Annotated in this window: 52 protein-coding genes (2 of these 52 running past the window's edge); 30 read left to right on the forward strand and 22 right to left on the reverse strand. The window is 54.3% G+C overall.

The genetic code is table 11. The annotated features are described in order from the left end of the window. The 4 genes from iolC to ONV78_RS19505 all read right to left on the reverse strand — a co-directional run. Nucleotides 1–544, reverse strand: partial view of a 5-dehydro-2-deoxygluconokinase gene (iolC, locus tag ONV78_RS19490; protein WP_279505672.1) — the 5' end (the start) only. 1,379 nt of this gene lie to the left of the window's left edge; only the first 544 of its 1,923 coding nucleotides appear in the window; it begins with the start codon at nt 542–544; its stop codon lies off the left edge, out of view. 368 nt (nt 545–912) lie between these two features. After that, nucleotides 913–1,923 (reverse strand): Gfo/Idh/MocA family oxidoreductase, encoded by a 1,011-nt coding sequence (locus ONV78_RS19495; protein WP_279505673.1) that lies wholly within the window; start codon nt 1,921–1,923, stop codon nt 913–915. A gap of 68 nt (nt 1,924–1,991) precedes the next feature. Continuing rightward, entirely contained in the window at nt 1,992–2,888 is an 897-nt protein-coding gene (locus ONV78_RS19500; protein WP_279505674.1) for a sugar phosphate isomerase/epimerase, read from the reverse strand. Between the two features lie 46 nt (nt 2,889–2,934). Then, a complete protein-coding gene (locus ONV78_RS19505; protein ID WP_279505676.1) occupies nt 2,935–3,771 on the reverse strand; it encodes a TIM barrel protein in 837 nt (278 codons plus the stop codon). 647 nt (nt 3,772–4,418) lie between these two features. Here ONV78_RS19505 and ONV78_RS19510 point away from each other — a divergent pair. Genes ONV78_RS19510 through ONV78_RS19520 form a run of 3 tightly spaced genes read left to right on the forward strand, consistent with a single transcriptional unit; the run spans nt 4,419 to nt 8,017 of the window. Further along, nucleotides 4,419–5,348, forward strand: a complete 930-nt coding sequence (locus ONV78_RS19510; protein ID WP_127973318.1) for a sugar ABC transporter substrate-binding protein — start codon at nt 4,419–4,421, stop codon at nt 5,346–5,348. Between the two features lie 39 nt (nt 5,349–5,387). Further along, nucleotides 5,388–6,935 (forward strand): sugar ABC transporter ATP-binding protein, encoded by a 1,548-nt coding sequence (locus ONV78_RS19515; RefSeq protein ID WP_216737868.1) that lies wholly within the window; start codon nt 5,388–5,390, stop codon nt 6,933–6,935. Between the two features lie 32 nt (nt 6,936–6,967). Next, nucleotides 6,968–8,017, forward strand: a complete 1,050-nt coding sequence (locus ONV78_RS19520) for an ABC transporter permease (protein WP_279505679.1) — start codon at nt 6,968–6,970, stop codon at nt 8,015–8,017. A 93-nt stretch (nt 8,018–8,110) separates the two neighbouring features. Here the strand turns inward: ONV78_RS19520 and ONV78_RS19525 are convergent, their stop codons facing one another. Together ONV78_RS19525 and ONV78_RS19530 are read right to left on the reverse strand one after the other, a co-directional pair. Beyond that, the gene (locus tag ONV78_RS19525; protein ID WP_279505680.1) at nt 8,111–9,142 is read right to left on the reverse strand and encodes a LacI family DNA-binding transcriptional regulator; all 1,032 of its coding nucleotides are present in this window, start codon (nt 9,140–9,142) and stop codon (nt 8,111–8,113) included. Between the two features lie 14 nt (nt 9,143–9,156). Beyond that, on the reverse strand, nt 9,157–9,618 hold the full coding sequence (locus ONV78_RS19530; protein ID WP_216737865.1) for a thioesterase domain-containing protein: 462 nt from the start codon (nt 9,616–9,618) through the stop codon (nt 9,157–9,159). A gap of 220 nt (nt 9,619–9,838) precedes the next feature. On the opposite strand from ONV78_RS19530, the gene ONV78_RS19535 reads away from it, so the two are divergent. Then, on the forward strand, nt 9,839–10,294 hold the full coding sequence (locus ONV78_RS19535) for a hypothetical protein (protein WP_279505682.1): 456 nt from the start codon (nt 9,839–9,841) through the stop codon (nt 10,292–10,294). A gap of 20 nt (nt 10,295–10,314) precedes the next feature. On the opposite strand, the gene ONV78_RS19540 is transcribed toward ONV78_RS19535, so the two are convergent. Beyond that, nucleotides 10,315–11,136, reverse strand: a complete 822-nt coding sequence (locus ONV78_RS19540) for a transporter substrate-binding domain-containing protein (protein ID WP_279505685.1) — start codon at nt 11,134–11,136, stop codon at nt 10,315–10,317. 196 nt (nt 11,137–11,332) lie between these two features. On the opposite strand from ONV78_RS19540, the gene ONV78_RS19545 reads away from it, so the two are divergent. After that, complete coding sequence (locus ONV78_RS19545; RefSeq protein ID WP_279505687.1) at nt 11,333–12,808, forward strand: hypothetical protein; 1,476 nt, start codon at nt 11,333–11,335, stop codon at nt 12,806–12,808. Between the two features lie 135 nt (nt 12,809–12,943). Here the strand turns inward: ONV78_RS19545 and metE are convergent, their stop codons facing one another. Then, a complete protein-coding gene (gene metE, locus ONV78_RS19550) occupies nt 12,944–15,232 on the reverse strand; it encodes a 5-methyltetrahydropteroyltriglutamate--homocysteine S-methyltransferase (protein ID WP_279505689.1) in 2,289 nt (762 codons plus the stop codon). Between the two features lie 102 nt (nt 15,233–15,334). Here metE and ONV78_RS19555 point away from each other — a divergent pair, with 102 nt between their 5' ends. Beyond that, nucleotides 15,335–16,228, forward strand: coding sequence for a LysR family transcriptional regulator (locus ONV78_RS19555; protein ID WP_279505691.1), 894 nt, complete (start codon nt 15,335–15,337; stop codon nt 16,226–16,228). A 32-nt stretch (nt 16,229–16,260) separates the two neighbouring features. Here the strand turns inward: ONV78_RS19555 and ONV78_RS19560 are convergent, their stop codons facing one another. Continuing rightward, nucleotides 16,261–17,535 carry a sodium:proton antiporter gene (locus tag ONV78_RS19560; RefSeq protein ID WP_279505693.1) on the reverse strand — a complete coding sequence of 425 codons (1,275 nt, stop codon included), beginning with the start codon at nt 17,533–17,535 and terminating at the stop codon, nt 16,261–16,263. A 223-nt stretch (nt 17,536–17,758) separates the two neighbouring features. On the opposite strand from ONV78_RS19560, the gene ONV78_RS19565 reads away from it, so the two are divergent. From ONV78_RS19565 to ONV78_RS19575, 3 genes are all read left to right on the forward strand, one after another. Further along, nucleotides 17,759–18,625: an MBL fold metallo-hydrolase gene (locus tag ONV78_RS19565; RefSeq protein WP_279505697.1), complete on the forward strand. Its 867-nt coding sequence runs from the start codon at nt 17,759–17,761 to the stop codon at nt 18,623–18,625. After that, entirely contained in the window at nt 18,619–19,305 is a 687-nt protein-coding gene (locus ONV78_RS19570; RefSeq protein WP_279505698.1) for a DsbA family protein, read from the forward strand. Before ONV78_RS19565 ends, ONV78_RS19570 begins: the two co-directional genes overlap by 7 nt. Nucleotides 19,306–19,443: 138 nt before the next feature. Next, nucleotides 19,444–20,982, forward strand: coding sequence for a hypothetical protein (locus ONV78_RS19575; protein ID WP_279505699.1), 1,539 nt, complete (start codon nt 19,444–19,446; stop codon nt 20,980–20,982). 93 nt (nt 20,983–21,075) lie between these two features. Here the strand turns inward: ONV78_RS19575 and ONV78_RS19580 are convergent, their stop codons facing one another. Together ONV78_RS19580 and ONV78_RS19585 are read right to left on the reverse strand one after the other, a co-directional pair. Further along, nucleotides 21,076–22,182: an alkene reductase gene (locus ONV78_RS19580; protein ID WP_279505701.1), complete on the reverse strand. Its 1,107-nt coding sequence runs from the start codon at nt 22,180–22,182 to the stop codon at nt 21,076–21,078. Between the two features lie 13 nt (nt 22,183–22,195). After that, on the reverse strand, nt 22,196–22,606 hold the full coding sequence (locus ONV78_RS19585) for a VOC family protein (RefSeq protein WP_279505703.1): 411 nt from the start codon (nt 22,604–22,606) through the stop codon (nt 22,196–22,198). Between the two features lie 106 nt (nt 22,607–22,712). On the opposite strand from ONV78_RS19585, the gene ONV78_RS19590 reads away from it, so the two are divergent. Beyond that, the gene (locus tag ONV78_RS19590) at nt 22,713–23,636 is read left to right on the forward strand and encodes a LysR family transcriptional regulator (protein WP_279505704.1); all 924 of its coding nucleotides are present in this window, start codon (nt 22,713–22,715) and stop codon (nt 23,634–23,636) included. A gap of 46 nt (nt 23,637–23,682) precedes the next feature. Here ONV78_RS19590 and ONV78_RS19595 read toward each other — a convergent pair whose 3' ends face one another. Continuing rightward, nucleotides 23,683–25,428: an alkaline phosphatase D family protein gene (locus ONV78_RS19595; RefSeq protein WP_279505706.1), complete on the reverse strand. Its 1,746-nt coding sequence runs from the start codon at nt 25,426–25,428 to the stop codon at nt 23,683–23,685. 115 nt (nt 25,429–25,543) lie between these two features. Beyond that, nucleotides 25,544–26,458, reverse strand: a complete 915-nt coding sequence (locus tag ONV78_RS19600; protein ID WP_279505708.1) for a LysR family transcriptional regulator — start codon at nt 26,456–26,458, stop codon at nt 25,544–25,546. A gap of 215 nt (nt 26,459–26,673) precedes the next feature. Between ONV78_RS19600 and ONV78_RS19605 the strand changes: the two genes are divergently transcribed. After that, on the forward strand, nt 26,674–27,378 hold the full coding sequence (locus ONV78_RS19605) for a pirin family protein (RefSeq protein ID WP_216737851.1): 705 nt from the start codon (nt 26,674–26,676) through the stop codon (nt 27,376–27,378). Nucleotides 27,379–27,458: 80 nt separating this feature from the next. Beyond that, nucleotides 27,459–28,445, forward strand: coding sequence for a hypothetical protein (locus ONV78_RS19610; protein ID WP_279505710.1), 987 nt, complete (start codon nt 27,459–27,461; stop codon nt 28,443–28,445). Here the strand turns inward: ONV78_RS19610 and ONV78_RS19615 are convergent. Beyond that, entirely contained in the window at nt 28,431–28,910 is a 480-nt protein-coding gene (locus tag ONV78_RS19615) for a lasso peptide biosynthesis B2 protein (protein ID WP_279505713.1), read from the reverse strand. The genes ONV78_RS19610 and ONV78_RS19615 overlap by 15 nt on opposite strands. A 204-nt stretch (nt 28,911–29,114) precedes the next feature. Here ONV78_RS19615 and ONV78_RS19620 point away from each other — a divergent pair, with 204 nt between their 5' ends. From ONV78_RS19620 to ONV78_RS19640, 5 genes are all read left to right on the forward strand, one after another. Then, nucleotides 29,115–29,810, forward strand: coding sequence for a hypothetical protein (locus tag ONV78_RS19620; protein WP_279505715.1), 696 nt, complete (start codon nt 29,115–29,117; stop codon nt 29,808–29,810). Nucleotides 29,811–29,901: 91 nt separating this feature from the next. Beyond that, nucleotides 29,902–30,666 (forward strand): transporter substrate-binding domain-containing protein, encoded by a 765-nt coding sequence (locus ONV78_RS19625; protein ID WP_279505718.1) that lies wholly within the window; start codon nt 29,902–29,904, stop codon nt 30,664–30,666. Between the two features lie 84 nt (nt 30,667–30,750). Further along, nucleotides 30,751–31,443, forward strand: coding sequence for a hypothetical protein (locus tag ONV78_RS19630; RefSeq protein ID WP_279505719.1), 693 nt, complete (start codon nt 30,751–30,753; stop codon nt 31,441–31,443). 55 nt (nt 31,444–31,498) lie between these two features. Beyond that, the gene (locus ONV78_RS19635; protein WP_279505721.1) at nt 31,499–31,714 is read left to right on the forward strand and encodes a hypothetical protein; all 216 of its coding nucleotides are present in this window, start codon (nt 31,499–31,501) and stop codon (nt 31,712–31,714) included. A 41-nt stretch (nt 31,715–31,755) separates the two neighbouring features. Beyond that, nucleotides 31,756–32,634 carry a hypothetical protein gene (locus ONV78_RS19640; RefSeq protein ID WP_279505724.1) on the forward strand — a complete coding sequence of 293 codons (879 nt, stop codon included), beginning with the start codon at nt 31,756–31,758 and terminating at the stop codon, nt 32,632–32,634. A 2-nt stretch (nt 32,635–32,636) separates the two neighbouring features. Here the strand turns inward: ONV78_RS19640 and ONV78_RS19645 are convergent, their stop codons facing one another. The 3 genes from ONV78_RS19645 to ONV78_RS19655 form a co-directional block, all read right to left on the reverse strand. Further along, nucleotides 32,637–33,539 (reverse strand): metallophosphoesterase, encoded by a 903-nt coding sequence (locus ONV78_RS19645; RefSeq protein ID WP_279505726.1) that lies wholly within the window; start codon nt 33,537–33,539, stop codon nt 32,637–32,639. 83 nt (nt 33,540–33,622) lie between these two features. Next, nucleotides 33,623–34,921, reverse strand: a complete 1,299-nt coding sequence (locus ONV78_RS19650) for a hypothetical protein (protein WP_279505727.1) — start codon at nt 34,919–34,921, stop codon at nt 33,623–33,625. 151 nt (nt 34,922–35,072) lie between these two features. Further along, nucleotides 35,073–35,939, reverse strand: coding sequence for an ABC transporter six-transmembrane domain-containing protein (locus tag ONV78_RS19655; protein WP_279505728.1), 867 nt, complete (start codon nt 35,937–35,939; stop codon nt 35,073–35,075). A 171-nt stretch (nt 35,940–36,110) separates the two neighbouring features. On the opposite strand from ONV78_RS19655, the gene ONV78_RS19660 reads away from it, so the two are divergent. After that, nucleotides 36,111–36,689, forward strand: coding sequence for a TetR/AcrR family transcriptional regulator (locus tag ONV78_RS19660; protein ID WP_279505729.1), 579 nt, complete (start codon nt 36,111–36,113; stop codon nt 36,687–36,689). 174 nt (nt 36,690–36,863) lie between these two features. Here ONV78_RS19660 and ONV78_RS19665 read toward each other — a convergent pair whose 3' ends face one another. Next, nucleotides 36,864–37,655, reverse strand: a complete 792-nt coding sequence (locus ONV78_RS19665; RefSeq protein WP_279505730.1) for an ABC transporter substrate-binding protein — start codon at nt 37,653–37,655, stop codon at nt 36,864–36,866. A gap of 308 nt (nt 37,656–37,963) precedes the next feature. Here ONV78_RS19665 and ONV78_RS19670 point away from each other — a divergent pair, with 308 nt between their 5' ends. The 5 genes from ONV78_RS19670 to ONV78_RS19690 all read left to right on the forward strand — a co-directional run bounded on the left by ONV78_RS19670 (nt 37,964) and on the right by ONV78_RS19690 (nt 46,887). Then, nucleotides 37,964–39,334: a hypothetical protein gene (locus ONV78_RS19670; protein WP_279505732.1), complete on the forward strand. Its 1,371-nt coding sequence runs from the start codon at nt 37,964–37,966 to the stop codon at nt 39,332–39,334. 801 nt (nt 39,335–40,135) lie between these two features. Next, complete coding sequence (locus ONV78_RS19675) at nt 40,136–41,980, forward strand: pre-peptidase C-terminal domain-containing protein (RefSeq protein ID WP_216736892.1); 1,845 nt, start codon at nt 40,136–40,138, stop codon at nt 41,978–41,980. Nucleotides 41,981–42,295: 315 nt separating this feature from the next. After that, nucleotides 42,296–43,474, forward strand: a complete 1,179-nt coding sequence (locus ONV78_RS19680; RefSeq protein WP_279505735.1) for an efflux RND transporter periplasmic adaptor subunit — start codon at nt 42,296–42,298, stop codon at nt 43,472–43,474. 8 nt (nt 43,475–43,482) lie between these two features. Next, entirely contained in the window at nt 43,483–45,447 is a 1,965-nt protein-coding gene (locus tag ONV78_RS19685) for a MacB family efflux pump subunit (protein WP_279505737.1), read from the forward strand. 39 nt (nt 45,448–45,486) lie between these two features. Continuing rightward, entirely contained in the window at nt 45,487–46,887 is a 1,401-nt protein-coding gene (locus tag ONV78_RS19690; protein ID WP_279505738.1) for an efflux transporter outer membrane subunit, read from the forward strand. Here the strand turns inward: ONV78_RS19690 and ONV78_RS19695 are convergent. Beyond that, nucleotides 46,884–48,269, reverse strand: a complete 1,386-nt coding sequence (locus tag ONV78_RS19695; RefSeq protein ID WP_279505741.1) for a wax ester/triacylglycerol synthase family O-acyltransferase — start codon at nt 48,267–48,269, stop codon at nt 46,884–46,886. The two genes, ONV78_RS19690 and ONV78_RS19695, sit on opposite strands and share 4 nt — an antisense overlap. Nucleotides 48,270–48,468: 199 nt before the next feature. Continuing rightward, nucleotides 48,469–48,951 (reverse strand): SsrA-binding protein SmpB, encoded by a 483-nt coding sequence (smpB, locus tag ONV78_RS19700; RefSeq protein ID WP_279505742.1) that lies wholly within the window; start codon nt 48,949–48,951, stop codon nt 48,469–48,471. 163 nt (nt 48,952–49,114) lie between these two features. Here smpB and ONV78_RS19705 point away from each other — a divergent pair, with 163 nt between their 5' ends. The 3 genes from ONV78_RS19705 to ONV78_RS19715 all read left to right on the forward strand — a co-directional run bounded on the left by ONV78_RS19705 (nt 49,115) and on the right by ONV78_RS19715 (nt 51,466). Continuing rightward, on the forward strand, nt 49,115–50,680 hold the full coding sequence (locus tag ONV78_RS19705; protein ID WP_279505744.1) for a sodium-dependent transporter: 1,566 nt from the start codon (nt 49,115–49,117) through the stop codon (nt 50,678–50,680). Continuing rightward, nucleotides 50,667–51,098, forward strand: coding sequence for a type II toxin-antitoxin system RatA family toxin (locus tag ONV78_RS19710; protein WP_127973285.1), 432 nt, complete (start codon nt 50,667–50,669; stop codon nt 51,096–51,098). The genes ONV78_RS19705 and ONV78_RS19710 overlap by 14 nt, the downstream gene beginning before the upstream one ends. Before the next feature lie 77 nt (nt 51,099–51,175). After that, nucleotides 51,176–51,466 carry an RnfH family protein gene (locus ONV78_RS19715; RefSeq protein ID WP_216736898.1) on the forward strand — a complete coding sequence of 97 codons (291 nt, stop codon included), beginning with the start codon at nt 51,176–51,178 and terminating at the stop codon, nt 51,464–51,466. 32 nt (nt 51,467–51,498) lie between these two features. Here the strand turns inward: ONV78_RS19715 and ONV78_RS19720 are convergent, their stop codons facing one another. Next, on the reverse strand, nt 51,499–51,816 hold the full coding sequence (locus ONV78_RS19720; protein ID WP_164887379.1) for an outer membrane protein assembly factor BamE: 318 nt from the start codon (nt 51,814–51,816) through the stop codon (nt 51,499–51,501). 184 nt (nt 51,817–52,000) lie between these two features. On the opposite strand from ONV78_RS19720, the gene fur reads away from it, so the two are divergent. Further along, on the forward strand, nt 52,001–52,411 hold the full coding sequence (gene fur / locus ONV78_RS19725) for a ferric iron uptake transcriptional regulator (protein WP_011395166.1): 411 nt from the start codon (nt 52,001–52,003) through the stop codon (nt 52,409–52,411). Between the two features lie 213 nt (nt 52,412–52,624). On the opposite strand, the gene recN is transcribed toward fur, so the two are convergent. Continuing rightward, nucleotides 52,625–54,289, reverse strand: coding sequence for a DNA repair protein RecN (recN, locus tag ONV78_RS19730; protein WP_279505748.1), 1,665 nt, complete (start codon nt 54,287–54,289; stop codon nt 52,625–52,627). A gap of 263 nt (nt 54,290–54,552) precedes the next feature. On the opposite strand from recN, the gene grpE reads away from it, so the two are divergent. From grpE to dnaJ, 3 genes are all read left to right on the forward strand, one after another. Then, nucleotides 54,553–55,137 (forward strand): nucleotide exchange factor GrpE, encoded by a 585-nt coding sequence (grpE, locus tag ONV78_RS19735; RefSeq protein ID WP_216736900.1) that lies wholly within the window; start codon nt 54,553–54,555, stop codon nt 55,135–55,137. Between the two features lie 129 nt (nt 55,138–55,266). Then, entirely contained in the window at nt 55,267–57,195 is a 1,929-nt protein-coding gene (gene dnaK, locus ONV78_RS19740) for a molecular chaperone DnaK (protein WP_216736901.1), read from the forward strand. 104 nt (nt 57,196–57,299) lie between these two features. After that, a protein-coding gene (gene dnaJ / locus ONV78_RS19745) for a molecular chaperone DnaJ (protein WP_279505751.1) crosses the window boundary here: on the forward strand, nt 57,300–57,553 show its beginning. 874 nt of this gene lie beyond the right edge of the window; 254 of the gene's 1,128 nt are visible here — the first part of the coding sequence; its start codon is at nt 57,300–57,302; its stop codon lies beyond the right edge, outside the window.

Consider the following 57,553-nt stretch of genomic DNA (forward strand, 5'->3'; position numbering starts at 1 on the left):
GACTGGTCAGGCCCCACAGCACCGGGCGGTAATCGATATCGAGAATCCGCCTGGCGCCGGCGGCTTTCGCATATTCCAGCGCTGTCATGCTGGCGCGGTAAGTCTTGTCCGTTGAGAAGTGGGTGCCGGTGATCAACAGGGCTTTGGAGGAAGCGATAAATTCGGGGGTGAAGTCACCGCTGTCCACCGCCATGTCGGCGCAGTCGTTGCGATAGAAAATCAGTGGAAACGTGTCTTTATCTTTGATGCCGAGAAGCACCAGACCGGTCAGACGTTCTTTGTCGGTGACCACATGGCTGACATCGACGCCGGCCCGCGCCAGTTCTTCGCGTACGAAACGACCCATGTGTTCGTCGCCGACGCGGGTCAGCATGGCGGATTTCAGGCCCAGGCGGGCGGTTCCATATGCGATGTTGCCGGAGGAGCCGCCGAGGTATTTGGCGAAGCTGCTCATGTCTTCCAGTCGGCTGCCGATTTGTTCGCCGTAAATGTCGACGGCGGCTCTGCCGAGGCAGATCAGGTCCAGAGTTTTGTCTGTACTCATTTTATTGTTTATCTCCCGTGGCCGGGAACTGCGGCTCCCATAACCATACATCGAATTCCCCCGGCCTGTCTCCGTGCTGACGCAGACATCGCCGACATTTCATTTTTTCAAAAGAATAGAATAAAAATTCCATAATGACAATAGATGGAAAATACTTTCTTTTTTACGAGGAGAATGGGCCGTAAGCCCTGGCGCAAGCGGCGTAAAACTTAAGTAAGGCGATCTCCCACAGCATCGTGGAGATGAACTTTTATCGGTGAAGTAGGTGGAACAGGGAGGATTTCTAACGCTCTGTGGAATAAATATTCCAATAGGTCGAGACCTTGAGCCCAACCGGGCCCAAGGCGCTATGCCAGGGAAGATCGGCGTCAGGCGTAGAAAGCGGGACGAGTAGGCATTTCAATGGTTTCAATGCGTCCACTGTCCTGAGCCTTGACGCAGGCGTCTGCGGCGATGGCGGCGGCGAATCCATCCCAGGCGGAAGGGCCGCTGAGCGCGCCGTTCTGGATATCCTTGATAAAGGCTTGCAGCTCGCTGTCATAGGCATCGATGAAGCGCTGCTTCCAGTCTGTCAGCACCCGGGCGTAATGCATGGCGTCTTTACGCATCAGCAGGCTCTGCGGCTCTGGCAGATTGGCGATGCCTTCTTCACCGACCACCGCGCATTGAATGTCATAGCCATAACGGCAATTTACGAAAATCTCCACATCAATGCGCACGCCTTTGCGAGTCTCCAGCAGCACGATCTGGGGATCGGCCACTTTGCTGTGAGCGTGCCGGGTTTTGCGGGGAAATACGACCTGCGCGCTGACGTAGTCGTCATCCAGCAGCCAGCGCAGCACATCCAGCTCGTGAATGAGGGTGTCATGTATCGCCATGGGCGTAACGTAAGATTCCGGGACGGAGGGATTGCGATGAGCGCAGTGAACCATCAAAGGCGCGCCGATTTCGCCAGCGTCGATGGCCTGTTTCAACTGTCGATAGCCGCTGTCATAGGGACGCATAAAGCCAACCTGAACCAGCCGTTTGCCGGCGTTGATTTCTGCGTCCACGATATGACGGCATCCGTCTGCGGTGGTGGCCAGCGGCTTTTCGCAGAAGACGTATTTTCCTGCGGCGATTGCTGCGAGCACGAACTCCTCATGAGTGGGTCCCCAAGAGGTGACGAGGATCGCGTCGACAGACTCGGCGTGAATCAACTCATGGCCGTCGCGATATACCTGAGCCTTTAACTGGAGCCCGTCTATAAGGGTGTGCGCCTGCTCAGGATTGACGTCGGTGACGGCGACGACTTGCGCGCCGCTTAATGTATTTGTGATGCGGCGGGCGTGATCCGTTCCTATGGCGCCGGCGCCGATAATTCCGATTCTAAGAGACATGATTGCATTATCCTCTTTGTAGCTTTGTAGCTTTGTAGCTTTGTAGCTTTGTAGCTTTGTAGCAGCCGTTAATGCCAGTATTTATCGACATAGCGTTGGATCTCCTCCCGCATGAAGCCTGAGGACGACTCCGCCCGTTCTTCCCACGCGAAGACGCAGCTCGACAGCACGCCATCGAAATCAATGTCACGCAGGGTCTGGAAGAAAGTGTCCCAGTCGATTTCGCCCTGGCCTATATCCAGATGCTGATGCACGCGGGCTGTGGAGCCGGGCGGGTTAACGATGTAGCGCAATTGCGATGAGGCTTTATGGTTGAAGGTGTCGGCGACCCGGACATGCGTCAGCACATCTTTGGTCGCCCGGATCGACTGCGCCAGATCGTCCCCGTAATAGAAAGAGTGTGGAGCGATGTAGGAGCATCTCACGGCTTTGGAGTTAATCGTCCTGATGATGTCCACGGCTGGATCGATCTGTTCCACCCAGTCTTCAGGGTGGGGTTCGATGCTTAAGGTCAGGCCTTCTCGTTCCAGCAGTGGAACCAGCGTGTCCATGGCGCGCCAGAAGGCGTTCTCGCAGGCTTCCGGCGTGTGCAGGCCGCTGTGATCGGCGGCGGAGCGTTCCGGAGAGCCGCCGCGGCCGAATTCGGAAATGAGCAGATCGCAGTCCATCTCCACCGCTATCTGAATGGTTCGCTTCCAGTTGTCTATGGCGACTTCCCATTCATCCGGATAAGGACTGGACCAGCGGTACATGGGCTGCAGGGAGGCCAACGCGACGCCGTGGTCGCGCATGGCTTTTTTGAATGATTGCGCTCGCTCTGGGTAAACCCGGGGGCGCGTCCACCATTGCAGGAAATCCGCCCGCGGTGATAGCTCGATATAGTCGTATCCCAACTCCCGCGTCAGACGACATATGTCAGGCAGCGATAAATGACGATGCATGTAGGGATCAAGGGCTATTTTCATCAGGACGCCTCTTGTATTCGGTGATGTGAAAATCCTGTCGGAAGCGTTATTGGGCGAGCGCCTGACGTATGTACGCCATGCTCTCTTTCACGGCGTTGAGCGGGTCCGCAAGACTCCACACGGTTTCGGAAAAGGGCTCGAAGGAGATGGGGCCGCGATAACCTGCGACCAGCATTTGTTGAAGTTGCTCGATGTTGCCCAGCCTGTCTTTGGGGCCGACCAGTACGCGGTCGCCGTCCAGCATGTCGGTGAAACTGAGAGCCGGATCTTCAACGCCGGATACGTGGATCAGTCCGGTGCGTTGGGGATACAGGCGCTGCTCGCCCGCGCCGCGATGATGGAAAGTGTCATGGAGCAGCTGAAAGCAATCCGCCCCATCTATGGCGTCAATGGCCGCCAATGCTTCCTGCTTAAAACGCAGAGATGAAACGGGGAACCCAAGCGGCTCTACGTAGCCCTGAAGCCCATGCGGCTCCAGGATTTCCTTTAACGCTTGCAGAGCCTGGTGAAGTTCTTTGTCTTTGCTGGCGCTGGGGTCCACCTGGGTTCCATCATTTAAGGGGCACAATACCAGCGCTTTGGCCCCGCAGGCGGCGGCCAGGTGCGCCAGCTCCTTCGCCTGTGCGACGCGTTCGTCATTCCAGATATTGAAAGGGTAGAGGGCGTTGACGCTAAGGACCTCGATGCCCATTGCCGCGGCCTTGGCGTTAACGGCTTTAGCCTGTTCAAGGTTGGTGAGGCTGTTGTCGCCTATGTCGTTGCGCAGCTCAACGGCGTCGACATTTAGGGACGCCGCAGCGTCCAATAGCGCAAGCGGCGTGAGGGACGGGCATACCATGTGATTCAACGCGAAACGAAGCAAATCGGGAGAGGGATGGGACATAGTCGGTTTACCTTGTTGTTGTTATCTGTGTGCGTCGGGGACGTCACTATTGTCGTTACTGTGCTCCTTAACTTGCGCGTGACCCTGGAGGTCGGCGGCGTTCAGGACTTGTGCGAAAAAAATTAAATCGTCCCTTGTCTGGGCGTCAATCAATCCCATCACTGAGACGTCAAATCGCCTCAAAAAACATCATTTTTGAAAGAAAGGCAGGGCGAATCCTGAGGTGATTACATCAATGGGAGAGTGTTGCAGGTTGTGAACGCTCGGTGGCAGGCCGTTTTAGAGGAAAGTCAGTCCATATGAAACTGCGATGAAATAAATATTCCGTTTATAGCGAGCCGTCGCCGCGGCCGTTATACGGCGGGGGCTGAGGGAAAACGCTCAGGGGTGCGGAAAAAGGGTTGACAAATTGGGGCGGCAGGTGCAAATTGGAATATATGTTCCATCATATAAATATCTGGAATAAAAATCTCGATATCAAGGAGTCGGAACTGCACTGAGGCGAAACGGCGGCGGTTGGATCTGCGGCCTATGCGGACGCACAGAAATTGACCACAATACGCGTTGCGCCGATGTGATTCAAACCGGAACCAACAATAAAAAAGTGAGTGCAACGGGTACTCGAAATCAAAGAGGATAATTATAAGATGAAAAAGTTAGCCTTGAGTGTCTTGGCGTCAGCCATGTTTGCCGGCTCCGTTGCGGCCGCTGATCTTAAAATTGGCGTATCCATGGCCGTATTCGATGATAACTTCCTGACCGCTTTGCGTAACGGCATTGAAACCGCCGCTAAGGATAAAAGCGTAGATGTGCAGATTGAGGACGGTAAGAACGAAGTCGGCACGCAACTCAATCAGATTCAGAACTTTATTGCGTCGGGCGTGGACGCCATCATCGTCAACCCTGTCGATACCGACGCCACCGTGTCCATGAGCAGTGACGCGGAAGCCGCCGGCATTCCCCTCATTTATGTCAACCGTCAACCTATCAACGTTAACCAGCTTCCGGACAATCAGGCGTTTGTCGCTTCCAATGAGGAAGTGTCCGGCACCCTGCAGGCGGAAGAAGTGTGTCGTCTGCTGGGAGGCAAAGGCAACGTGGTGGTCATGATGGGCGAACTCTCCAATCAGGCGGCTATTCAGCGTACCAAGGACGTGCATGACGTCATCAAGCGTAAAGAATGCTCCGGTATGAAAATCGTTGCGGAGCAGACCGCGGAATGGTCGCGTCTGAAAGGCAACGACCTGATGACCAACTGGCTGTCCGCAGGCCTGGAGTTTGACGCCGTCATCTCCAATAACGACGAAATGGCCATCGGCGCCCTGCAGGCTTTGAAAGCGGCGGGCCGTAAGATGGATTCCGTTGTCGTCGCAGGCATTGACGCCACCCCTGATGCGCTGGCTGCGATGAAATCCGGCGACCTGGATGTGACCGTATTCCAGAGCGCCAAAGGTCAGGGCGCGGGTGCGGTAGACACCGCCGTTCGTCTCGCCAAAGGTGAAAATGTGGATCAGAAAGTTTGGGTGCCCTTTGAGCTGGTAACGCCGGCCAACCTGGATAAGTACCTGAGCAAGTAAGTCGATTTTCCACCTTAGGCAATGCGGAGGGATTGCGTTATGAGTAGCGCATCAGTAGTGGAGGCGGTGTCTGTGAACAGCGCAATTCCCCAAAATCGCAATTACGAATACGTGCTCGAAGTGGCCAATGTCCGTAAGGAGTTCCCAGGTGTGGTGGCTCTGGACAACGTCTCCCTCAGGATTCGCCCCGGGACGGTGCATGCGTTGATGGGGGAGAACGGCGCGGGCAAGTCGACGTTGATGAAAATCATCGCCGGCATTTATCAGCCCGACAAAGGACAGGTATTGCTACGGGGCGAACCGGTGCGCCTGGAAAAGCCGCTGGACGCACAGGAAGCCGGCATCGCCATGATTCATCAAGAGTTGTTGCTGATGAACCCCATGACCGTGGCGGAAAACATCTGGATTCGCCGCGAACCCAAAGGCCGCTTTGGCCTGATCGATCACGACGAGATGCGGCGGCGGACTCAGGACCTGTTCGACCGTCTCAATATCAGCCTTGATCCGGATGCAGAAATCAGCGAACTGTCGGTCGCCAACCGGCAGATGGTAGAGATCGCCAAAGCGGTGTCTTTCAATTCCGATGTGCTGATCATGGACGAACCGACGTCGGCGATCACCGAGACCGAAGTCGCCCATCTTTTTGAGATTATTCGCGACCTGCGCGCCAAGGGAATCGGCATTGTCTACATCACCCACAAAATGAATGAGCTGTTCGAAATCGCCGATGAGTTTTCGGTGTTTCGCGACGGCCAGTACATCGGCACGCATCTGTCCTCCAACGTCACTCGCGACGACATCATCCGCATGATGGTGGGACGGGAAGTATCGCAGATGTTCCCGAAGGAAGAGGTGGCGTTGGGCGATGTGGTGCTGTCCGTGAAAAACCTGAGCCGCGAAGGCGTGTTCCGTAACGTGTCCTTTGACGTACGCGCGGGGGAGATAGTCGGGTTTGCAGGGCTGGTCGGCTCCGGCCGTTCCAACGTCGCCGAAGCCTTATTTGGCGTCGCCCCCGCTGACGGCGGGGCGATTCAGATCAACGGCGAATTCGTACAGATCAAATCTCCTAATGAAGCGATTCAGCATGGCATGGCGTTTCTCACGGAAGACCGTAAGGAGACGGGCTGCTTTCTTCCCTTGACCATCCAGGAAAACATCCAGTCGGCGGTGCTGCATCAGAAATTCGTCAACAAGGGATTCGTGGCGGAAGCGGAGCTGGCGAAAGAAGCGGTGGAAATCTGCAACAAGTTGCGGGTGAAAACGCCGGGGATGGATGAAGTGATCGAGAACCTGTCAGGAGGCAATCAGCAGAAAGTGCTGATCGGCCGCTGGCTGCTGACCCATCCGAAAATTCTGATTCTGGATGAGCCCACACGAGGCATCGACGTCGGCGCCAAAGCCGAGATACACAGCCTGATCACCCAACTGGCTCACAAAGGCGTGGCGGTGGTGATGATCTCCTCCGAACTGCCGGAAATACTCGGCATGAGCGATCGGGTCGTGGTTATGCATGAAGGGCGCGTCACCGGCATTCTGGACCGGGCGGAAGCGGATCAAGTGAAGATTATGGATCTGGCGGCGCAGTAAACCGCTGGTGACTAATATTGAGAGAGGTTGAAATGGCAACGACAACAACGAGTGGTCCCATGACGACGGATAACGGACGCCTGACTCCCACGTCAAAGAAGCGCATGCCTCCCGAGCTGAGCATCCTGATGGTGCTGTTCGGCATTGCGGCATTGTTCGAGGTGCTGGGCTGGTTCATCGTCGGGCAGAGCTTCCTGGCCAATGTGAGCCGTCTGCAGATTATTATTCTTCAGGTGTCGGTGATCGGCATCATCGCCGTCGGCGTCACTCAGGTCATTATCACAGGCGGCATTGATTTGTCCTCCGGCTCAGTGGTGGCGATGACCGCCATGATCGCCGCGACCTTCGCCCAGGACAGCAACTGGCCCAAGATCATTTACCCTGCGTTGGTGGACATGCCCTTTGTCGTGCCGCTGGTGGTGGGATTGGCCATTGGCGCCCTGGCCGGCTTCATCAACGGCTGGTTGATCACGAAAACCAAAATTCCTCCTTTCATCGCCACCCTGGGCATGATGGTTTCCGCTCGCGGCATCGCCCGCTGGTTCACGGACGGCAGCCCTGTCTCCGGTTTCACGGAGAGCTTCACGATGCTCGGTAGCGGTTTGGGACGCTGGGCGCCGGTAGTGGTGTTTCTGCTTGTCGCGGCGTTCTTCCATGTCGTCATGCGTTACACCCGCTTCGGCAAGTTCACCTATGCAATCGGCGCCAACCCACAGGCGGCGCGGGTATCCGGCATCAATATCGACGCCCATCTGATCAAGGTCTACATGATCGCAGGTCTGCTGGCGGGACTGGCGGCGATGGTGGCGATCGCCCGCATCAAAACTGCGCAGGCGGGCATGGGGTTGATGTACGAATTGGACGCTATCGCGGCGGCGGTAATCGGCGGGGTGTCGTTGTCCGGCGGACGCGGACGCATCACCGGGACGGTTATCGGCGCCTTGATACTGGGCGTTATGTTGTCCGGCTTTACTTTCCTGAGAGTGGACGCCTATTATCAGGACATCATCAAAGGCGCCATTATCGTGTGCGCGGTGGTGGTGGATCAGCACCGGCAGAACAAACGCAAGAAGACCAGCTGACCCGTCGCAACGATTGCGATACCGCCATGAAAAAGCCCGACGCGAAAAGCGTGCGGGCTTTTTCTTTTGATTCTGCTTTTGATTCTGGCGGCGCTAAATGTTTTCCAGAATATGGAGCTCCGGGGCCAGCAGGACCGGCGCAAAGCGTTGTTCGTCTTTGGCGTTGAAAGCGCGCACGAACAAAGCGAGGGTTTCAGCGGCCAGACGTTCCACTGGCGTGGCGATCACCATGTCCACCAACCCTTCGTTAAGGGCCTCTCGGGTGCTGGGCGTCAGCTCATTGCAGACCACCACCAAATCGCGGTCAGGAGCTTCGCTGCGTAGTGCGGAGATCATCCCCGCCATGCCGCCGCCGGCGCTGTACAGCGCCACCAGATCAGGATGCGACGCCAGCAGATTAGCGGTGGCCTCGGCGGCGAGGCGATCGTCGTCGAGATTGAGGATTGGATCCAGCAGACGGAAATTGCGGCCCAGCTCGCGAAAATAGCTGATAAAGCTGATTTCAGATATTTCCTGATTCAGGTAGCGATGGCTGCCCAGCAGTATCCCAACCTCTCCCTCTTTCTTCGCCAGTCGTGAAATTGCCCAGGCGGCGCTGCGTCCCGCTTTGCGGCTATCCAGGCCGAGATGCCCGGCGCAGGCCTGAGTGGAGAGTTGCGACAGCAGGGTGATGACGGGCTTGCCCTGTGCGGCCAGTTGCTCGATGACCTGGTTGATCGAGTGATGGTCTAACGCCACCAGCGCCACTGCGTCCGATGCTTCCGCTACCTGCTGCAGCTGCCCCGCGATATAGGCGGGGGCGACTTCGTCCATGAAAATCAAATGGGTCTGGATCTGATAATCCCGCTGTCGCGCGGCGGCGTTGACCAGCGCGGTTCCCAGCGTCTGATAAAAGGCTTCGGCGCTGCGTTGCAGCAACAGTGTGATGGTCTTGCGGGGTTTGGATTCCTGAAAGCGTTTTTTCAGTAATCCGGAGGCGTGATAGCCAATATCCTCCGCCGCCAGCAGCACTCGTTGCGCTGTCGCTTCTCGCACTTTGGAGCGGTTATTCAGCACCCGGTCCACGGTGGCCGGGCTGACCCTCGCGGCTTGGGCGAGATCGGTGATCGTTGGGCGTTTGGACATGGCGCCGCGCCGCCTCAATCCGCCTTTAGCGCCACATAGCGTCCGGTGAAGCGCACTGCTGTTTCGCCGTCCGCAAGAATCTCCGCCACCAGCTCCCGACGGGCTTTGCCCCGTTGCTGGTAAACGCTGACGAACTCATCCACCTGCTGCGGTTCCGCGAAGGCGCAGCGCACGGCTAAACGCTCTGATCGCAGCGGCTTGAGAAATTGAATCTGGCTGTCCTGAATCACGATATCGCCCTTGAGGTCATGAGACTTCAGGGTCAGAGTCAGCAGACCCCAACCGGACAAGACGCACATGGAATACAGACTGCCGCCGAACGCCGTCGCCTTATCGTTAATGTTGTTCTCCAGCGGCGCTGACAGCGCCAGCGCCTGTCCGTCATACTGATCGACGCGTAACGCCATCGCACGGGTAAGGGGAATCTCATCATCAAAAATACGTTGCAATTGCGCAGCTAAAGACGCGTCACTCATAGCGTTTCCTTGGCGTAGTTGGATGTAGGCTAGGGGGTATTATAATCAGAGCGAGCGCGCAGTGACTTATCCATTCGTCGCGTAACGCGGATAAAGCCGACTTCAGATAAAGCAAATAGCGTTTACCCACAACTGGCGATACGACTGGGTGTAGATAATGATTGCCATTTTCGGATTTGAATTGAGTGCGCTCATCAATTGACAGTGATGGTGAATAGCAATGGTTGATGTAGAGTTTTATTTCAATACTTGGCTGGATGTCGATGAAAAGGTGTTGCTCACGCAGATTGAGAGCCTATTGGGAGTCGTATTTAAAAGAGCTGAGGCTGGCTATGCGGAATCAAATGTCCTGGGCGCTCGTCTATATTTTGGAACAACCTCGGACCTGGAAAACTGTCCTGATTTGCCTTTCTCCAGTTATCGCTTCGTTATAGGCACAGACTCAAAATCTATTCTAACCAGAACAATGATCATCGGCGTGATCGCCTATATTTCTACACTCATGTTCAAGTCTGGTGTATCTCAAAGCGGTATGATGGTTTTTGATGGGCAGGTGTTGATAGAAAGTTGGTCATTCGGTAGTAAGATTGAAGCGTTTGATAAGCTTGATCTGACCACGAAGCACTTCGATCAGTACATTGGCGCGCTTATTCAAAAATGTGGAGATTCGTTGTAATCAACAATCGAGGCGCCCCCTTACAACCCTTCTTCCCGCACTTCCTCGCTGACTAAACGATATTGTCCCTCTCGGGATTCGCGCAGGTATTGCTCGATTTTGCCCTCTGCGTGCAGTTGTTGCAGGCCGGCGTTGAAGCGTTTGAGGCGTTCGACGCTTTCCGGTTTTTCCATGGAGAACAGGAGGTGCATGGTGGTCAACGGTTTTAGCGGATGAGGGTGGTGCGTCACGCGGTTGGCCTGTTCCGCCGGAAACAGGTCGCGAAGTTCGGCGTAGCCTGCTTCTACGTCCGAGGGAAAGATGTCGAGGCGCCCCGCCAGCAGTTTGCGCCAGTTCAGCTCGTCGGAGTGCACCCACTCAATCTCAAACAGCCCGTCCTTTGAGGCGCTCACGAAGTCTTCGCCGTAGTTATAGCTGTTGGTGCCGCCGACTTTCAGGCTGCGCAGGTCGCTGAGTTCACGCCATTCAAACGATGTGGTTTTGAGGTGGAAAAACACATATCCATATCTGCCGATGGAATCGCTGTAGTAATGATGGGCTTCCCGTTCCGGTTTGTGGCTCCAGGGAAAAGAGGCGTCCGCCAGCCCTTCTTCCGACATCAGCAGCGTGCGCTTCCAGGGAAAGAACTGAAACACGACTTTATCCCCCGCCGCCTCAAAGGCTTCTTTGACGATGCGCGCAGTGACGCCATAGTGCTTTAACTGCGGCGACACATAGGGAGGCCAGTCGCCGGTGGCCACGGTCAGGGTTTCCGAGGCGACCGGGGCGGCGATCAGAAACAGACTGTATAAAGCGGCGAGAGCAGTGAGGCCTGGGCGACCGGTCGTGACGGGCGAGGACATGGGATGCACCTGCGACGTTAAAGCTGTCTTAGTAATTATAGGCGCTTCGGGCGGGATTACATTTCTTAACGGAAGGATGTAGGACGTTACCCGGATTCGTGAAGCAGAGACCGTTTCCCGCCCCCGCGTTAGCTATAGTCATCATGGAGCTATTTGTCTGCCTGGTTAATACTGTTGCAAGCGCAAAGGAATCGCCATGAAAACCTTAATATCTCTCCTTCTCGCGGCGACGCTGTTCCTGACGTCCGCCGTCTACGCGGCGCTGACGCCCATCAACGGCAAAATGGAAACCCCGCAAACCCTGAATGGTTTCATACACCTCCCTGCTGATTACGACCCTCAGCGCGAGGAGGGTTATCCTCTGCTGATTTCCTTGCATGGACTGGGCGAATGCGGCGACGCCACCGTGAATAACGGTGATGGAACTTACTCCCTGAACATGCAAATCCTCAACAAAGTGTCAGGCGCCGGCGTTCCCAGGATGATTCGGGATGGCCTATGGGAAGCGTCATCTCCGTTGATTGTGCTGGCGCCGCAGTTGCCGGCGGGCGGATCGGGAATATGCGGCATGCATAAAAGCCGCTATGAACAAATCTATAACCACGCGGTGGCCAACTACAACGTGGACCTGAATCGCGTCTACGTCACCGGCTATAGCCAGGGCGGCAACGGAACCTACAACGTGCTGCGGGACCGGCCGGACACCCTCGCCGCAGCCGCCCCCATCGCCGCTTGGTATCCACAGGAGTTCGACTGTGAGGCTATTCATCACATCGCAGTCTGGGCGTTTCATGGCGATGAAGACGCGGTTATCGGTCATAACTCCGGTAAAAACGCCGTGGATAAAAAGCTGAACGGCTGCGGCGATCCGGATTACCCGCCGATGTATCCCGCCAAGCTGACCAGCTTCGCGGGCGTTGCACACAATTCCTGGGATGGCGCCTATGGTCTGAAGCTGAATCACACGTTCAAAAACAGCGATGGCCAGGTTGTGGATAGCAAAAATTACTATCTGGAATTAGCCTACGACCACAATGATCCCAATGTCGACGCCGCCGGCGCTTATGGCGGCGACGGTTATTACTATCACTACAACGAATTTGGCCGCCATGTTCTGTTTCACTGGTTGTTGAGCTTCGCCAGGGACGCTGGTACGCCTCCCGATCCAGACCCTCAACCGGGAGAGGGAGATGGCCTGTATCTGCGCCTGCACGGAGACGATGTGCAGTGGGATCAATTTCGCCTGTTTGAAAGCGCCCTGTGGAGCGGAGAGTTCGACCTGCCCGCCATGGGGCTGGATAAACTGTCGTTGTCCTTCAAGACGCTGAACGGCGCCGCGCCGTCGCAATGGTATGTGCAGTTATGGGATACGCAGGTGAGGAAAGACCTGGGCGTATCGTTGAACGACTACCTCAGCGTCGGCCCGGATTGGAGTACGGTGGAAATTCCGCTTGCTGATTTCGCCGCTCAGGGCGTGGACCTGCGTCATGTGCAATGCGTGCGTGTGTTCTTTGGCGCCTCGGCGCAGTTGGATCTGGGGCTGGACGAAGTCAAGTTCACTGGCGCTGGGGAGGCGTTGGTATTTTTCGGCGCGCAGCATCAATCCACCGCTTATCGCGCCAATGGCGCGCTCTCAGTGGAACTGGTCTCCGGCGACGATAGCGATGGCTGATGCGTATTGACGTCGATAACGGGGCGGCGGATACGCAGAAAAGCGGAAAGACAAAGCAGTAACAACAAAAAAGAAGAGGACCGGGATGGCTCCGGTCCTCTGAACGCGCTTGCACGCGGGGGTGGTTAGGGAATATCAGGCTGCGGCGACGGTGTCGGCGCGTAGCTGTTTGGCGGCATTCACCATGTTCTGCAATGCCGGGCGTACTTCTTCCCAGTTGCGGGTCTTTAGGCCGCAATCCGGATTCACCCACAGTCGGTGTGCGGGAATGCGCTCGGCGGCTTTACGCATCAACTGGACGATGTGCGTTTCGCTTGGAATGTTCGGCGAATGGATGTCATACACGCCTGGGCCGATTTCATTCGGGTATTTGAAGTTATCGAAAGCGTCCAGCAGCTCCATGTCGGAACGGGAAGTCTCGATGGTGATGACGTCCGCGTCCATCCCGGCGATGGCCTCGATAATGTCGTTAAACTCGGAGTAGCACATGTGCGTGTGAATCTGAGTTTCGTCTCCGACGCCGTTGGCGGCGATGCGGAATGAGCTGACCGCCCATTGCAGGTATTCCCGCCACTGCGCGCGTCTTAACGGCAAGCCTTCCCGTAATGCCGCTTCATCGATCTGAATGACGCGAACGCCAGCGCGCTCCAGGTCCTGCACTTCGGCGCGAATGGCCAGCGCCAGTTGATAACAGGTGAGGGCGCGAGGCTGGTCGTCCCGCACGAAAGACCAGTTCAGAATGGTCACCGGACCGGTCAACATGCCTTTCATCGGGCGGTCAGTGAGTGATTGCGCATACTTGATCCATTCCACGGTCATCGCCTGCGGGCGGCTGATATCGCCGAAAATAATGGGCGGTTTGACGCAGCGGGAACCGTAGGACTGCACCCAGCCGAACTGACTGAACACATAGCCGTCCAACTGCTCGCCGAAATACTCCACCATGTCGTTGCGTTCCGCTTCGCCGTGCACCAGCACGTCCAGACCCAGGCTTTCCTGTTCTCTCACGCAACGCTCGATTTCCTGTTGCATCAGCACGCGGTATTCGTTGTCCTGCAGCTCGCCCTGACGATAACGGCGGCGCGCATTACGAATGTCCGCAGTTTGTGGAAACGAGCCGATAGTGGTGGTCGGGAACGCGGGTAACTGCAATCTTTGCGCTTGTCTGGCGGCCCGGGTTTGATAGTCGCTGCGACGATCGCCCATGTCGGCGGTGATCGACTCCACGGCCTCTTTCACGGCTGGATTATGCACGCGAGAAGACCCTTTGCGGCTGTCCACGCAAGACTGATTTTCCTGCAATGCCTCTGCGACCGTGTTGCGGCCCTCGCTCAATGCTGTCGCAAGAACCTTCACTTCATCCAGCTTTTGCAGAGCGAACGCCAGCCAGGACTTGATCTCCGCATCCATCTTCTCTTCGCTGTCCAGATCCACAGGGGAGTGCAGCAGAGAGCAGGACGGCGCCAGCCACAAACGGGATTGCAGTTTGTCGTAAACCGGTTGCAGCCAGTCCAGGGTTTGATTGAGGTCGGTCTTCCAGATATTACGTCCGTTCACTACGCCCAGAGACAGCACTTTATGGCTCGGCAGCCAGTCGATCAGTTTACCGATCTCCGCACGACCATTGATGGCGTCCACATGCAGGCCGCCCACAGGCAGTTCGCAGGCCAGTTGCAGGTTGTCCTGCAGTTGTCCGAAATAGGTCGCCAGCAGCAGTTTGGCTTTACTGGACTTGAGCGTGTGATAGGCGAGGTTGAGCGCGTATCGCCAGCTGGCGTCCAGCTCAGTGACCAAAATGGGCTCGTCGATCTGCACCCACTCCACGCCCTGGCTCGCCAGCACGTCCAGCAGCGCGGCGTAGACCGGCAATAGACGCTCCAGCAGGTCGAGTTTATTGGAGCCGTCTTTGCTCTTGCCCAGCCACAGATAGGTCACAGGGCCGATGATGACAGGCTTGATCTTGGCGCCGGTTTGTTTCGCCTCCGCAATTTCCGCCAGCAAACGGGACGGGTTGAGCGAAAATGCGGTGTCCGCGGTGAACTCCGGCACGATGTAGTGATAGTTGGTGTCGAACCACTTGGTCATTTCACCGGCGTGAACGCAATGGCAATCGCTGTCCTGCGCTGAACGACCGCGGGCGACCCGGAAGTAGTTGTCCAGCTCGTCGCCTTGCAGACGGCTGACCCGCTCGGGAATGACGCCGAGGGTGAAGCTCATATCCAAAACTTGATCGTAGAAGGAAAAGTCGCCCACCGGAATCAGGTCCAGTTGGGACTGATTACGCCAATGGCGCTGTCTCAGCTCCGCGCCTACTTTCAGCAGCTCTTCCTGGGGAATGCGTCCTTTCCAATAATCTTCCTGAGCGAATTTCAATTCCCGTTTTGCGCCAATGCGGGGGAACCCCAGGTTGTGAGTGGTAATCATGTCATGCCTCCTATGTCGATGACTTCATCATAGAGACTCAGAATCATGAAAAATAATGTTAAGATTTCATCTATCTATTAAATAAATTCATGAGTTGCTGACATGCTGGAACGTAATCATCTCGCCATCCTGCGGGAAGTGGACCGTTTAGGTTCGCTGACCGCCGCTGCGGAAAGCCTGTGTCTGACGCAATCCGCTCTCAGTCATGCGGTAAAGAAACTGGAGCAGCAATTAGGCGCGGCGGTCTGGACCAAGGAAGGCCGCAATCTGCGCTTTACCCAGGCTGGAGAGTACCTGTTGGCGTTGGCCAAACGACTGCTGCCGCAGTTCGAACACGCCGAACTGGTGATGAGTCAGTTCTCTCAGGGGCAGCGAGGCGCTTTGCGCATCGGTATGGAGTGCCATCCCTGTTATCAGTGGCTGCTGAAAGTGGTGGCGCCGTACCTGCAGCGCTGGCCGGATGTGGATGTGGACGTCAAACAGAAGTTTCAGTTTGGCGGCATCGGGGCGTTGATTGGGTATGAAATCGACGTGCTGGTGACGCCGGACCCGGTGCGCAAGGATGGATTGTCCTTTCAGCCGGTGTTCGATTACGAGCAGGTGTTGGTGGTGAGCAATAATCACCCGCTGGCGCAGACTGCCTTCGTTGAACCTGCTCACCTGTTGCAGGAGACCCTGATTTCTTATCCCGTGGATATCGATCGCCTGGATATCTACAACCAGTTCCTGTTGCCCGCCAACTGTTATCCCAGGCAACACAAGACGATCGAGACGACGGACATCATGCTGCAAATGGTGGCGGCGGGGCGCGGCGTGGCGGCTTTGCCGAAGTGGCTGGTGGCGGAGTACGCGCAGAAGATACCGGTGCGTCCGGTGCGACTGGGGCCGCAGGGCATCGCCAAACAGATTTTTCTGGGCGTGCGCGAGGAGGACGCGAGTACGGACTACCTGGCCTCCTTCGTCGCTATGGCGCGGGATGCGGAGTGGAAGGGCTAGCAGTCGTCTGTTTAAACGCTCTGCTGGAGCGTTCAGGTTTCCTCGCGCCCAAAGGGTCGTCGGGTGGGGAAGCTGGAGGTTTCTTTCTGCTCGGCGCCGGTGTCTGCGCTATTGCGCTGAATATAGCGGCTGTATCGTTGCGCCAGCGGTGCGGCGGTGACGCCATGCAGCAATACGCTGAGCAGGATGGTCAGCACGGCGACGCTGAAGAGCTGATCTTTCCCAGGCGCATGATCCTCCTGCATGACCAGCAGCACGTAGAGCAGGGAGGCCAGCCCTCGTGGCCCGAACCAGCCCAGAAACAGCTTGCTGGTGAACTGCAATTGGGTGCCGGTCAGGCTGATAATCACCGGAATAATGCGAATGACCGTCAGGCTCAACAGCGCATAGAAAAAGTGCGTCCAGGTGAGATCCGGCAGGGCGTGGGGAATCATGATGGCGCCGAACAACAGAAAGTTGATCAGGCTTAATAACTGGCCTTCGGTTTCCGCAAAGCGATGCAGAGGGGCGCAGAAAACGTGAGTACGCGTGCCTACCGCCGCGCCCGCGCAGAAGGCGGCGATAAAGCCATTGCCGCCACACAGTTCCGCCAGACCGTATGACGCCATGGCGATAGCCAGCAGTCCGAGGCGCTGATAGGTCGGGCTCACCCAGCGTCGCTGCACGCCGACGTCCAGCGCGCGTCCCGCCGCCAGACCCACGGCGACGCCATAGATCGGGCCCAGCAACAGTTGCATCGACGCCAGTTCCAGCCAGTGACTGGCGCTGTGGTTTTCGCCAATCAGCCAGGACAGGCCGATGATCAGCAAAGGCAGCGCCATGCCGTCATTGAGTCCGCTTTCCACATTGAACGCCTGCCGGATGCGCACGGGTACGCGTTCGTTATTGATGACCGCCTGTCCCAGCGCCGCGTCCGTCGGCGCGAGGATCACAGCCAGGGTGAAAGCGCCCGCCCAACCCAGCTCAGGAAACATGGGATAGGCGATCAACGCGCCGACGCCGATACACAACGGCAGCCCCAAACCGAGCAGACGCAGCGGAATATTGTGGCCTTCCCTGAGCTGGCGCAGATTGATGCGCGACGCATCGGTAAACAGCACCCACACCAGGGTGACCTCCGCCAGCCAGTGCGCCAGACCCCATTCAGGATCGGCGGCGAGCAGACCCAGACCACGATCGCTGAGCAGCAATCCGGCCAGTGTGAAAAACAGGGGCGCGGTCATGGGTCCCTGCTGGGACCAACGGGAAATAAGCGCGAAGGCGATCACCGCAGCGCCGAACAGCAGGAGCGTCAATTCAAAGTTCATGGATGATTTGTCATATCCGCCAGAGCGGAGCAAAGATGAAAGTTTGCGGCTTCATGTCTTTTATTTTGTACCGACGTCAGCGACTTAGCGCAACCCAACGCGCCACTCCCGTCCCCTATTCGCTTAATTCATGCAACAAAGTTGTGCGGATATGGCCATTTTTCTGCGCTTATCTGGAAATTATAGTGCTCCCATCAATTATTCATATGAGGAGTCACTGATCATGTTTCGCAAACTACTTTTAGCCGCATCCGTCGCTGTTTCATTCACTGCCGCCGTTGAAGCGAAAGAACCGCTGCAATTGAAGGTCTACAACGCTGACGACAACAGTTTCAACGTCACCTCTACCGTCATCAGCGGAGAAACGGAAGCGGTTGTGGTGGACGCTGGATTCACCCGCGCCGACGCCTATCGCATCGCCGCCAATGTGCTGGACTCCGGTAAAACGCTGAAAACCATCTTGGTCAGCAACGCCGACCCTGACTACTACTTTGGCGTGGAAGTGCTGAAGGAAATCTTTCCGCAAGCCGACGTCGTGGCGCCGCCTGCGGTGCTGGAGCACATCAAGGCCAAACTGCCGTTCAAAGTGGAGTTCTGGGGCCCGAAAATGGGCGCTAACGCACCGCGCAACCCGGTTGTCCCGGCGGCGTTGAAAGGTAACTTCATCACCGTGGATGGAGAGAAACTGGAAGTGCGCGGCATGCAAGGCGAGTTGGCGCACCGTCCCTACGTGTGGGTGCCTTCTTTGCAGGCGATTGTCGGTAACGTTGCTGTGCTGGCGGACATGCATGTGTGGATGGCGGATACGCAGAAGCAAAGCGAGCGCGACGCCTGGGTTGCGCAACTGGACGAAATGAAAGCGCTGCACCCGGCTATCGTGGTGCCCGGACACATGCTGCCGGATTCCGATATGGACGTGAGCGCCATCGATTTTACCCGCACTTACCTGAAGCGCTTTGAAGAAGAAGCCAAGGACGCTAAAAACGCAGACGCACTGATGCAGGCGATGGAGCAGGCCTATCCGAAACTGGAAACAGGCATTGCTCTGGAAATCAGCGCGAAAGTAGAGAAAGGGGAGATGAAGTGGTAGAACTCGACTACTTTTACGATCCGATCTGCGGGTGGTGCTACGCCGCCGCCCCGCTGATCAGCAAGGCGCGGGAAATGATGCCGGTGAATCTGCGCGCCGGCGGACTGATGATCGGAGCCAACCGGCAGCCGGTGAATGAGTCGCTGCGCCGTTATGTCATGCCGCATGACCAACGGATTCAGGCGCTGACAGGTCAGCCTTTTGGAGACGCCTACTTCAATGGCCTGTTGCGGGATCAGGATGCCGTATTCGATTCCGAGCCGCCGATCCGCGCGGTGCTGGCGGCGGAAAGCCTGGGCGGTGACGCACTGGCGATGCTGCACCGCCTGCAGCGGGCGCATTATGTCGAAGGCGAGCGCATCGCTGATCTGGCGACCTTAACGCGACTGGCGCAAAGCATCGGCCTGGATGGCGAACGCTTCACTGCGCAGATGTCCGTCAACGCCAGCTCCGCCGCCGCCCATATTCAGGCGACGCGACGGGAGATGACGCGCCTGAGCCTGCGCGGCTATCCCTCACTGGCGCTGATTATCGACGGCTCAGTAGTTCCGGTCGCCGTCGGTCCCCATCTCGGCAAACCGGACGCCTTCGCGGCTCATCTGGAAGCGTTGATAGGAAGCAAGACGCAGAAAGACGATGCGGATGATGCGCCCTTCTGTACGCCTGACGGCTGTTCCTGAGACTTTTATCTATCCGGGCAAGGACGCCCGTTGCAACCATAACCGGACGTTTCGGTTCCTATGCTGAATAGCGCGTAACCGCTCTCAAGGGAGACGGGAAGCGATGGTTTGTATTGGTCTTATAAGGAAATTTCTGTGATGAAGAAGTTAATAGCTGCGGGTTTGTTGAGCTGTCCGGCCCTGGGGTTTGCAATGGAAATCAGTGCGCCGATAGTGGGCAATGCAACCTTTTCCGATAACGACGTCGATGGACGTTTTGAATCCATTTATTCCACCAGTTATCTCTATGCGCACTGGCGCAACGTTAACTATCTGAATCAACGCTATACGCGACGCGCAGTCATCGAGATAGATCTGAGCGCGTTTCCAGACGATCGTCAACTGGAGCATGCATGGCTTGAGTTTTATCTGACTGGATACAGCAATCAGCCGGATGTGGCGTTTTGGGGATACAGTGGCGACGGCGTGCTGGACTTATCTGATGCGGAAAGAGGGGAGGCGCTGCTTGCGACTCAGGCCATTGATAACTTGGGTAGCTGGCGGGTGGACTTGAGCCGTTATGCGCGCCAGTTGAAGGCTGAAGGGAAACGCTACCTTGGTTTGAATATTCGTTCTGTCAGTGAAGGCAAAAGAGATAACACCTACAACGATCGAATTATTTTTCCGGGATACCAGAGCAACAGCAATGTAGTCAAAGGCGTTCGCTTCTTTATGAACGATGAACCCGGCGCGCCCTACACTCCCGACAATGTATTGTTCCAGCGCCATTTTGATTGGGGAATGCCTTCCCAGGACGAGGGTTTTCAGTTCAGAAGCAGCAACCAGGGCGGTCGCATGAGTGTCGTCAATGGCCGTTTTCGGATGGACCAGACTAACTATTTCTCCACGCCAACGGCGAATGAAATGGACTGGTCGGTGGACCTCAGTAACGCCTCGCAAGTCACCCTGAGCTTTTATCAGTCCGAAACCACCGATTACGCCGGGATGCTTCCCGAGAGCTTTGCCGGCTCAGTGGAGGGAGATGGCGTCAGCATCAGCAACAATGGCGTGGATTGGTATCCGGTGGTCAATGCAGACCGGCTCGACCTTGGCGCCGTGGGCGGACGGATTGACGTCGATCTGGACGGCGAGATCGAGCGTATTCGCGCCACGCTGGATTCGACCTTTGAATACGGACCCGACTTCAAAATACGCTTCCAGCAATTTGGCGTCGGCAAGTTTGGCTACGACGGCAGAGACTGGGGAGATTTGTTATTGACGGGCATGCATGCCGGCGAGGCGACGGACCTGGAAGCGGCGTTCGCCGCTCCGGTGGAAACGGTAGTCAACGCCGACACCGAGGTTAAAATCAATATCACTAATCTGGGCTCTTCTAAGGCGGTGGGCGCTCGCGCCAAACTGACTTTACCAGTAAGCGCCCGCACCCTGTCCACGCCTGCAGGATGCGAACGCGCAGGCGGCCTGATCACTTGTTTCGCTGGAGAACTCGAACCGGGCGCGGAGAAAGAATTCGTATTGTCTTTCAGGCCCAGCCAGGCGGGGCGCTTGCCCATGTCGCTCACTGTGGGCGCGGCGACAAACGACCCTATAGAGCAGAATAACGTTTCGGACCATGATATTCCTGTCCTGGCTGGACCTGCTCTGGTACCGGCGGATGTTCAGTTGAATCCAAACTAAGCCCGCTTTTCAGGATAAACAGGCCGATGGCGGCCTGTTTATATCTCAACTTGCTGACTTAACCGTTTTTAAACCCACTTAGTTTCATGTTGCTTACGCGGCGCCGCTATAGGCGGGGTAGTCCGTATATCCCGCCGCATCGCCGCCAAACAAAGTAGAGGGATCGGTGATGGCGTTCAGCTCCAGGTTGTGCTGCAGGCGGTAGGGCAGGTCCGGATTCGCCAGGAACATGCGTCCGAAGGCGACATAGTCAGCGTGGCCCGCTTTTAGGATCGCGTTGGCTTTGTCGGCGTTGTAATTGCCCGCCACGATCACCGCGCCGCTAAAGGCTTCCCGTAATTGGCGGCGGAAACTGTCCGGCACGGGCGGGGCGTCGTCCCAGTCCGCTTCCGCCAGATGGATGTACGCGATGCCCAGCTCGTTGAAAGTTTTCGCCGCCGTCAGGATGGCCGCAGGCGCTTCCAGATCGTCCATGCCTCTCTGAGTGATGAACGGCGATAAACGGATGCCGACCCGATGCGCGCCGATGGCGTCGCACACAGTACGCGCCACCTCCTGCACGAAACGGATACGCTTGTCGAGGCTGCCGCCATAGTCATCGTCGCGCTGGTTGGCGGTGGCGCGCAGGAACTGGTCGATTAGATAACCATTGGCGCCGTGAATCTCCACGCCATCAAATCCCGCCTCCATGGCGTTAAGCGCCGCCTGTCGATAGTCCCGGATAATCGCCTGGATGTCCGCCTGAGTGAGGGCGCGGGGAGTGGGGCAATCCAGCATCTGACCTACACCGTCCTCGCCCACGATCCAGACTTTGGCGTCAGGGGCGATGGCGGAAGGCGCAACCGGCATGCCGTCCTCATGCAATGAGGCGTGCGACATTCTGCCGACATGCCAGAGCTGGCAAAAAATCCGTCCGCCGGCGGCGTGGACGGCATCGGTAACTATGCGCCAGCCTGCGATCTGCGCGTTGGTGTAGATCCCCGGCGTGAAGGAGTAGCCTTTGCCCTGTGCGGAAATCTGCGTGGCTTCGCTGACGATCAATCCGGCTTGCGCCCGCTGGGCGTAATAGATCGCCATGAGATCGCGAGGCGCGTCTTCAGGTTGAGCCGTGCGGGCGCGGGTCATCGGCGCCATGACAATGCGGTTGGCGATGTCCAATGCGCCAATAACGCCCGGGTTAAACAGTAATGGATAATGCATGGGAATACTCCGCTCAAGAGGGATAAGGGGTTTTGTCTTCGGCGAACAACAGTTCCAGCTTCAGTCCCTCCGGACCTTCCACAAAAACCTGATGTTCCCGTGAAGCAGGCACGGTGCGCTCGCTATACGTCGCGCCGTGATGCCGTAAACGGGTTAAGAGTTGCTCGTAATCGGCGCCCGCCAGCGCCACATGATCAACAGCGCCGCGTCCTTCCAATGTGTTATCGCCAAGATAGGCGGCCTGCTCTTCGTCCGACGCATCCGCGCCGACCAAATGAACGATGGGACGGTCGTCGCTGTACAGCCAGACGCCGGGAAAGCGGAAGCCGGGACGGTCGCCGTTCCTGAGCCCGATAACCTCTACGAGAAACGTCGTCATGGCCATCAGGTCTTTGCTGCGAATCAGAACATGATTGATATACATGGGAGTCACTCTGTTGACGGATGCTGATGTAATGCAGCCTAATGCTTATAGAAAAAGTTGATAATCGCCGCGTATATGTAATCTGTTTTCGTAAAAACTGAATAATATGAGCAAGATTGACGACATTGAGCTGTTTGTCAGAGTGGTGCGCGCAGGCGGACTGGCGGCGGCCGGACGGGAAGTGGGCCTGTCGCCGGCGAGTATGACGGCGCGCATGAATGCGCTGGAGGCTCGTTATCAGACCCGGTTATTGCAGCGCAGCACCCGCAGCATCGCATTGACCGAGGCGGGCGCGCGTTTTTACGAGGCGGGTCAGCGGGTTGTGGCGGAAATGGCGCAGGCGGAAGCGGCTCTGTTGGAGAAAGAAGGGGAGCTGCGCGGCTCACTGCGCGTCACCGCCGCCTCGGATTTTGGCCGGCAGTATGTGGCCCCGGCGCTGGCGCAGTTTGTCAGCCTGCATCCCCAGGTGCGACCCGCTTTGCATTTGCATGACGGGGTGGTGAATCTGATTGAAGAAGGTTTTGATCTCGCCATTCGTTACGGCAACCTGCCGGACAGCAATCTCATTGTGCGCCCTCTGGTGGCTGACAATCGTCGCGTGCTCTGCGCGTCGCCTGCGTATGTGGCGTCATTTGGCCTGCCGCAAACGCCGGAAGATCTGCTGGGGCATCGTTGTCTGGCGATGACGCGCTTTGGGGAAATGTTGGCGGAGTGGCGTTTTCAATCCGACTCAGACTGGCGAACGCTGACCGTGGAGGCGTTTCTGGCGAGCAACGATGGCGCGCTGATCCGCCAATGGGCGTTGGCGGGGCTGGGTATCGCGCTGAAATCCTGGTGCGATGTGAGTCGGGATATAACGGAAGGACGGCTGCTCCAACTGTTGCCGGATCAGATCGTTGGTTTGCATGGCGCAGACACGGGCGCAGTGGGGCTGCAGATGATCTACCCCAGCCGCAAATACACGCCAGCCTGCGTAAAGGCGTTTATGGATTATCTGGGCGAGTTCGTAAACAGCGAAGCCGGCCTGTGAGGCCGGCGTATCGGCTAGCCGCGGGAGACAGGGCCTGATTAATACATCAGACTGCAATCAACTTGCGGTCATTTTGCCCCGGCAGCGTTTTATAACTGACGGAACGCGCGGCGGCCAGTTGGTAGGTCGGGCTCTTCACGGTATCGACAAAACGCCAGTCCGCCCTGGCTTCGTCTGCGGTGAATGTCGTCAGCAGGTAGCCGCGCTGATTGACGTTCAGATACTGTAAATCGCTCACCAGCGTGGTCACGCCCAGTTCGGTCTGGGTAATCGTGGTCGCGTCATCGGGCAGGGAAAGGTAAGTTTCCAGACCGGGAGAGGACACCGATGCGGTGGCGAACTCCACGCCGACATGGTCGCCGGACAGGGTTTTCAGATCGCTGGCCCAGGCGTTGTGAGTGTCGCCGGCCAGCGCCACAAGGTTCTTGTTCATGGCTTTCGCCGTTTCGAACAAAACCTCCCGCTCTGCCGCGTAGCCGTCCCAGGCGTCCAGGTTGTAAGGCAGTACGGTTTCCACTCTTGCGCGTTCCGCATCCGTCACGCTGGGATCGCCCATCAGGATACGGCCCTTGATATTCGCCAGCTCAGCGAAAGCAGGCAGGATGGTGTTGGGATCTGGGTCCAGCAGCTGCGTCAGCAGTTCCGCGGGCAGCAGCATGCGCCCCATCAGTATTTGCTGGCCCAGCACCTGCCAGGTGGCGTTGGACGCGGCCATGGCGTTCTGCAGCCAGTTGCGTTGTTCCGCGCCCAGCAGCGTACGGTTGGCGTCGCTGACGTCTGCGCTGAACTGAGGCGCGTTGAAGTTCCCGCTGACCGGGTCCAGATAGTCGAGATAATCCAGCTGTTTGTCGCGGGCGAGCACCCGGGTGTCGAGCATGTAGAGGGACACTAGATCGCCGAACTGAAACTGGCGATAGATGATTTCCTGATTATCATCCACAACCGGTCGAATCGGCATCCATTCGAAGTAAGCCTGCAGCGCCGCTATTTTGCGATCCTCAAACTCGCCTTCGCCCTCATTGTGGTTTTTGGCGCCAGACTTCCAGGTGTCGTCGGCGACCTCATGATCGTCCCAGACGGTGATGAACGGCGTTTTGTGATGCAGCGCCTGCAGGTTGGCGTCGCTGCGGTATAGCGCATAGCGCTTACGGTAGTCTGCGAGGGTCAGGATTTCGTTGGCGTTGTCGTCCGGCAACGTGCGTCCGATGGCGGCGGCGTCTTCCGTCGCATAACCGCCAGCGCCGTATTCGTAAATGTAGTCTCCCAGGTGGATGACGGCGTCCAGGTCGTCATGCAACGCCGCCTCCGCGTATACGTTGAAGTGTCCGGCGGGATAGTTGGCGCAGGAGAATACGGCGAACTTCACCTGTTCCGGGCTGACCGTCGGTAAGGTTTTGGTGACGCCCGCCGGTGAAGTCGCGCCGTTTGCGGTGAAGCGGTAGTAGTAAGTCGCTCCGGGTTGCAGGTTCAACACGTCTACTTTGACGGTGAAGTCCTGAGCGGCGGAGGTCTGCGTGGTTCCAGTGTGGAGCAGGTTGGTGAAACCTGCGTCGTCCGCCACTTCCCAGGATACCGACACCTCGGCGCCGGCATCATCGGGGAGGGCGCGGGTCCAGATGATCACCCGGTCGCTGAGCGGGTCGCCGCTGGCGACGCCATGACTGAAGGTTACCTGATAGGGCGCATTGCCGTCGTCATCGGAGCTGCATCCCATCAGACCAGTGGATATGGCCAACGCCCCCATGCCGGCGGCGGTGACTTTGATAAAGTCGCGTCTGCTTATTCTTTTCATTATTCCTTTCTCTGTCCTGCCTGTGAAAGTTGCGCGGAAGATAGAGGGATAATGTTACATAAATATTTAATTTTGCTAGAAAATGCAGGCTTATTTCAGAAACTTGTGCGAATCGTCACGAAATCAGATCCCAATAGGGCGGATCGCCAAAACGATCCTGCATGAACTTGACGAAGACGCGAACCCGGGCCGCCAAATGCCGGTTAGGCGGGTATAACAGGCTCAGATAAACCGGCGGCGCCTGATACTCCGGCAGCACGCTCACCAGACGTCCCGTCTGCAATTCCGGGCCGGCGATAAACGTGGGCAACAAGGCGACGCCAAGCCCTGCCACGGCGGCGTCGCGCAGGGCTTCTGCGTTGTTGCAGCACAGCACCCCGTTCACTCGCACGCTGGTTTCCGGGGCGTCGCCGCGACGCAGCCGCCACGTGTAGCCGGAGGCGAGGTTGCCGTAATGCAGGCAAGGGCGACTGGCGAGTTCTTTGATGGTGCGAGGGCGACCATGCTGTTGCAGGTATCCCGGCGACGCGCACAACAGGCGTTTTGCTTCCACGATGGTATGTTCAATCAACGAAGGCGCTTCGCGGGTTTCCGCCACTCTCACCGTAATGTCGAAGCCTTCCGAGACCGGATCGACGAAACGGTCGTCCAACACCAGGTGCACGCGGATGTTGGGGTAGCGCGTCATGAAGTCCGCCAGGGCGGAACTCAAATGCAGGGTGCCGAAGGACATGGGCGCGTTGATTTTCAAATCGCCCTGCGGCTCCGCATGATCGGATTGAATAGCGGTTTCCGCTTCCTGCAGATCGTTAAGAATGGATTTGGCGCGCAGATAAAACGCCTGTCCGGTCGGGGTGAGAGAGACTTGTCGCGTCGTGCGGGCCAGCAGGGTGACGCCCAGTTCGTCCTCCAGCGCAATCACCTGTCGATTCACCTGCGAGCGCGACAGTCCCATTTCTCGCGCCGCCTTGGCGAAGCTCTCAGCTTCCGCCACCTTTACGAAGGCTGTAAGCCCCGCCAGTTTGTCCATGGCTTCCTCTCAATTGCCGTTGCCGTTGCCGTTTTCGGTTCAGCCTTTGTTTTGCGTGTACAAATACCGGTGTACGTGCACAAATATTGGCGTACGTGCTCAAGTATTTAAAAATTGTCGCATATATGGCGACACTATGGCTCATTTATGACTAATTGTTTACTAATATGAGAGGTTTAAACTGTCTCCATGCAACGAATACAGGAGGAGACAGTATGAATATTCGCAGATCACACGAGCGTGGCGTCGCCAATTTCGGTTGGCTGCACTCAAAGCATACGTTTTCGTTTGGACATTACTTCGACCCTGCGCATATGGGCTTTGGTCCTCTGCGTGTGATCAATCAGGATCAAGTGACGCCAGGCGCGGGTTTTGACACACATGGGCATAGCGATATGGAGATCATTTCCTATGTTGTGTCCGGCGCGTTGGAACACAAAGACAGCATCGGCAACGGCTCTGTTATCGTCCCGGGAGAGCTGCAACGGATGACTGCGGGAACCGGCATTCGTCATAGCGAATACAACCAGTCGCGGACAGAGGGCGTGGAGTTTCTGCAAATCTGGATTTATCCGGAGCAAAAAGGACTCAAACCCGGATACGAGCAAAAGGCGTTTGCGCCGGAATCCATGACCGGCGTTTTTCGTCTGATCGGCAGTCGCGATGGCGCGGAGGACTCGGTGACGATCCACCAGGACGTAAACCTGTACGCCGCCCGTCTTAATGGCGCAGAGTCTGTTTCTCTCGATATCGATCCGCAGCGAGGCGTGTGGGTGCAGGTCGTCAAAGGGAGTGTGGCGCTGAATGGGGAAGCGCTGACGGGAGGCGATGGCGCGGCGCTGGAAAACGTCAGTCAGCTCACCTTCGCCAACGCGGATAATGCGGAAGTGCTGGTATTTGATATGAAAATGCAGGCGTAGAAGAGCGAGAGTCTCGATCCTGCAGGGAGGAACCCGTTAATATCCATGGGGTTGTCAAAAGCGAGCAAGGATATGTGTCGATGCTGATTCCCTATGAATTGACCACGGTGAACGAGCGTCTGCTGTTACGATGGATCAATCCCGACCAGCTGGAGCTGCGGCCGGGATTTTTTCATGAGGCGGTGGAGGCGCTGCCGCAAGAGCAGCAATGCGCCGGGTTGACCCACTTTGAAGAACTGCTGAACGGGGAGGGCGTGGAGACGCCGCCAGCGGGCCTGATTTTTCATACCAGCCGATGTGGCTCCACCTTGGCGTGTCAGATGTTGAAGCAGCATCCGCAGGCGCTGGTGCTGGGTGAGCCGTTTCTGCTGAACCAGATTGTGCGTCATCAACGTCTATCCCCCTCGCGTAAAGTTGATGCGCTGCGCCGTTGCGTTGGCCTATGGGCGCAATGGGCGGCGGAGAGGGGGCGGCGCTTGGTGGTCAAGTTGTCTTCCTGGAACCTGATGCATATTGATCTCTATCAGCGCGCATTTGATTGTTCGTCGCTTTGTCTGTATCGCGATTATCTATTCGTGCTGGAGTCATTACTGCGGGGAACGCCCAAGTGGCTCACCGCAGACTGGCCGCCACCGCCATTTACCGGCGCCAACGCGGAGCTATTACCGGATGCAACCTTGCTGACGCCGCAACAATCAGAAGCCTCATCGGCAGATATAACATTGCTTGGCGCCGCAGCAGGAACATACTTGGGATTCGCCCAGGCGATGCTGGCGGCGTTGGCGTCTGATGCGTCAGCGCGGGTGATGGGGTATGAATCCATCGCGGACGCCTCCGCGGCGTTGGCGGAGCATTTCGGCTTGGAACCGTACCAAGGCTTAGAGCAGGATATGCTGAGCGCGACCCAGCGCTACTCGAAAGGTGAGTCTGCTTACGAAGCGCGTGACGCGAGAGATGAGTTAAAACGTCTGGATGCGCAGCTTGAGCAACACTATCCAGCCCTAAGGCTTGCCTTGCAGGCGGTTTATTCGCGCCTGCAATCACACCGACAATTACTCGGAGGATAAAAAGCGCGGCAGGTAGGTGGAAGCTTTCACATAGCTCTCGCTGTCGGCGCCACCAGTAATGATGGCGCCATCGACTCTGAGCCAGGCATGCGCTTTCAAGCCGCTGTCAGAACCGTTTTCTTTAAGAACGCCCAGATGGATAACGTAAGGCGTCTTGTAAAACCCCAGCAGCGTTCTGGCCATAATCGCCTGCGCCAGACACTTGCACTCCCACGGCGCATAGCGGGCGACCAAACGGCAAACGGCTCCGATGCGTCGTGCCAATAATTGTTGCTCTGTCGGCGTGGAAAACAGCGCTTCATGATTCGCAGACGCGCGCCCCAAAACCCAGGCGAAACGCCGAAACGGTAACCCCCAAATCATCACACGCACCATTGCGCTGTACGGAAGCAAAAACGCCAGCCACAACTTCTCCTGACGCGGAAGTCGCCAGGCGGTTTTGAGTTTGCGCCGTAAGGTCGTCATAGAGCTGGGCAGTTCACTGCGCTTTATGCATTAATGGATGTCGTCATAATGGTTTTAGTGTAGTTGAAGTCAGGTGGTATTAATTAGGCAGACAAATCGATTCTTTCTATTTGTCTTCTGCGGCTAGCCGCCGCGCAGGCGCATACATTCGCCTGATTATTAACATGCCAATATCATTGCCATATTAATAACGAGGGGAAGACCTTGATCGATAATGAACAAATCAGAAGTCAGTTGGCGGCGGAGTTAAATGAGGCGCGGCGGAACTTGGCGGCTCCTTCGGAATTTCTTGCGCCACTGGTGCAGTACTTCGATGCGCAGAAAAATGCGGACATCGCCGCGAAGCTCGCGCTAGACCTGTTGGAGGCTTTTGATTACTGGCGTAATCCAGAGCAGTGGAGTGAGCCCCTGGCCCCGATCAAAGCCGCGTGCATTGAGTGGTATTACGATGGAAGCGATCCACCGGAAGCGCTTGGTTATGTCTATGCCTCTGTGAAAAACGCCATGGACGAAGACCCTGACTTCGGTGTCCGACTGATTGACGGCTCCTGCGGGTTTGAGCTGCCGGAAGCCTGCTTCCCTCTATATGAGTTCTACGAAGCTCGCCGGGACGATGAGAATTTTCCTGAAGAAGAATATGAAGCGATTTACCAACTTTATGAACGCCGCGTGTTTTACTGCCTGCATATCGCGTTGGCGAATGTAACGGGATCAGAGAGTTTCAAGGAGCTGCCTGTTGATCGCCCCTTTTACTTTTACGCGAACGAACACTGTGACTCTCCTCACTTGCTTTTTATCCTGGATGCCGAGACGGCATTGAGCGAGGCCTATGAGCTGGGGCGCTCCGAGGCGATCTACATTGATGAACTATCTGATTGGGTCTCGTCGCTGACGTCATAGTCGACGCTGGCAAGCGCGCCAACTTGCCCCCAGGGGTGTCGCTGTTTATGCTTTTTAGACAGAAATAACCTCTGCAGAGTCTCAGTAGCTTATGGTGCGAACTCGTGGCGTAGTCCTGGCATTGGCGCTCATTTTCGCCGGGTATACCTCATCCGCCGCTGAGACGGCGCGCATCGCTATTGGCGAATGGCCGCCTTATCTTTCTGAAGAACTGCAGCATTACGGTATGGCGGCGCATATTGCGGAAGTCTGCTTCAAGGCGGCGAATGTTGATGTAGAGGTTGGCTTCTTCCCCTGGAATCGGGTCGCGTTGTTTGTGGAAAACGGACTTTGGGACACCTCTATTCTGTGGGTGAAAACGGAAGAACGGGAAAAGGTTTACCTGTTTTCCGATGTGATTTTTGAAGGCTCCGCTGTTTTCTTTTACGCCAAAGCGCGGCCTATGCAGTGGCGCGACTACAAGGATCTGGTAGGACTCAAATTCGGCGGCCTGATGAGCGCCAGCTACCCCTGGTTTGAAGCCGCCAAAGAACAGGGAATCAACCTGGAAATGGAAGTCGTATCCGACGAACGCCTCAACTTCGCCAAGCTACTCACCGGCCGCATAGACGCCTTCTCTCTGGATAAGTACGTCGGCCTGTATATCCTGCACAAAAACTTTCCCCAGGAATCCAACCTCATTACCTACAACCCCACCCCCATCGAATCCTGGCCCTACCGACTCATCTTCACCAAAAATCCACGGGGAGAAAAAATGCGCAACGCCTTCAATAAGGGACTCAAAATAGTCCAGGAAAACGGCCTGCTGGAACAACTGTTGGACGATGCGGCTAATGGGCGGTATGTTGCGCGTTAGGTGAGATAGAATGTCGACCTCATGTAGCAGCGGAGAATAGTGATTCTTTATCTTTTGGTGAGCCGGAAGTAATGAAAGATATTCGTGATAGGTATGATGGAAAAAATAAGCAACTTAAATGAATTTCCAGATTTCCTGCTGAAGAAAATAAGAAAAATTATGCTGGAAGACAGTTTTTTGGCGCGAAACTACTTGCGAGAGATTGTTGATGAAGGGCAGCAAAGGTATGTAAATGCATTTTTTCGTGATGTTGTTCAGGGGAAAGTAAAGGCTAGTGAGTGGAGGCGTAGAAACTGTAGATTAATATCTATTTCAGTTGAAAATATGATGCGTATTCCTGTTCAGGAGTGGCCGCTAATTAATAGAGGCCAGGGAAGGTTTATTCAAATCTGGCCTAACCCCTCATTTGACGATGCTGAAACCTTTTCTGGCACGCTAGCGTTATATGATGAAGGTTTAAATTATCTCTCGGGAAAAATCGAGTCTACAATTCCTTATCTTGAGAGATGTCCTGTCTTTGTTAATGATGTGGCAGTCTCGGCTAGGCGATATATAGCATATAGATTTTATAGGTGCTTTCTGGTGGAAAGTGATACCTTTTTAAAAAGCGCAACGGTTGAAGATATGGTTGAATTGGCCTATCCAGGCTTCTCTATGGATAGCCTTACAACAGATGCAAGAGTCGCTTTGGCTGGGCTCCTTGCTGAGGTTAATAGCTCAGAATATAAAATTAATTATACTCCAGGATTTTGGGGGAAAGATGAGATTTATCAGTGACTTTATGGACGAATAAATAAAGAGCAGTGAGGAGGTTGATGATGGGTGTGTTCTAGTGATAGAAGATGTTGGTGAGCGTATCGGAAAGGTTGTGATTGCAATTAAATGCCTGACCGGCATGTCTACGGTGGAAGTTAAGAACCTCTTGAAAGAGGAGCCTGTTGTAGTGTCGAAAGGTGGAAAGAGACCGCTTATATTAGACTCCATTATGCTTGAAAGTGCTGGCGCGGAGGTGGCGATAAGGCTTTCCGCTGGAGTAAATGGCGCGTAGGAGGCTGTTTTGAGAACTCATATCGTTTCATTAGGTGGGTAATGCTAAGAGTTTTAATCGATAGGCTAACTGAAAAAGATGGAGTCTTACTCTATAAAGACGAAGTGTTTTCGGGTGTTGCGTTTATCCGATTACCGGATGGAAGTGTTAAAGGGGATGTGGTAGTAAATGGAAGAATAGAAACAGGGTATAAGAATTTATATTGGTCTAATCTGGCGTCTTCAGATTTATACCTGGATATGAGTGTTTTAGAAACGGATGAAGAACCTGTTTGTTATAAGGGTAAGCCATTGTCAGGCACCGTTTTTGATTTTGAAAAAGGTTTCTGTGTTGAAGAGAAATATTATTGTGAAGGCGCTCTTCTTCATGAAGCTAACTGGACATTTTTTGGAAGTATAGAGTTTCTTATGCTTCAAGAAAATGATCTTTCACAAGAATATGAGTGGCGGAATGGTTTGCCTGTGTCATTGGAGTTGCATAGTAAAGATAATTTTAATTATCGAATTGGGCTTGGTGATACTGGGAGAGTATACGCTATCCTAGCGACAGGCAACTACTTCGAAAAAGCAAACTCTTTACAGGGGAGGGTTGGCTTTGATTTATGGAGGGGGCGGGAGTGGTTTGAAATGCAAAGCATACCTGATCGCTTGGCGATTATGGGAGATGCTTCTGATGATAAACTGCTGCGCTACATTAAAAAAACTACCGGGTACGAAAATATATCTAGTCTGGTGCTGGATGATAGCTCTATTTCAGCAGAGAGTATTTTAAGCTTTTCGGAGTTGAAGCTTCTTGATTATTTTGATGTTAGAGATGTTCGACCAGAAATTAGAGATGTGATGATCGCATTTAAAAGAATGAATAAAGAATGTCGGGTGGTGTGCAATAGAGAGGTTATTGTCGAGCCGACGTTGCACTAAGATTATAAAGTTAGGAAGCTTCTATAGTCGAAGTAATTTATGCATGAAAGAAAAGGAGCTTCACTGTCGATAAATGTAAACTCCGCTGAGCATCCGTCCAAGACGAGTATGCCCCATGAACCCTTAATAATTTTTTCCTTGGACGCGTCAAACTTGAAGTGCTCCAGCCCAATCAATATGCTGCCTGCAGGCCCTTCACAGGGTGGAATGACTTTGTGGTGGTGTCCAAAGATATGAATTTTAGGCTTTATCCTTTCCGTTAGTTCTGTCAAAAGAAGTGAACCTTCCGAAAGAGAAGCGCATTTAGGCCCTGCATGAGTTAATAGAATATCCAGCTTGTTTTCTTTATTGAAAGCTGTTCTAGCAAACTCTTCAGTGAAAAGCCTTGGATCATTCAACGACTTTAATTTTGACTTCTTATAGGTCTTCTTGCTCTTTTTTCCTCTTCGTTTTGTTTCAATAACAGGAGGGATTCCTCCAAATGCTCCAATTGTAGTGTGCGAAGCCAGATGTACCCAATGTCCATCAGGGATAAAGTTTATTTTTCCATATTTGTCTACATGTGCAGGAGACTTAAACTGTGATAGATAATCAAAGTCTTCGTGATTACCCCTGACAAAGTATGTTGGAGGAGAGTTAGCAGGCTTAAGGAACAGTTCGGCGTCTTGGCTGTGTGCACAGAACTGACTGAAGCCTAATTCATCTGGATCAACTTTTGCGTGCTGTCTGGTTGCGTCGTCGACATTAAGGGGATCTGGGAAAGCGCCCATATCGCCCACCTGCAGAATGCCTGTGAGCTGAATTCCCGTTTCTTTCTGCCATAATAGCGACGCGGCGTACATTAACGCGATCCTTCCATGGACATCCCCGAAGACGGCAAAGTATTGCTTTGTATTTTTGCTCATTTGGATCGAATAACTGTGAGAATTTATTTGAGGTAGCAAACTTAGGTTAGGCGTATTGAGCGTCAAGCTATTAATTTAATTGCCTACAAACGCCACCCATACAGCGCCAACACTCCATTACCCTCATTGCAAACAAATTCTCTACTTCCCGGCAGATAGTTAACAGGAAGGTCGCACGGGTATTCGTAAAGCAGTGCGCCGCTTTCCAGGTCCCAGATGGTGATGGCGTCGCCTTTTTCCGTGGTTGAGAACAGGTATTGGTCGTAGTAGAAGGCGTTCATGGTGGGGCCGGCGAACCATTTTATTTGGTCGCCGCTTTTGACGTCGAAGATGGCGGCGCTGGCGAGGGGTACGTCGTAGTCGGTATGCAGGTCCTGGCATCCCCAAATACAGATGCGGTCTTCGTCGATCCAGAAAAAGGGCGAGGACCAGAAGTAATCCCAGCTGGCGTACATGACTTTGGATTCGCCGATGTCCGGTTCCCAGGGGTTGTGGTTAAGCCAGTGCTGCAAGTCCCAGCTGTAGGCGACGCCAACAGGGTGCCATACCCAGCCGATAGTGGCGATGCGTTGGTTGTCAGGCGAGATAACGAGGGCGCCGCTCCATTCACTCATAAAAGTAGCGTCTTCATCATGTTCTGGCGGCGTGTCGGAATGGCGTTGGGTTAGACACTCTCCTGTTCTCGGGTCGAAGATATCCAGTTGATTCCAGTCGGTGGCGCAGACTAATAAGGTTTTCCCATCATGTTCGGAAAAAGCAACGGGGAAGTCCGCTTCTTCCATATGGTAGTCGCCAGCGTCAAGCTGCATGAGGATCTCGCCAGAGCTGAGGTCCAGCACTAAGCCTTTATTGGAAGAGCCTTCGTCTGCATGTCGGTATAGCAAAGAGGTGATGGCCAGAAACTGATTGTCAGGACTGATCTTCAGGGTAATTGCCCCAGCGGGATGGATCTGCTCAACAGGTAAGGTTGCGACCTGGACGGATTCGCCATTCTGGAGATTCACGCGCCACAATCCGCCATCATCGGTGAAAAGCATGGCGTCCGTGGGATGGTTCTTTAGCGGCTCAAGGTCAAGAAGGGTGCGTCCGTTTAGTAAGTCGAGATGAATTTCCCGCCGGGTAAAATGGAATTCTTTCGGTTCTCTTTTGATTTCCAGCATGCCCGCTATCGACCAATAACAATTGGCGTCCGCCGCCACAAAACAGTCATCGCACCAATAACAATGTTTAAAGTTTTCCGCATCGGCGCATTCCGTACAAAGATATTCCGCTTGCTCTCCAACTCCGATAAAGCGTTTAACGCCGTTTTTAACTGACATGTCGAAAACATGCGGGCAGACGCAAATGTGCGGGTTGGCGTGGGAACAGTGTTGAGTTGTCATTGTCATCCTTTGAGCAGACTGTATTAAGGCTGGAGTCGATTGCGCTATCAGGTTCTTGGCGAGCGCCTGAGGCGAATAGCGTTAGTTTGGCTAAGCTAGCGGCTTGATCGGCCGGAGTCAATCGCCCAGGGGAAGGGCGATTGAATTTACATCAGACGGCGCCATGAGCTTCCGGGTTATTCAGACGTATCGTTATCTCATGCAGGCGCGACCAACTCTGTAATGTCGTCGGCAGTGAGACTGCCGCGTCACCAAACTGCCAGGAATAGGTGACAATGGAGAACAGGGCGCCGGTTGTTATGCCGACATAGCTACTACAGAGCCAAAGATTGAGTACGGCGAAGGCGGTGATAAGCAAAAAAATCAGACCGTAGACGATGGACTCCGCATCGGACAGGCGCACCTGCCAATGACGTATGGCGTGCAGATGCTTCAGCAACTGTCCCGGCTGGCGGGCGCTCAGTATGCTGACTTGGCGCTCCATCTGCGAGTTAAGGCCGCCGTTGAGGCGGAAAAATCGATGATGGAAACACAGATACACCGTCAGCATGGCGACCAGTAGTCCGAGGGCGCTCATCGCCAGATCCATTGAGAAAGACGACAGAATCATGGCGGAAGCGACCAGTGTGATGACCGCCGCGAATAGTTCTGGCGTGTCCTTTTCAATAAAGTCGACCAGCTCCGTCGCCATATGTAAACGCGCATTGCGAATGGAGACGGACAACGCCTGCTGTCGTTGATCCAATTCTGAGCCCAGTTTGACGCGTATCTTGCTATAGGCGCGGGTGTCATAGAAACGACGCAGGACCGCGATGGCTGTGATCAAAACGAAGGCGCAAACCAGCCAGGCCAGTTGGGTCGAACCGCCGGACAGCATGTCGTCTATCGCCAGTCCGATCAGTAGAGGGATGGCCGCGTCCAGAGCATATTCGAGAAACACCAATAGCCAGGTGAGTCCAACGCGCCAGCGGAACTCTTTTAATATTCGGCGTAAGCCTATTTCAGGTGCGGCGTTCATTGCGCTGCCCTTTGTTGTTCATCTTGTTGCTCATCACGCAGGTGAGTCCGACGTGCAGATTTTTTATCGGTGTCATCGTTTCAGGTTGGTTAAATAAGTAAATTGTCATTGTTGACAATCTATGTGCGCAAGAATAAATTGTCAATACTGATAATTTATGTGAGGGGTTTTATGGCGCGGCCAAGTAAAAAGTCGGAAAGAACGGAAGAAATCATGCAGGCCTTTCGGCGCTGTGTGGCCCGATATGGTCTGGAAGGGAGCACGTTGGAGCGTATTGCGGAAGAGTCGGGGCTGCAACGCAGTCTGGTGCGCCATTATGTCGGCAACCGCGAGGATTTAACCCTGCAACTGATCGAGCAAATGGCGGCGCAGTATGACCGTGAGTGGAGAGAGATGCTGAGTGACCTGCCGGCGACGGAAGTCGCGCCAGCATTTCTGCGCATGCTGTTTGAATATGAAGACGATGACAGAGAACGCATGCAATTGGAGTCAGCCTTGATATTCGCCGCGAGCCGGGATGCGGCGATCAGCGAGGCCATGCGCTCATGGACAGAGCGGTTTTATGGCGATATCGCAGAGATTCTCAGACGGGATTATCCCGATACTGACGGCGATGCTCTGCAGTCCGTCGCTTTTGGCATCGCCTCTCTGTATTTCAACATAGACTCCATGCAGCCCTTACAGATGGCGGACCGCTACCGAGCCTCCGCGCTTGACGCCGCACGTCGTCTGGTGGCGACGTTAGCGTGATTTTTGCGCCAACTCTTCCAGCGTTGCGTAGATTTTCTCCTGTAGATATCCACACAACCTGTGGATATCTCTTTGGAAAACACCGCAATCCCTTTATTCCGTAGGGCTTGCGGGATTTTTTGTATTTTATGATCAGGGTGTTTTTTACACGGTGATGACAGCGGTAGAAAGGATTTACTCAAGGTAGGATTTCAACACTCTCTCATAGGTTGAAAGTCCATCATCGCCGGGGTCATTTTTCAATTGATCCAGGACATGCTGAAAGAGCTGGATCGTCTCATCGGGTGTGTCTTTGTGGAAGGCGAAATAAAGATCTCCCGCGGAGCCGAAACTCCAGACGGGCTCATAATCCTCCACCTTGGCGCCTTGCTGTTTGAGCAGCCATAGTGCGGTTCTTTGTCCATAGGACCACAGGTGGATGCGGCGAAAAATCAGCATACGGGCGGCGATATCCGGATGCGAGACAGTCTGGCGGATATCTTTCGGAATTTTGTAGGCGTCCAACACCTGCTCGCCCATATCGCTGGCGACCGCGACGACTGAGAGATCATCCAGATCTGACAACTGTTTTACCTCAAAATCACGACGCTTTCTCGCCATAAGCACCACCGGCGACGAGGCGACAGGACCAACCCAGCGGAACAAGTCTTCGCGATCAGGATTGCGACGGGTGCTGAACAGCATGGTATTCGGCTCGTTCAAGACCATACGATATCCCCGCGCCCAAGGATGCACCTGTATGTCTTTGCGTGTCTGTTTTGAGCCGATAATTTGCAGCACCGCTTCCAGCAAGTCCACGGAGCTTCCTTTCAGCTGGCCATTTTCGGTGTAGTTATAGGGAGGCGACTCTTCGGTGATAAACCGAAGCCCGGCGGCGGGGTCCGCAGCAATGGTCAGGCCGGACGGCAGCAAGAATGCGAATGTCAGGAGCAGGCTCCGCCACGTCAACGTCTTTGATATAAACATCAGAACGCCACCTGCTTAGAAGGCGAACGCCGACGCCAAGCCAGGATAACTGCAGCGCCGACAGTAGTTGCTTAAAGTATTGTATCGATATGCGAAAGCGTCAAACGGGCAGGGAAGTGGCGTGCAGCAGGGGGCTAGTATCGTAGGCGCTTAAAAACGTAGCCATGTCTTTGAGTGAGCGGTGCGAAAATTCGATCCTGATTGGGGCTAAAACGGATAAGATTGTCCCGCGATGCTTTGAGCTTTTGTTTTTAGTGGGTAACTGTGGTTTAAAGGCGCATGATTGCGTAATTTTGAAAGGATAATTCATGAAGAAAGTAGTTTTTCTGGCGTTGTTATCGGCGACGGCCAGCTCGTATCTTCAGGCGGAAACGCTAAGAGAATATGGCGCGATGGGCGACGGCGTGGCGGACGATACACAGGCGATATTCAACGCCATTGATAATCACCAGCCTGAAATGGGTTTTTTGGATGGCGAAAATCAGACCTATCTGATCAAGAAGAGAGTCGATGTCAATAAAAGCATGGCGATTAAGAACGCCAGATTCTTATTTGCTCCGGACGCCAGCTATCTCGCGAATCCCTCAAACTACAGAGCTTTTTTGATCCGCGGCGCGGCTGAAACGCCACTGCAGGTCGAGCTGGAAAATGTCGCGCTTGTGCGTGGTGGGAATAAGACCTCTGGCTCTATGTCCGACTCTGCTGGAATCTGGATAGACAATGCAGACAGGGTGACCCTGAGTAACGTAGAAGTCAGCGGCAATGGGCGTGGACCTGGCGTTCTGATTGCTGATTCTGACAACGTGACAATCAACGACCTGTACGTCCACGATATGTTTTGGAGCCCCTGCCGGGAAGATGAAAGCACGCTAACCAAGAATTCACTGCTATCGCGTAAGGACTGGAGTTCTCGCATGATTCATGATCCTGCGAACTGTGGGAGCGACAACCTGATTCGTATTGAGGAGCAAATAGCAGGCTTGCTCATCGTTCGCTCGAATAATATTCGGATCAACAATCCCAGCATTGAAAGAATCTATGCTCACTTAATTGATGGCGCTATGCCATATCAAACGGACGGGATTACTATCGGCTCAAACTTTGATGATCTGGATAAGCAGGCAAATTGCGAACAAAAAACGGATAGGGACGAATTCAATATAGAGATTCGTGGGGCGAAAATAACAGATGTGTGGGAGGGCATTGACTTCACTGGCAATCCGCTCGCGGACATCCTGGTCGATGTGGCATCCATTTCGCGCACCCATGCCTTCGGCGTAAAGTTCGCTAATGGCGCCTCATGCGCCCTGGTTAAAAACGTCACGGTTACAGACAGCGGGCTCTCAGGCTTTGTGTTGACGGGGAAGAACAACCCAGACCATTCGGCGCCTGCGCCTCACTCCGTAACCTTTGACAACACCGTTGCAATAAACCCAGGCTCTAATGGGTACTGGCGCGGCGTGGCGAGCATCGCCGGCTACAGAATCATGAACGGGGCGCTGCAGGACCCAACGGACATACGCATCATTAACTCTAAATCCGTTGACACTCAAACTGTGAAAACCATGGATTATGGCTTCTTCTCAGAAGCCTGTGACGCAGCGTTGACGGTCTCCAACCTGGACTCTCTTGGACACAGAATCGAAGGCTTAAAAGAGTCCAGCGGTCCTTGTCGTTGAGTCTAAAACTGGCGGTTTCGGCTTGATGAACGAAATGAAGCTCTGAGCGTTTTGCTCAGAGCTTTGCTTGCTGTGAGTGTGGCGCTGACAACCTTTTCATCCACCATATCTTCAAGCGTCTTTTTTAGCTGTGACTGGAGGCGTTCGCTGAGAGGCGAAACTTCCATCGTTACCCTCTTTAAGTTTGTTGGATAAATCTTTGGCCGGATAGATCGCAACTCGCCTCTCAATTGTTTCTTGCGCGGCATTCACCCTTAAACTTATTGACTCCAATCAATTTAAAACTGCGTCAACAGTATTCCATACCGATATTAATATAATGCGCGGGCATTAAAATGGCCCCGCCTTTTAGGGGATTGTAGCCATGAAAAGGTATTCATAAAAAATGGCTGTGATTTTTTGGAATGGAGTATTAAGTCCGTTGTATTGACTTAACTCAAAACAATGATGCTACAGCTCTTTTTTTGCACGAAGAAAATAGGTGGCTTTTAATTTTATTGATGTTTTTCAAGTGATTGCGTGAATTTTTGATGGCGTGAGAGGCCGTGTTTCAAACGCTTGACCAAATGGACTAATCCTGATAGATTGCCGCCCGGCTAACCTAGCCGGTAAAAGGATATGGAACGATCCGCATATAAGGAGATACGTTGTTTGGTCTGGCATAGGCTTATATTTATAAGTTGATGTATATGCCTGATCCCCGCCTTTTATACATATAAAACAATGGCTACGCATAATATCTGAACAGTTAAACGGAAAGATATAAATACTGATTTATTTAGGTTAAAAGGAGTTATAACCGTGAACAAAAACACGCTTAAACGGGCTATTACATTTTCTGTCTCCACTCTGGCGCTGAGCGTCTCCGCCGTCACCTTGGCCGACGTTTCTGGTCAGGACGCACAGTACGTTCGCGACTACCTGGAGCGTTTCCACGCCAACCCTGCCGCAGTCATGGACGAAGTGCCTGTCAAAGAAGCCGCCAACGGCGATCTGGCTATGCCGGTATTCAGCGACGAAGCAATTCTCTCCGGCGACTTCGTAGAAGATAAGGATGAACTGCGCAGAGACCTGTTGAATGGCTCCCGCAGCAACGGCTTCATGATGATGCGCTCTATGGAGCTCAGCAACGACAATGCTGCGCGCCTGGTGGACAACGGCGACCAACTGATTGGCAACGTTCACGAAATGGATACTGCGAATCTGACTAAAGCCTCCCTGGCCAGCCAGCCTTGGTCCGACGACTACTGGGGTCTTTACAAAGGCGCACTGGGCATTCGCTACGCCGATCCCAAGCTGAATGATTCCTGGCCGTCCAACTGGTACGACCACTGGATTTTCGCCACCAGCACTCACAAGCCGCAAGAATATATCGACGCAGGCGAAATCGATAACCTGTCTCCGTCTGAAAAGTACGACTTGCTGGTGGGCGACTCCAACTTCACTCTGACTCAGAAAATGTGGGAGTCCGGTAAAGGCTACTGGGATCGTTACGGTTCCGTTGAAGCCTGGATGGGTCTGTGCCACGGTTGGGCTCCTGCCGCTTACATGTTGCCGCGTCCATCTAGCTCCATCACTGTTAAGTCGCCAGAAGGCAAGGACATCAAGTTCTTCCCATCCGACATCAAAGCATTGGGTACATTGTTGTGGGCGGAAGCGTCCCCAGGCGTGCGCTTCATCGGCGGACGCTGTAACTCCAAAGATCCCGGTAAAGATGAAAACGGCCGTATCCTGGATCAAGCCTGTTTCGACAGCAATCCAGGCAGCTGGCACAAAGCGGTGGTCAACCAGATCGGCGTAAGCAAGCGCAGCTTCGTTATCGACGCGACATTCGATTATGAAGTATGGAACCAGCCAGTATTGAAGTACGAATACACTTACTTCAACCCGCAAACTGGCGCTTCCTACAACACGGCGCAAGAAGCGGTTATCGCCATGAGCGATTACACCCAGGACAAGTTCTCCAAGTATCGCGCTCAGGAAGCGAAGCAAGTCGTCGGCGTTCAGATGAAGCTGACTTACATCGTGGAAACCAGCCCGACTCACAGAGACAAAGACTATCCGTCATACGACCGTACTTACACTGTTCGTTACGTGTATGACCTGGAGCTGGATTCCAACGGCGACATCATTGGCGGCGAGTGGTACAACAACCGTCATCCTGACTTCCTGTGGACTCCTGGACCTGGCGCACACGCTGTCTCTTACTACAACCCGACTGGTTCCACTAGCGAGACCAAGACAGAGCAAAAAGCGGGCGTAATCGAGCAGAACAAGTGGGCGTTCTACGGCCCGTTCACCACCACTGGCTCCTTCAAAGTCACCATGACTGGCGACAGCGATGCGGACCTGTATGTGAACAAAGGCGCTCAGCCAAGCGACACTACCTATCAGTGCCGTCCATATCAGGAAGGCTCTAACGAGGAGTGCTCTGCAAACGAAGCGGGAACTTACTACGTTGGCGTTAAAGGCTACAACAACAGCTCCAACTACAACCTGAACATTCAATACACCCAAGGCGGCTCTGGCTGGGCGAAAGGACAACCTATTCCTTCCAGCTGGAAAACCAACGCGAAAAATGCGGCAGGTTACAGCCAGCCTCTGACCACTATCGTTGAGCAACTGTTCAACTGGTCTGCGGAGTAATTCGACGTACCCGCTACGTTATTCATGAATGCATGAGAGGGTCCGGTATTTAAGTCCGGGCTATTTTCCGGGGCGCAATTTTGCGCCCCTTTTTTTGTTATTTTCACGGCGGTTTTGAGCTTTGATGACCGGCGCATTGCGGTTTCCATAAAGCTTGTCCATGTTTTGTGTTTTTGTTAGAAGTCCTAGGCAAAATTCGCTAGAGTGCTCTACTTTGGAGCAACCCCTCTGATTAACGTCGCCCCCTGGCGGATGCCGGGTTCACGGCGACTTCAACATATCTGTGTTCATTAATTAACTTCTTGTGTAATTCGCATGGCAAAGAAATCGCGTCGTCCTGCTGTGGTGGGAGTGGTCATTTTTGTTGTTTTGGCCGCTGTCGGCTGGAACGCTCAGAGTTGGTTCGAGCCTGAGCCCGTTGAATACGTTACCGCCCCTGTGGAAAAGCGGGATATAGAGCAAACGGTGCTGGCCACCGGCGTCCTGGAAGGCGCCAAGCAAGTGGCGGTGGGCGCTCAGGTTACCGGGCAGTTGAAGTCCATGAACGTCTCTGTCGGCGATAGAGTGGCAAAAGGCCAACTGCTGGCGGAAATCGATCCGGTGTTACAGCGCAATGAGTTGAACCGCGCCATGGCGGAATTGAAAAACGCCAAGGCGTCGCGGCGGTCCCGTGAGGCCATGCTGCGTTACTACGAGCTGGAGTTTAAACGCCAGCGTGAGATGAACGCCCAGGCGGCCGCGTCCGAGTCCGAGCTGGAAAACGCACGAGCCCAGCTGGAAAGCGCGAAGGCCGACATTGAAGCGCTGGAGGCCCAGATCAGTCAGGCGGAAATCCAGGTTGAAACCGCGAAGGCTAATCTCGGATTCACCAAGATCGTAGCGCCGATGGACGGCGTGGTGATCGCCACTAAATTCGAGCAGGGACAGACCCTGGTATCGACCCAGGAGGCGCCGACGCTGCTGATCCTCGCAAACCTGGATACGATGACGGTGAAGGCGCAAATATCCGAGGCGGACGTCACTAAAGTGAAGTCCGGCCAGGAGGCGAACTTCACGGTTCTGGGCGATCCGGATCGTCAATACAATGGCGTCCTGCGCACCATCAAGCTGGCCCCAGACAATATTTCCGATAACGGCTCCGTCAGTAACTCCACCACCGCCGTCTATTACAGCGGTGTGCTGGAAGCGCCGAATCCCGACTACTCCCTGCGAGTAGCTATGACGGCGCAAGTGTCCATCATTATTAATAGACAATCGCAAACGCTGAGCATTCCTATTTCAGCGTTAGATCCCGACCAGGAGATCAGCGGCGCAGAGCACAAAGTGCGTGTGCTGGTGAACGGCCAGCCGGAAGACAGAACCATTGAAACCGGCATCCGCGACAATGTTTACGTGCAGGTGCTGTCCGGTTTGAATGATGGAGACAATGTGATCCTCGGCGACAGCCTGTCAGTTCCGGCAGACGGTGAAACCTCTGTTGTTATCGGAGGCTAGCTCGCTGTATGAAGGAGCCTTTGATTGAAATAAGCGCCCTGAACAGGATTTTCCAGGCAGGGGAGCAGCAGGTCGCCGTGCTGAAAGACGTGGACCTGAAGATTTATCCGGGTGAAATAGTCGCCATAATGGGAACATCGGGGTCGGGAAAATCGACCTTGATGAATATCCTGGGATGCCTGGACCGCCCGAGTAGCGGCAGCTATAAAATCAGCGGGCGGGAAACCAGGGAGCTGGATGACGATGAGCTCGCCGCCCTGCGCCGCAATCACTTCGGCTTTATCTTTCAGCGCTACCATCTGCTGTCGCACTTGGATGCGTTAGGCAATGCGGAATTGGCGGCGGTTTACGCCGGCGTCTCCAAAAGTTCACGTCGGGAGCGGGCGCACATGTTGCTGTCGCGCCTGGGGTTGGAGGAGCGTTGTGAGCACAAGCCCAGCCAGCTTTCCGGAGGTCAGCAGCAGCGGGTGAGCATCGCCAGAGCCCTGATGAACGGCGGCGAAGTCATTCTGGCGGATGAGCCTACTGGCGCGCTGGATACGCGCAGTGGCCAGGAAGTCATGACGGTGTTGCGAGAGCTGCATCAGCAGGGGCATACGGTCATTATTGTGACCCATGATCCACAAGTGGCGGCGAAAGCAGAACGAATCATTGAGATTCAGGACGGCGAAATTATTGCTGACCGGGTGAATCCCGTTTCGGAATCGGAGGCGTCCGCGTCGTCGGCGACCGACGCTACTTCGGCGACGGGCGGTAAAGAGGCGCGAGGCGCCTGGCTGGGGCGTTTCACTGAGGCGTTTAAAATGGCCTGGATCGCCATGACCTCTCACCGGTTGCGAACACTGTTGACCATGCTCGGCATTATTATCGGCATCACCGCCGTGGTGAGTATTGTCGCCATCGGCGAAGGGGCCAAGCAGAAAGTCATCAGCGACATCAATTCCATTGGCGTCAACACTATCGAGATTTTTCCCGGTAAGGATTGGGGAGATGAGCGAGCCGCCGCCATTGATACCTTGGTGGCCGCCGATGTGGAGGCGTTGCAGGCGCAGCCTTTTGTCGACAGCGTGACGCCCAGCATTGTCAACAGTCAGCAACTGCGCTACCGCAATGTCGCCGCCAATGTGAACGTGAATGCAGTCGGCGAGCAGTACTTCCGCGTAAAAGGACTGGTCGTTGCGGAAGGCCGGCCGTTGTTGCGGGAAGATATTCGCACACAGGCGCAGGTGGTGGTGATCGACAATAATACCCGCAAGAAGCTGTTCGCGGGTGGCGATGACCCCATTGGCAAGGTGATTTTGATCGGCGCTTCGCCCTGGACCGTGATCGGTGTGGCGGAGGACAAAAACGATATGTTCGGAGGCGGCGGCAATCTCTCAGTGTGGATGCCCTACAGTTCCGCGACGACTCGTCTGATTGGCAGACAAAATTTCAGTTCCATTATTGTTCGCACGCCGGACGGGCTTTCCAGCGCCGTGGCGGAGCAAGGCATCATTCGTTTGCTGACCCTGCGCCATGGCGTGAAGGACTTTTTCACGTTCAGCACCGACAGTATTCTGAAGGCGGTCGAGAAAACCACCACCACTTTGACCCTGTTGGTGTCCTCCATCGCCGTCATATCTTTGATCGTCGGCGGCATAGGCGTCATGAATATCATGCTGGTGTCAGTCACTGAACGTACTCGTGAGATTGGCATCCGCATGGCGGTCGGCGCCCGGCAGAGCGATATATTGCAACAGTTCCTCATTGAAGCCGTGATGGTGTGCCTGATCGGCGGCGGCATTGGTATTTTGCTGTCTTTCGGCGTGGGTGGTCTGTTCTCGTTGCTGGTGCAGGATATGCAAATGTCATTTTCCGTCACTGCGATCGTCTCTGCGGTGGTTTGCTCCTCCCTGATCGGTGTGCTGTTCGGCTTTTTACCCGCGCGAAATGCGGCGCGGCTTGACCCGATTGAAGCCTTGGCGCGGGAGTGATTGATGTACGGTAATCGCATGAAGTTTGGAGTAAAGCGAGTGAGTTCCATAAACGCGGGCGGAAAAAAACACATAGCTCTTTTGTTGCTGTCCTCCATGTTGTTGACGGGGTGTGAAGGCTTGGCGCGCTCGCAATATACGCGGCCGCAATTGGAGCTGCCCGCCTCCTGGAGCTATGCGCCAGTGAATGGAGAGCAGACGTTGGCGTCCGAGCAATGGTGGCGGGCGTTTCAGGATCAGGAATTGAATGGCTTGATCGAACGGGCGCTACAGAGTAACAGCGACATGGCGTTGGCGGCGTTGAAAGTGCGTCAGGCCCGACTGCGCGCAGGCATCGCAGACGGCAATCTGACGCCGGATGTCACCGCGCAGTTCAGCGCTTCCCGGGAGCGCAATATTGACGCCCATACCAGCAGTAAGTCCTTTGGCGCTTCTCTTGGATTGAGCTATGAGATTGATCTGTGGGGGAAGCTGTCCAGCGCTCGCGACACGGCTCATTGGGAAGCGATGGCGACCGAGCAGGACAGGGCGGGCGCCGCATTGGCGTTGATCGGGACCACTGCGAATCTGTATTGGCGTCTGGCCTATCTGAATGAATCTATCGCCGCGAGCGAGGCGTCGCTGGCATACACGGCCAAAGCGTTGGAACTGGCTCAAGTGAAACATCGTAGCGGCGCGGTCTCCAATCTGGACTTGATTCAGGCTGAGCAGAATCTGGCGAGTCAGCGCGCTTCGTTGACCACACTGCTGCAGGACAAAGTGGAAGCGCAAAACGCCCTGGCGATTCTGTTTGATCAGGCGCCGGAAAACACCACGCCTGACCCCAAAACTCTGCCTGCAATGACGATGCCCACTTTGCCTTTGGCTACCCCTGCTGCATTGCTGGCGCGAAGGCCGGACATGCAGGCGGCGGAGATGCGTTTGCGCAGCGCTCTGGCTGATACGGACCATAGTCGCACCAGTTATTACCCCAGCTTCAGCCTGACCGGATCGCTGGCGACAGGCGGTTCGGAACTGGCGGATATCTTGCGCAATCCCGTTGCATCCTTGGGGGCGGGACTCAGTCTGCCATTCCTGCAGTGGCGGCAGACGCAATTGAATATTCAGGTCTCCGAAGCCGCCTATGAGCAGGCGGTGATTGAGTTCAGGCAGAAACTCTATTCGTCGTTGGCGGAGGTGGAAAATAAACTTTCCGCCAGAACACAATTGATGGCCCAGGAAGACGCATTGCGCACTTCGTTCAAGCTGGCTTCTGAAGCCGAGCGTCTGGCGGAGGTCCGTTATCGCTCCGGCGCCACAGGCGTGCAAGCCTGGCTGGACCAGCAGGAAACACGGCGCTCTGCGCAATTGCAGCTCACTGCGAACCGTCTGGCGCAATTGCAGAATATGATGGCGTTGTATCAGGCGCTGGGCGGTGGGTTCGCAGAGAAACTCGATTAACTGGCGGAGCGGGTTTTGGTCAGTGCTCGCAGTTCTGCAAATGCGTCGACAAAGTAGCCGGCCAGCTTGTCTGGATCGGGTATCAGCCCCTGATCTACCGCGACGCCGAACTGAATTGCTCCATCATAGCTGATAATGCTGAGGCTGATGCCGACCTCTCCAGATTGCGGCGCCCAAATCATGGGCGTCAGTAATTTACTGCCCGCCAGATATAGCGCTTGTTTGGGGCCAGGCACATTGGTGATCACTACAGACGCTTTTCTGCTTAGCATCTCCAATGCCGTTTGCTCCAGAAAGTCCGGGCCTTTGCCAAGCAACCCCAGTAATCCGTAAAACGCTTTCGCCTGTTGAGAATGCTTAAGCGCCAGCATATCGCGGCGCACTGCTTCAAAACGTTCCGCCACGTCATGAATGCCGATCGGCAATGGCGCAATCACCAGGCCGAACTGGTTGCCCAGAGCGTCGGCCGGCTCTTCCGATGGGCGCAGGTTGAAAGGCACGGCGGCGTGAATTGTTTCCACATCCAGCTCAATGCAGCGTTCCACCAGATAACGCCGCAAAGCGCCGGTAGCCGCGCACAACAACACATCATTGATGGTCGCTTTCAGAGCCTGCGCAGTCTGCTTTACTTGTGGGAAGTTTAATGGCTGCGCCCATGCGAGGCGCTTTCTCCCGCTTAGATCGCCTTTAAAACAGGTGGCTGGATCGGCCGGCAGCGCGGCGACGCGGGCGACCTCCGACCCCATTGCGACGCCTTGGCGCGCTATGGCCAGGAGTTGCTCTGGATGGCGCGCCAGAGACTTGCCTTCTTCTATTATTTCCTGCCCGATATGCATGGCGTTATGCAGGGCCTTGGCGGCGACGCCACTCCAAGAGGCGGGTTTTGATATCGGGTTAACCTGTTGAGGCGCTGAGCAGCCGTCTTTTTGATCCGCTAAGGACAGCAGGACTCGGGTCAACGCAATGCCGTCCGCGATACAGTGATGAACTCGAATAATCATCGCGGAGCCGCTCTGGTAACGGTCGACCAAATGTACTTGCCAGAGCGGTTTGCTGAAATCCAGCGGCGTGCTGCTGATATCGCTGGCCAGATCTTGCAGATCCTGCTGACTTCCCTCGCCGGGTAGTCCAACTAAATGCACATGATTGTCGATATTAAAGTTGGCGTCGTCGCGCCAGAAGCAGCCATGTTCGGTTTTATGCACTGTCTGTCGGAAGCGGGGCAGGGGCAGTAAACGCTGGGTGAATAATTGTTTGAGTTCGCTGGCGTGGACGGGATTTTCCATAACCAGCACAATGCAGATCATCATCAGGTTGGCGGGACGCTCCATGCGCAACCAGGCGGTGTCTACCGCCGACATCGGCTCTCCATGTGGTTTCATAGCCGCCTCGTCAAAGCTGTCCGTGATTAAATGAGGTTAGATTCGGCGTTATGCGTTGTCGACGGAATACGGTCGTGCGCAAACGCTTGCTTTGACGGGTAAGTATGGTAGGTGAGTGGCGTTAGCTCAACCCGATACGGCAATGAAGTGTGAGAAAGGAGAGAATCAGGATAAGAACGTCTTTCCTATCCTGACTGGGTCACTGCTTAACATGATCGCGAATAACGCGTTGTTTTTGACGATTCCAGTCGCGCTCTTTTTCGGTTTCGCGCTTGTCGAAATCCTTCTTGCCTTTCACCAGGGCAATTTCGCATTTCACTTTATTGCCTTTCCAGTAAAGGGCCAAAGGCACGCAAGTGTGGCCCGTCTGCGACACTGCGCCGATCAGCTTGTTGAGCTCACGACGATTCAGCAGCAGCTTACGAGTGCGGGTGGGATCTGCAATGACGTGAGTGGAGGCTTCCTTCAACGGTGTGATATGGGCGCCTAACAACCAGGCTTCACTGTCTTTCAGTAATACATAGGAATCCACTAACTGACACTTTCCGGCGCGCAGGCTTTTGACTTCCCAACCGGTCAGCACGAGGCCGGCCTCGAACTTTTCAACAATGTGATAGTCGAAGCGGGCCTTCTTATTCAGGGCGATGGTGGACCCGGTATTTTTGTTTTTGGCTTGACTCATATTTCCTTACGATTCTCGGACAAAGTCGGCTATTGTAAATTAACCTGATCCATATGGCTAAGGTCTCCTGACTTGGGTCAGCATAATCCGCTACAATGCGCCATCGTCGTCGACGTAGAATTCCGTCGAACCTCTCAATTGCTGTGAATTAACGGATGTCTGAGTGCCTTTGAATTCAAAAGTTGGAATGTTGTTGCAGGGCCGTGACCGCTGGGTCAGGCAGCGCACGTTCGTCATGGCGGGCGTGGGCGCCGTCGTGGGGTTCGCCAACATCTGGACATTTCCCTCCCTGATGGCGGAATACGGCGGACTGGCTTTTCTTATCGCCTATACGTTGGCGCTGCTGACCCTGACCCTGCCGCTGGCGGTATTGGAAATAGGACTTGGGCGCTACGTGCGTCGTAACCCTGTTGACGTGTTACAGAGCGTGGGCGGTCAAGGCACAGGCTTTTCTCTGTGGCGTTGGACCGGAGGCCTTATGGTCATCGCCGCGTTGCTGACGGTGGTGGTCTATTCATTAGTGGCGGGAATGGGGCTGTCTTACGCCCTGAAGTCCGCCTTCAGTGAGTTTCAAGGCATAGAGCCCGGCGCCATGCCGGCCGTCTTAAGCGCGCTACAACAAAACACCACCGTTATGATTATCTGGCTAAGTGTGTTTATTGGTCTGGTGTTTCTCATTTCAGTGAAAGGCGTTTATCACGGCCTGGAAAAGGCGATGTTGTACATCGTTCCTCTGATGTTCGCGATGCTTGCGGTGATGCTGATCTATAGCGCGCGTTATGGTGATTTGGGCGGGGCTCTTAGCTACCTGTTTTCATTTGAATCGGTTTCTCTTTCCTGGGCGGGCGTGCTGGCCGCCTACAAATACGCCTTTTTCTCTCTGTCCATTGGCGCAGGCGTCATGATGGTGTTGGGCGCTTACATGCCTAATCATGGCAAAGTCGGGCGCTCAGTATTGATCATCTCTTTTGCGGATCTATTAGTTGGCGCTGTCGCGGGGCTGGTGGTGTTGTCCTGGCTGTTAAAAGCGGAGCTGCCTCCAGACCAGGGATTCTCCTTGATCTTTCAATCGCTTCCACTGGCGCTGGGTCAATTGCCGATGGGATCAGTGTTCGGCGTTTTATTCTTTATCTTTTTCACGCTGGCCGCATGGAGTTCCGCGGTTTTCCTGATTGAGCCCGGCGTCGCCTGGTTACAGGAAAGATACTCGTTATCGCGGGTCAGCGCTGCGTCCATCACCCATGTTGCGTTATGGGGGCTGGGCGCATTGCTGGTTATGTCCATGGCGGGACATCGGCATTGGCAACTGGCGGGCATTCCGCTATTCAGTCTACTGCAGTTTGTGGTGTCCACGATCTTGCTGCCGGTGGCGGGATGTCTGCTGACAGTATTATGCGGCTATGTGCTCCCTTATGAGCGGCTTGCACAGGCTTTGCGCCTTAGCCCCGAACAGCGATTGTTTCGCTGGGGCTATCCGCTGCTGAGATACTTTTGTGTTCCTGTGTTGATTGTTATACAAATCTCCATGGTTTTTGACTTGCTGCTACATAGCTGTGAATTCACCGCTCCGAAAAACGGCGGGCTTTGCTCGGAAGAAGTCGTGAGTAGCAGTAAGGAAGTCCTGGAAGAGGCCGAACCGGAAGAGGTGGATTTGGTGAAATCCGCCCCGGTGAACCCGGAAGTGAATGTTGAAAACGTAGAAGAGGAGAACGAGGTTGCCCCAGATTAGTCGTAGTGCGCTGGTCACATACTCTGCTGAGCGCATGTATGATCTGGTGAATGACGTGCGCGCCTACCCTGAATTCCTGCCCTGGTGCGGAATGACGGAAGTGATTCAAGAGAGTTCTGATGAAATGCTTGCGCGCATCCAGGTCAGTAAGGGCTCAGTAAGACACGCTTTTACTACCCGTAATAGTTTGGTGCGTCCTTCGGAAATTATCCTCACATTGGTGGATGGACCTTTTCGCAAGCTTCAGGGCCGCTGGAGCTTCCTGGCTCTGGACGAAGCTGCCTGCAAAGTGGCGTTAGCGCTGGAGTATGAGCTGACTGGCGCATTAACCGGGATGGCGCTTGGGCCCGTGTTTTCCCAGGCCGCTGGAACTATGGTGGATGCGTTCTGCAAACGCGCGCAGGTGATCTATCGCTAGGCCGCGCCTATTTTGCGTTATGAATCGAATTCTCTGACGCATGGCGGAAATACTGATGCGTAGAAGTGAGCGTGAGCATGGATAAATTAAAAATTCAGGTGGAGGTAGCTTATGCCTTACCTGAGCAGCAGAAGATCATTCCTCTGGCTGTGGTGGAGGGAACTACCGCCTATGAGGCGGTCCAGATGTCTGGCGTCACTCACTTTTTTCCGCAAATAGAGCTGGAGTCGGCAAAGATGGGGATATTTGGTAAGGCCATTTCAGACCCCAAATCCCATGCTCTGAGAGAGGGCGACCGAGTGGAGATATATCGGCCACTCAAAATAGATCCGAAGCAGGCCCGACTGAATCGGGCCAAAAAGGGTTAGCTAAACTTGATCAAACCTGTTTTGCTGAACGCTTAGTTGGTCGTTTTATAAACGTCCGTCTCTTCCACTGTCTCAGAAGGCTCAGCTTGACCACGTAGTTTGTAAGCCTTGCCGGGGTTCGCCAAATCAGCTGGCAGCAGCTTTGCTTTGGCAATATTCACCAGAATGTCATTCTCATATTCCAGAGTGATGTTCTGACGATAAATCTTACCGCCCGACAGCTGGATAGAATAGAAATAGGTGTCGTAGCTGGGGTCGAGCGTGCTTTCCAATACTGGAGAGCCTAATAGATACTGAACCTGACGACGGTTCATGCCGACCTTGAGTTGGTCCACAGCTTCTTTCTCCACGATGTTTCCCTGTTGGACATCTATTTTGTAGACGCCTGGGAAGGTGCAGGCTGTGAGAGTGTGTATAATAAGGAGGATTACAAGGGATCGTAACTTTTGCATCATGGATATTTTTAAACTATCTTGGCGTGACGTGGAATGATAACTGATTGCCAACGATACTGGTATTGGGTTTCCCGGTAAAATGACGAACGAAAACGTAGAACTGAAGAAAGCAGGCCTGAAAGTAACCCTTCCGCGGGTAAAGATTCTCAGTATTCTGGAAAACGCCGATAACCGGCACATGAGTGCGGAAGATGTTTATAAGGCGCTGCTGGAGGCGGGAGACGACGTAGGTTTGGCCACGGTCTACCGGGTTCTGACGCAATTTGAATCCGCAGGACTGATTCTTCGCCACAACTTCGAAGGCGCTCATGCGGTGTTCGAGCTCAATCATGATGAACACCATGATCACATGGTTTGTGCGGAAACCGGCGATGTTATCGAGTTCTTCGATCCGGTTATCGAAAAGCGCCAAAAGGAAATTGCGGAAGAGCACGGCTATGAAATCGTTGACCATAGCCTCACGCTGTACGTGAAGCCAAAGAAGAAATAGCTTCCGGTTTGTTGGGATAGCGCTGAGTAAACCCTGGAGCGCTATCCTGTCCTCTCTTGCTCCATTTGCTCCATCGCATTCCTGCGTATCTCTCTAAACTTATCGAGCCTTCCTTTATATAGCCAATTTATAGCTAATAGAGATAGCCATCAGGCAGCTATACGGACGGTGCGGAAATAAAGCCACAAGCAAATCCTTTTGCTGTAGGGAATCTTACTGGAGTTGGCTGGAAGTCAGCATTTCATGTGCGTGCGCCAGGCTGTGCTCAGTAATATCCACACCTCCCAGCATTCTGGCGATTTCGTGTATACGGTCGCTGCCTTCCAATTTGAGTATGGCTGATTGCGTTTGGCCACTGCTTACATGCTTGGTCACGAAAAGGTGGTTGTGGGCTTGGGAAGCCACCTGAGCTAAGTGAGTGACGCAGAGAATTTGCGCTTTCGCCCCAAGCTCTCTCAGCATGCGTCCGACGATTTCCGCCGTGCCGCCGCCGATGCCGACATCCACTTCGTCAAATACTAATGTAGGCGTATCCGAGGATGCGGCAGCGACGACCTGTATCGCCAAACTGATTCGCGACAACTCGCCACCGGATGCGATCTTTTGTAAAGGCTTGGGTGGTTGGCCAGGGTTCATGCTGATTAACATTTCAGCTTCCTCGTCTCCCAGCGCAGACGGGGATTTCAGAGGCGAGAACTGGATGATGAACTCAGGATTCAGTCCTAGTTTCACCAATTGCTTTTTCACTGCGCTTTGTAGTTTCTCTCCTGCTTTCGTTCTCATGGAGGTGAGCTTTTGCGCCGCCTGATTGTATTTCTGCTCCAGCTCTTTGGACTGAGCTTCAAGCTTTTCCAGGTTCTCTTCACCATCAGTCAAACTGTTGAGTTCGCTCGCCAGCTCAACATGGCGCGTCATTAATTCTTCAGGGGCGACGCGGTGCTTACGCGCAAGATCGTAGATGGCGGTCAGTCTCGCTTCCACTTCTTGCAGGCGCTCAGGGTTGATCTCCACGCTGTCCAGTACATGGCGCAGCTCACCGTTGGCTTCATCAAGCTGGATCATGGCTTCGTTCAGCATCTGACGAGCAGTCTGCAGAGAGGCGTTGTTGAGATTAATTTCCTCCAGCAGATGAATGGCGCGCCTTAGTTGGTCGATGCAGCCGCCATCTGCTTCCAGGCAACCTTCGCCGACCTGCTGAACTTTCATGATGATATTTTCTGCGTTGGCGAGCTGCTCCTGCTCTTGCTCCAATTGCTCAATCTCGCCTTCCAGCAGCGCTAGAGCATCCAACTCCTCGACCTGATAAGTGAGTAATTGCACTCGCGCTTCCTGTTCTTCGCTGTGGCTGAGCTTTTCTTTCAGTTTGGCGGCTATGCGCCGCCAGGATTGAAAGTGGTCCCGTACCTGTTGAAGCTGCTGGGAGTGGCCTCCAAAGTCATCCACCATTTTCAGATGGGTTTCCTTTTTCAATAGAGACTGGTGCTCATGCTGACTATGGATATCCATGAGCGTTTCGCCGAGTTCGCGAAGGTCTTGCATGGTGACGGGCTGCCCATTCAGATAGCCGCGAGATCGACCTTCGTTGGTGACAGTTCGGCGTAAGATGCATTCCGCGCCATTATCCAGTTCTCTGGATTTCAGCCAGGCCAACGCCTCCGGCAGGCGCCTCAAATCAAAGACTGCGCTCACCTCCGCCCGTTCACAGCCGTGCCTCACTATGTCCGCAGAACTTCGGTCGCCAAGGGTCAGGCCGAGAGCGTCTAGAACAATAGATTTGCCTGCGCCGGTTTCCCCGCTGATAGCCGTCATGCCTTCAGCAAAGTCCAGTTCCAGGTGGCTGGCGATGGCTAGGTTCCGTATCGACAAATGAGTGAGCATAGGGCGTTGTCCTACAAGTGTGACTGTCTATATATACAGTTGTTTGTGTGTTTATACAGTGAAACTCATGACGCAACAAGAGGGCGCGAGGAGTATTTTTTTGTATGATTTGCGGTCATTTTGGATGCTGACTGAAGTCAATGTCGGGTGACCTGCGTCATTTCCTGACGATTGTCGATATTTGGCTGGTTGAAACCGGTTTGATCGACCCCATATTGAGGGCAATTCAAAAGTATCGGATGGATTTTGGGAGATTCGATCAAATGTCTGAAGATTCTAAGAGTCAAGTAGAAGAACAAGTCATCGCTGACGATCAGGCGCAAGCCGCAATGGCTGAGCAAGCTGAAACGGCTCAGGCGAGTGGCGAGCCCGCTGACCGTGACGAGTTGATTGAGAGATTGCAGCAGGAGCTCGGTGAGCAAAAAGAGCAAATGTTGCGCGTACATGCTGAGATGCAGAATGTACGCCGTCGTGCTGAAAACGATGTTGAGAAAGCGCGTAAGTTTGCTCTGGAGCGCTTTGTGAAAGAGCTCTTGCCGGTAGTGGATAGCTTGGAAAAGGCGGTGGAAGCCTGTGGCGCCACAGAGTCCGCCGAACCCCAGGTCACGACTTTGAAAGACGGCGTGGAAATGACGCTGTCTCTGTTCAACTCCGGCCTGAAAAAATTCGAAGTGGAGGTGGTTGATCCCATGGGGCAGCCCTTCAACCCGGAATTTCATGAGGCCATGTCCATGGTGCCGCAAGCCGATGTAGAGCCGAATACCGTTATTGCGGTATTGCAGAAAGGCTATCTACTGAGCGGACGTTTGGTCCGGCCAGCCATGGTTATGGTGTCGAAAGGCGTCTGATCGCGCTTTATACGCGTTCAGCGCTGGTTGAAAACGTACAAAATCCCGCCAGCTTCGGGTTGAAAAATTGAGATCAACTCCAATATTAGCTGGTAATCAATTAGCGAGATTTTTTCAGGAGTAGAAATTATGGGTAAAATTATCGGGATCGACTTGGGGACTACAAACTCCTGTGTAGCGATTCTTGAAGGCGACAAGCCGCGCGTTATTGAAAACTCTGAAGGCGGACGCACTACGCCTTCTATCGTTGCATACACCGACGATGAGACGCTGGTAGGTCAATCCGCCAAGCGTCAGGCGGTAACTAACCCCACGAATACTCTTTTCGCCATCAAGCGTCTGATTGGTAGACGTTTTGAAGACGATGTAGTGCAAAAAGACATCAAAATGGTGCCTTACACTATCGCCAAGGCTGACAATGGCGACGCTTGGGTCGACGTGAAAGGCAAGAAAATGGCGCCTCCCCAGATTTCCGCCGAAGTTCTGAAAAAGATGAAGAAAACGGCGGAAGACTTCCTGGGCGAGAAGGTGACGGAAGCGGTTATCACCGTACCGGCCTACTTCAACGACGCGCAGCGTCAGGCTACCAAAGACGCAGGCAGAATCGCCGGTCTGGAAGTTAAGCGTATTATCAACGAGCCGACTGCGGCGGCGTTGGCGTACGGTATGGACAAGAAGGGCGGCGACCGTAAAGTGGCCGTTTATGACCTGGGCGGCGGAACCTTCGATATCTCCATTATCGAAATCGCTGATGTAGACGGCGAGATGCAGTTTGAAGTGCTGGCCACCAACGGCGACACGTTCCTGGGTGGTGAAGACTTCGACTTGCGCTTGATCGACTACCTGGCGCAGGAATTCAAGAAAGATTCCGGTATCGACCTGAAAGGCGACCCATTGGCGATGCAGCGTCTGAAAGAAGCTGCAGAGAAAGCTAAGATCGAGCTTTCCAGCAGTCAGCAGACGGATGTGAATCTGCCGTACATTACTGCTGATGCAAGTGGTCCTAAGCACCTTAACGTTAAAGTGACTCGCGCCAAACTTGAAAGTCTGGTGGAAGAGCTGGTTGAGCGTAGCCTTGAGCCATGCCGCATTGCACTGAAAGATTCTGGTTGCAGCTCCTCAGAAATCGACGAAGTGATTCTGGTTGGCGGTCAGACTCGTATGCCTATGGTGCAGAGCAAAGTAGCCGACTTCTTTGGTAAAGAAGCGCGCAAAGACGTTAACCCTGATGAAGCGGTCGCTATCGGCGCAGCTATCCAGGGCGCGGTATTGTCTGGTGACGTGAAAGACGTACTGCTGCTGGACGTGACGCCATTGTCTTTGAGCATTGAAACCATGGGCGGCGTTTCCACGCCGATCATTGAGAAGAACACGACTATCCCGACCAAGAAGTCGCAAGTGTTCTCTACTGCGGAAGACAATCAGACTGCGGTGACTATCCACGTTCTGCAGGGCGAGCGTAAGCAAGCGCAAATGAACAAGTCATTAGGCCGTTTTGATTTGACTGGTCTGCCTCCCGCGCCGCGTGGCGTGCCTCAGGTTGAGGTGACCTTCGATATCGACGCCAACGGTATCATGCACGTATCTGCGAAGGATAAAGCGACTGGAAAAGAGCAGTCCATCGTTATCAAAGCCTCTTCTGGCTTGAGCGAAGACGAAATCGATAAGATGGTGCAGGATGCGGAAGCGCATGCGGCGGAAGATAAGAAGTTTGAAGAGTTGGCGTCTTCGCGCAATCAGGCGGACGCTCTGGTTCACGCTACTCAGAAAACGCTTAAAGATGCTGGCGATAAAGTGACTGCTGAAGAAAAAGTGGCCATTGAAGCAGCTATCAAAGAGCTGGAAGAAGCGATCAAAGGCGACGATAAAGAAGCTATTGAAGACAGAATGCAGAAGCTGAGCGAAGCATCTTCTTCCATGGCGCAGAAGATGTATGCTGAGCAGGCTGCACAGCAAGGCGGAGACGCTGGCGCTCAAGCTGAAGACGCAGCTGCTAAGCCAGCGGATGACGCAGTCGACGCCGAGTTTGAAGAAGTTAAGGACGGCGATAAGAAATAGTCCGGCTCCTTGCATGCCTGAGGCAGTGCGGAATTTAACCGCACTGCCTTATTGTGTTTAGGTTATAATCCGGTTTTTTTGCAGTTGGCGCATAAGATTAAGTTATGGCAAAACGCGATTATTACGAAGTGTTGGGCGTTTCGCGGGACGTAGACGGTAAAGATGTCAAGAAGGCTTACCGGCGTTTGGCGATGAAATATCACCCGGACAGAAACCCCGGAGACGCTTCGGCTGAAGAGATGTTCAAAGAGGCTACTGAAGCCTACGATGTGCTCTCTGATGACCAGAAAAGAGCGGCCTATGACCAGTTCGGTCACGCCGGAGTGGATGGCAATGCTGGGGCCGGCGGTTTCGGCGG

It is taken from the genome of Hahella sp. CR1, assembly GCF_029813005.1.
GTDB lineage: Bacteria > Pseudomonadota > Gammaproteobacteria > Pseudomonadales > Oleiphilaceae > Hahella.

Bases quoted from the DNA above. Each gene is read 5' to 3' on its own strand.
- ONV78_RS19540 (WP_279505685.1), bottom strand. From the start codon at position 11,136: ATGTCCTCGCCCGTCACGACCGGTCGCCCAGGCCTCACTGCTCTCGCC.
- ONV78_RS19695 (WP_279505741.1), bottom strand. From the start codon at position 48,269: ATGAAACCACATGGAGAGCCGATGTCGGCGGTAGACACCGCCTGGTTG.
- ONV78_RS19495 (WP_279505673.1), bottom strand. From the start codon at position 1,923: ATGTCTCTTAGAATCGGAATTATCGGCGCCGGCGCCATAGGAACGGAT.
- ONV78_RS19520 (WP_279505679.1), top strand. From the start codon at position 6,968: ATGGCAACGACAACAACGAGTGGTCCCATGACGACGGATAACGGACGC.
- ONV78_RS19545 (WP_279505687.1), top strand. From the start codon at position 11,333: ATGAAAACCTTAATATCTCTCCTTCTCGCGGCGACGCTGTTCCTGACG.
- ONV78_RS19600 (WP_279505708.1), bottom strand. From the start codon at position 26,458: ATGGACAAACTGGCGGGGCTTACAGCCTTCGTAAAGGTGGCGGAAGCT.
- ONV78_RS19590 (WP_279505704.1), top strand. From the start codon at position 22,713: ATGAGCAAGATTGACGACATTGAGCTGTTTGTCAGAGTGGTGCGCGCA.
- ONV78_RS19585 (WP_279505703.1), bottom strand. From the start codon at position 22,606: ATGTATATCAATCATGTTCTGATTCGCAGCAAAGACCTGATGGCCATG.
- ONV78_RS19715 (WP_216736898.1), top strand. From the start codon at position 51,176: ATGGATAAATTAAAAATTCAGGTGGAGGTAGCTTATGCCTTACCTGAG.
- ONV78_RS19640 (WP_279505724.1), top strand. From the start codon at position 31,756: ATGCTAAGAGTTTTAATCGATAGGCTAACTGAAAAAGATGGAGTCTTA.
- ONV78_RS19615 (WP_279505713.1), bottom strand. From the start codon at position 28,910: ATGACGACCTTACGGCGCAAACTCAAAACCGCCTGGCGACTTCCGCGT.
- ONV78_RS19505 (WP_279505676.1), bottom strand. From the start codon at position 3,771: ATGTCCCATCCCTCTCCCGATTTGCTTCGTTTCGCGTTGAATCACATG.
- ONV78_RS19680 (WP_279505735.1), top strand. From the start codon at position 42,296: ATGGCAAAGAAATCGCGTCGTCCTGCTGTGGTGGGAGTGGTCATTTTT.
- ONV78_RS19555 (WP_279505691.1), top strand. From the start codon at position 15,335: ATGCTGGAACGTAATCATCTCGCCATCCTGCGGGAAGTGGACCGTTTA.
- ONV78_RS19525 (WP_279505680.1), bottom strand. From the start codon at position 9,142: ATGTCCAAACGCCCAACGATCACCGATCTCGCCCAAGCCGCGAGGGTC.
- ONV78_RS19670 (WP_279505732.1), top strand. From the start codon at position 37,964: ATGAAGAAAGTAGTTTTTCTGGCGTTGTTATCGGCGACGGCCAGCTCG.
- ONV78_RS19515 (WP_216737868.1), top strand. From the start codon at position 5,388: ATGAGTAGCGCATCAGTAGTGGAGGCGGTGTCTGTGAACAGCGCAATT.
- metE (WP_279505689.1), bottom strand. From the start codon at position 15,232: ATGATTACCACTCACAACCTGGGGTTCCCCCGCATTGGCGCAAAACGG.
- smpB (WP_279505742.1), bottom strand. From the start codon at position 48,951: ATGAGTCAAGCCAAAAACAAAAATACCGGGTCCACCATCGCCCTGAAT.
- ONV78_RS19580 (WP_279505701.1), bottom strand. From the start codon at position 22,182: ATGCATTATCCATTACTGTTTAACCCGGGCGTTATTGGCGCATTGGAC.
- ONV78_RS19575 (WP_279505699.1), top strand. From the start codon at position 19,444: ATGAAGAAGTTAATAGCTGCGGGTTTGTTGAGCTGTCCGGCCCTGGGG.
- grpE (WP_216736900.1), top strand. From the start codon at position 54,553: ATGTCTGAAGATTCTAAGAGTCAAGTAGAAGAACAAGTCATCGCTGAC.
- ONV78_RS19565 (WP_279505697.1), top strand. From the start codon at position 17,759: ATGTTTCGCAAACTACTTTTAGCCGCATCCGTCGCTGTTTCATTCACT.
- ONV78_RS19655 (WP_279505728.1), bottom strand. From the start codon at position 35,939: ATGAACGCCGCACCTGAAATAGGCTTACGCCGAATATTAAAAGAGTTC.
- ONV78_RS19605 (WP_216737851.1), top strand. From the start codon at position 26,674: ATGAATATTCGCAGATCACACGAGCGTGGCGTCGCCAATTTCGGTTGG.
- ONV78_RS19625 (WP_279505718.1), top strand. From the start codon at position 29,902: ATGGTGCGAACTCGTGGCGTAGTCCTGGCATTGGCGCTCATTTTCGCC.
- ONV78_RS19535 (WP_279505682.1), top strand. From the start codon at position 9,839: ATGGTTGATGTAGAGTTTTATTTCAATACTTGGCTGGATGTCGATGAA.
- ONV78_RS19665 (WP_279505730.1), bottom strand. From the start codon at position 37,655: ATGTTTATATCAAAGACGTTGACGTGGCGGAGCCTGCTCCTGACATTC.
- ONV78_RS19645 (WP_279505726.1), bottom strand. From the start codon at position 33,539: ATGAGCAAAAATACAAAGCAATACTTTGCCGTCTTCGGGGATGTCCAT.
- dnaK (WP_216736901.1), top strand. From the start codon at position 55,267: ATGGGTAAAATTATCGGGATCGACTTGGGGACTACAAACTCCTGTGTA.
- ONV78_RS19510 (WP_127973318.1), top strand. From the start codon at position 4,419: ATGAAAAAGTTAGCCTTGAGTGTCTTGGCGTCAGCCATGTTTGCCGGC.
- ONV78_RS19685 (WP_279505737.1), top strand. From the start codon at position 43,483: ATGAAGGAGCCTTTGATTGAAATAAGCGCCCTGAACAGGATTTTCCAG.
- ONV78_RS19500 (WP_279505674.1), bottom strand. From the start codon at position 2,888: ATGAAAATAGCCCTTGATCCCTACATGCATCGTCATTTATCGCTGCCT.
- ONV78_RS19530 (WP_216737865.1), bottom strand. From the start codon at position 9,618: ATGAGTGACGCGTCTTTAGCTGCGCAATTGCAACGTATTTTTGATGAT.
- ONV78_RS19610 (WP_279505710.1), top strand. From the start codon at position 27,459: ATGCTGATTCCCTATGAATTGACCACGGTGAACGAGCGTCTGCTGTTA.
- recN (WP_279505748.1), bottom strand. From the start codon at position 54,289: ATGCTCACTCATTTGTCGATACGGAACCTAGCCATCGCCAGCCACCTG.
- ONV78_RS19595 (WP_279505706.1), bottom strand. From the start codon at position 25,428: ATGAAAAGAATAAGCAGACGCGACTTTATCAAAGTCACCGCCGCCGGC.
- fur (WP_011395166.1), top strand. From the start codon at position 52,001: ATGACGAACGAAAACGTAGAACTGAAGAAAGCAGGCCTGAAAGTAACC.
- ONV78_RS19560 (WP_279505693.1), bottom strand. From the start codon at position 17,535: ATGAACTTTGAATTGACGCTCCTGCTGTTCGGCGCTGCGGTGATCGCC.
- ONV78_RS19650 (WP_279505727.1), bottom strand. From the start codon at position 34,921: ATGACAACTCAACACTGTTCCCACGCCAACCCGCACATTTGCGTCTGC.
- ONV78_RS19660 (WP_279505729.1), top strand. From the start codon at position 36,111: ATGGCGCGGCCAAGTAAAAAGTCGGAAAGAACGGAAGAAATCATGCAG.